The organism is Clostridium sp. CMCC3677 (assembly GCF_023845585.1).
In the GTDB taxonomy this organism is placed as follows: Bacteria; Bacillota; Clostridia; order Clostridiales; family Clostridiaceae; genus Clostridium; species Clostridium aquiflavi.
Genome location: NZ_JAMQHS010000001.1, coordinates 403,701 through 461,371, shown reverse-complemented (window position 1 = coordinate 461,371; position 57,671 = coordinate 403,701). Strand labels below are relative to the sequence as shown.

The following is a 57,671-nucleotide window of genomic DNA, read 5'->3' as shown; positions in this document are numbered from 1 at the left end:
TTGTCATTCCCATCACACTTTGAATTTCTTCAAGAGACATTCCTTTCTTAGTTTCATCGTATTTTGAAAAAACTTCATTCCAGCATATATAAAATGCTTCTGTAGCATCCCATAAAGTTCCGTCTAAATCAAATATAAGACTATCCATATAAATTCTCCTATCTATAAAATTCTTAATATTATTTATTTTCTCTAATTAAATATTTCTTTCCTTCTTAATTTTAAAATATAATTTTTATATTTCAAATACATGGATTTTTTAATATACATAATTAAAATTTAGTTTCTTTTATGGTATGAATTTATTTAAGATTTTATTCTAAAAATAAAGTTATATATTTATTTATATAATAGTACAAAACACACATTTTTTTCCTAAAATACACTAATTCAAAACCCTTGTATGGGAACATATGTTTGTGTATAATATTATTAAGGATATATGTTTAGATTAATATATAAGGATGTGTACACAAATGGAATTAATGGAAAAGCTAAAAATTCTTTCTGGAGCAGCAAAATATGATGTCTCTTGCTCATCATCAGGTTCTAAAAGAAAAAATAAAAACAATGGACTTGGAGATGCTTCTAGTAGTGGAATATGTCACAGTTTTACTTCAGATGGACGTTGTATCTCATTGCTTAAAATATTATTTTCAAATGATTGTGTTTTTGATTGTAAATATTGCATAAATGGTTCATCTAAAGATTTTTTAAGAGTTAGTTTTACTCCTGAAGAAGTATGTAACCTTACTATTAATTTTTATAAGCGTAATTATATAGAGGGGTTATTCTTAAGTTCTGCTATTATAAAAAATCCTAATTATACTATGGAACTTTTACTTAAAACTGTGAAAAAATTAAGACTAGAAGAGAAGTTTAATGGATATATTCATTTGAAAGCGATTCCTGGCGCTGATCAAAAATTAATAAATGAAGCTGGAAAATATGCTGATAGAATGAGTGTAAATATAGAATTACCTTCAAATGATAGTTTAAAATTATTAGCTCCTCAAAAAAATAAAGATAGTATATTAAAACCTATGAATACTATAAAAAATTCTATAATTAATTATAAAGAAATGAAAAAAAACATAAAAAGTACACCTTTATTTGTTCCTGGTGGGCAAAGCACTCAATTAATTGTTGGTGCTACCCCTGAAAGCGATGCTAAAATATTAAATTTATCGCAAGCATTATATGATAACTATAATTTGAAAAGAGTTTATTATTCTGCATATGTTCCTGTTGTAAAAGATAATCCCCTTCTACCTGTGATAAGTCATCCTCCTGTTCTTAGAGAGCATAGACTTTATCAAGCTGATTGGTTAATTAGGTTTTATGGATTTAGGGCAAATGAATTATTAAAAAATAGTACAGATAATTTTGATTTAAATTTTGATCCTAAAACTTCTTGGGCTTTATCTAATTTAAATGATTTTCCTGTAGAAATAAATACTGCATCATATGAAAAATTATTAAGAATTCCTGGTATTGGTGTTACTTCTGCTAAAAAAATATTAAAGATCAGAAGAGTTCATAGATTAACTTTTGAAGACTTGAAGAAATTAAGAGTTATTTTAAAAAGATCTAAATATTTTATAACTTGTGACGGTAAATATTATGGAAATATTTCTTTTGATGATTTAATAATAAAAAATAAATTATTAGAAGATTCCTATAAACCATCTTCCAAAATAAATATTAATCAAATATCATTTTTTGATTCTTTTGAAATGAACACTAAGACCTTAAGTGATAAAATAACTTCTATAAATGGAGATTTTTAATTATGAAAATACTAATATATGATGATACTTTCTTTGGGCTTTTAAATGCTTTATATAAAAGTTTTAATTATGATCAGACAAATTTATTTATATGTAGTAAAAAAAATAATATACCCTTGCTTGGAAGCGAAATTATTAATATAAATACTAATTCTCATATTGCTGAGAAAGTTCAAAATACTATAATTTATAAAATAGACAAATTAGCTCTAAAAAAAATCTATATTGTATATTTAAGCAATTACGAAAATAAAGAAATGCTCTTACTTAAATATTTAAAAATTGCTTTTAAATTAAACAAGGATGTTCATTCTTTTTTAAATATTGATGAAATTAGGCTTATAGATACCATTAATAAAAAAGTAACTTATGAAAGTCATAGATTTAAAGGATTTATTAGATTCAACCTTATAAATAATAAATTTTTCTATTCTTCTATTGAACCTGATAATGATATATTAGAACTTATAGCTGACCATTTTAAGAAAAGATTTAAAAATGAATACTTTATAATTCATGATTTGAATAGGGAAAAAGCAATAATTTATAATAAAATAAATTATGAAATAATTCCTCTTGATTTAAGAGATTATGAAAAATTGAAAACACATTCTGATAACTACGGTACACTTTGGAGCACATATTTCAAATCTACAGCTATAGTTGAAAGAAAAAATCTAAAATTACAAAGTAGAATGATGCCAAAAAGATATTGGAAGCACATAATAGAGGTTAATGACTAAAATTTATATTCTAATCATTAACCTCTCTAGACATTAGATAATTTTGTATTTACACAGAATTATCTATACTCTCACTTCTCTAGTATATCTATAAGTAAAACTTATCATAGTAATTAAACTTAACCTACTAAAATTCTATTCTACCAAATAGATAATCTATCTTTTACTTTTATATACATATCATCATTTTCAGTTACATTATAAATTTCATAGAATTTTTCAAATTGTTGTAATACTGTATTTACTCTAATATCACTAGGTGAATGGCTGTCTATTTTTAATAATAATACTTTATATTCTTCAGTAGTTACATCTCTCCATACTCTAGCAAAATTTCTAAAAAACTCATCATAATTTACATTAGGTATTTTATCTAAAATATCTAACATACAAGTCATAGATCCAATATCCGCAATATTTTCACCTAAAGTAATTTCCCCATTCACTTTTATCCCAGGTAATGCTTCTATATTTCCATAAACCTCTTCTATTCTTTTAATTTTATCTTCATATTTTTTATAATCTTCATCATTCCACCAATTTTTTATTTTTCCATTTTCATCAAACTTAGATCCATTATTATCAAAAGCATGAGTAATTTCATGTCCAATAATAACTCCTAATCCACCTAAATTTTTTTCTTTACTTTCATTTATATCATAGAACGGTTTTTGCAATATAGCTGCTGGAATTGTAATTTCATTAGACTCAGCATCATAATATGCATTAACATCTTCTGGTGATATTTTGTTAAATGATTCTCTAGAACTTATAGGTTGTTTATATGAAAATTTCTCTAAATTTATTATATTTTCAAGAAGTGATCCATCTTCTTTATATGACTTTATTTCTAAATTTGAATAATCTGTCCATTCTTCTGGATAGCCTATATTTACTTTTATATTCTTTAACTTTTTAATAGCGTTATCTTTAGTGGAAGCACTCATCCAATCAAGATTTTTAATTCTATTTGAATAAGTATTTATAATTTCTTCAGTAATATTTTTCACATCATTTTTTATCTCTTCACTAAAGACCTCTTCTACATATAATTTACTTAAAGCTGAATTGAAATTCTTTTTTACAAGTTCTTTAGTTTCATCTTCTAATGATATACTATCTATATCATATAATGATTTTTGTAAAGCTAAATATTCATTTCTAAAATTTTCACTTAGATATTTACTTGCAGCAGAAATCATACAAACTTCAGTATAATCTTTTATTACTTGCAAATTTTCTTCACTATATAACTCATTTAATTTATTTAACCATTTAGGTTCAAATAAAATTACTTTGTCTACATTTTCATATCCAAGGTTTTTTATTATATATGATAAATCTAAATTACTTGAAAGTTCATTAACATCACTGATTTTATAAGTTTTATAGTTATTTTTTTGGTTATTATAATACTCTGCAAATTCATTAACACCTATAATAGATGGTGCTAATTGATTTTCAAAATAAAATAAATTATTAACTTTTATTATCGATTCTTCTCTAGAATATCCACTTAACATTAATATATTGACTAAGTATTTTTCCATATTTTCTCTATTATCTTTAGTTTTATCTGTTTCATTTCTATATTGATCTGAATCTCCTAAAACTAATCTTGTTGATGAAATATATAGTGCATTGTTTTTCTCATCATAAATATCGCTTCCAACACTAAAATTAATTAAATTACTAAATATATTTATCGTTGGATCGCCTAATAATTTTGTAAGCTCATTTATATTTTTAGCTTCCTTTATTTTATTTGTATATTTCTTTATAGGTTCTGCACCTTGATTATTTCTTTCTGAAATATTAATAGAATTATTATATAAATTTATTATCTTCTTTTCGTCTGTATTACTTAAATATTTATCTTCATGAATTAATAAATCATTAAATATTCTTTTTGCGTCATTATTAACCTTATCCTTTGTTTCAGTAAAAGTACTTTTAGCTTCTTCATCTTGTTTAAGTATTGATTTTTTTAGCCATTCCTTATTAACAGCTTCATAGAAGTTGTCTTGTAGCCTTATTTCATTATTGCTCTGCTTAATTACTTCACTTGCAAATACATTATAATTTATAAATGAATTTATAATAAACACAGATAATATTAAAGCTAATGTACGTGCTGTTTTTTTATACTTTATCATATTAGTCCCCTTCACATTTTATATTATATGTTAATTATATAAAAAACATCTACTTAATAATAGCATTATTAAACAGATGTTCTTTATTTAAGTATAATTTAAGATAAAATTAATATTTATTTGCATACATTTTAGACTTAAAAATATATGTTTTTCACAAGAATCACTTTATCTCTCTATATGCATATTATATTTATTAAGCAATCAAAATGAAGGGATGAAAAAATTTTATGTACAAAAATGATAATTGTACCTATAAATTAAAAGAATATGCACGTGCATATATAATGCCTCAACCTTATGAAAATCTATTCACATGTAAAGAAGGCTTTGTTAAAGGAACTATTTTTAAAGACCTTTACGAACCTTATAATGAAAAGAAAAAAAGTAAATGTTAATGTGGGGTGATATATTATGTATGAAAAAGATTTATTAGATAGTATAAGAATTTATCAATTTTCAGCTGTTGATCTAAATTTATTCCTTGATAATTTTCCTGATAATGAAAATGCAAAAAAAGACTATGATATAGTATCAGCTAAATTAACTTGTTTAACTAATGAATACGAAAAAAATTTCGGTCCTTTAACTAATTTTGGTACTTCTTTTAAAGAAGATCCACGTTATTGGATAGAAAAATCTTGGCCTTGGGAAAAAGAAAATTAGGAGGAATAAAAGATTATGTGGTATTATGTTAAAACATTAGAATATCCAATAAACTTAAAGTGTAAAGATCTTGCAATGGCAAAATATCTTATGTCTCAATATGGAGGACCTGATGGAGAATTAGGTGCCGCACTTAGATATTTAAATCAACGTTATACAATGCCTACTGGAAAATCCAAAGGATTACTTACTGATATAGGTACAGAGGAAATGGCGCATGTAGAAATGCTTGCTACTATGATTTATCAACTTATGGAGAATGCAACATTAGATGAACTTAAAGAAGCAGGTCTTGGTGGACATTATGTTGATCATGGAAAAGCATTATTCTATACTGATGCTACTGGAAACCCTTGGACAGCAACTTATATCCAAGCAAAAGGAGATGTAATTGCAGATTTACATGAAGATATGGCAGCAGAACAAAAGGCTAGAGCAACTTATGAACATTTAATTCAATTAACTGATGAACAAGATATTAAAGACGTCTTAAAATTCTTAAGAGAAAGAGAAGTTGTACACTATCAAAGATTTGGTGAAGCTTTAATGAACGTCCAAGATCATTTATGTAATAAATAATATTTCTTCAAATTTTGTGCTCTATTTTAAATTAATGTTTGCATTACAATATCAACACACATTTAAAATAATGCAAAATTTTTAAAACTTTCATAATTAAAATGAAGTTTAAAAAATCTCTACAGTTTTATTTCTGTAGAGATTTTTAAGTTGTTTAATTAAAAATGTACTCCATTCCAATAAACACATTGCTTTACTATTGTTTTTTCTGGGAATTCTATTCCGTCTAGTGCCCACTTTTTATATTCTTCAAATCCTACTCTATCGATGATATATCCTATATGTTCTTTGCCACCTGGAGCACTTTTATCTATATACTTAGCCACAAATTTATAAGTGTTCAATATTATCTTAATTATACTTTGTTCATCTGACCAAATTAAGAAATCTTCAGCAAGACGTGGGTTTCTTTTACCGCTTCTACCCATTATAACTAATTTATAATATTTTTCTTTACTTCTTGTCCACGCACCAGTAGGACAATTTATAACACATTCTCCACATCCAATACATTTTTCTTCATTTCTTACTACTTTATAATTTACTGCTTTAAGTGCATCTACTGACTTCTTCTTACAAGCTCTTACACATGCCCCACAGCTTACACATCTCTCTTTATCATACTGTGGTTCAGTCATTCCTATTATCCCAAAATCATGCATTCTAGCTTTTACACAATCGTTTGGGCACCCGGTAAGTGCTATCTTAAAGTGTAGATCATTGGGAAATATAGCTTTTTCTATTCTTTTAGCAAAATTAGTTGTATTATAATTTGCAAATGGGCAAACATTATTACCAATACATGCTGATACATTTCTAGTTCCAGCAGATGTATATCCCTTTCCTGGTATTTCTTGATTTATACCTAAACTTTCTATAATTGGCTGTAATAATTCATTTACCTTATTAATATCTTCATATTTTATTCCTGGTATTTCAAATCCTTGACGTGTTGTTATATGCACACTTCCATTACCATACATTTGCGATATTTCTTGTATCTTGCCTAATAAATCTGCTTGTAAATGTCCTCCTGGAACTCTAACTCTAGAAGCAGTTAATCCCCTTACTTTAGTAACTCTAAAAGCATTTTTCTTGATTTTTTTTGTATTTAAATCCATAATTAACTCCTCCTAGTCTAGTAAAGACTTACCTTTTGAATAATTAAAAACAGGTCCATCTAAACAAATATAAGTATCATCTATTTTACAGTGTCCACATTTTCCTATTCCACAGCACATTTTTCTTTCTTGAGAAATCCATATATTTTTTTCTTCTATTCCAAGTTTTAAAAATTCTGCAACTGTGAACTTCATCATCATAGGAGGTCCAACTACAATAACAGCAACATTATTTAAATCTTTTATATCAAGTTCTGGTATATATTTAGTAACCAATCCTACTTTTCCATCATAGCTTTCATCAGCATTATCTACTGTAATAATAGCATTTATTTTATCGTTCCAATCTTTTATATCTGATTTAAATAAAATGTCATTAGGAGATTTAAAACCTGCTATTAATGTAAAACTGTTAATTTTATCTATATTATTTGCAAAATAATCAACTACACCTTTAACTGGAGATAAACCTGTCCCACCTGCTACAATAATTAAATCTTTTCCCTTATATTCATTTACATCAAATCCATTTCCATAAGGACCTCTTAGATATAATTTATCACCTACATAATTATTGAATATTTCATTAGTAACTTTTCCAACTCTTCTTATTGTTAAGTCAACAGTATTTTCTTCAATACCACTTACTGAAATAGGTGCTTCTCCAAACTTAGGCAATGATACTTCAAAAAATTGTCCTGGTTTTACATCGCCTGAAAATTCCATTCTGAAAGTATATTCAATATCTGTATGTTTAATAACTTCCTTAATTTCTGATAAAAAAGGAATATATTCATTTCTACTCATTAGAAGACACCTCTTTCATTCCATTTTCTAATTTATTTACGCAATTAGAGAAAGATATATATTCTGGACAAATATCATCACATCTACCGCATCCAACACACATGTGATATCCCCATTTCTTTTTATAATCATATACTTTGTGCATAACTTTAAATCTCATACGTTGTCCTTTGTCAGCTCTAAAAGTATGTCCACCAGCCATCTCAGTAAATCCATCTACTTGACATGAAGCCCATACCCTACGTCTTTCACCTGCTTTTCCATTATCAGTGTAGAATATATCTTGCATTGTAAAGCAAGTACAAGTTGGACAAACAAAATTACATCTACCACATGCAATACAACGTGCACTATAATCTTCCCACATTTTTGAATTTATAATATCTAATGAAAGATTATCTGGCACTGAAACCTTTTTATTGTTTTCACTTACAAAGTCAGGCTTCACTTCTATATTTTCACCAATTGAAAATAGTTTTATGAATTCTTCTTCTTTAGCATCTATATATACTTCGTCACCTATAACTTTTAAATATGCCGCATATTCATCAGTTTTATTAGTTTCCATGCTTACACAAAAACATTTTTCAAATGATTTTTCACATCCAATTAAAATGAACTTAGTTTTTTCTCTTAATCTCTTATAATAAAAATCTTCATGTCCATTTTTTAAATAAATATCATCCATACGTTTTATAGCATGTAAATCACAACTTCTTAAAAATACTAGTGCACCTTTTTTAGAAGTCTTAGCTTCTTTTATCTCATCCTCTGTAAAGAAGAACAATGTTTCAGATATTGGTAATAAAATTTCTTTAGATGAATATTCAGCTTTTTTATCAAAAACTATTTCATCTATATTTTCTACCTTTCCATACCTAATTCTATCTGTATCAGAATAAGTTCCTTCTCCTAGAAATAGCTTAGGCGCATATATATCATATTCTCTTGATAAATTATCAAAAATATTATTTACATCAGTTTTATTTAATTTATATCCCATAATGATATCCCCTTACTTCTTTTTTGATATTAAATAGTATGGAACTGCTAAAAATATAGCTCCTCCAATGATATTTCCAAGTGTTACAACTATGATGTTATATAAATATCCCATTACACTTACATATGCTGCACCTGGTGAAAGTAATCCTACTGTTAAAAGTGTCATATTAGCTACACTATGTTCAAATCCAGCTGTTATAAACACAAATAAACACCAAAATATCATAATTAACTTAGCGACTTCATTCTTACAACGAAAACTACACCATACAGCTAAGCAAACTAGTATATTACAAAGTACACCTCTCATTAATAATGGTAAAAAAGGCACACTCATTTTCACCGCTGAAGTACTAGCAATAAACTCTCCTACTGGACCTGTTGCAAGACCTGTTAAATAAAACATAGCTCCTGTAATTATAGATCCAACTAAATTTCCTAAAAAACAAAGCCCCCAAACTTTAAGTGTATCACTCCAAGTTACTTCACCACTTAAGGATCCTGCTGTCATAACAAAATTATTTCCTGTAAAAAGTTCTGATCCTGCCATTACTACTAAACTAAGTGCTACTCCAAAAGATGCTCCCATAATTACTTTAGTAAATGGTGATCCTGCACTACTTAAAAGTCCACCTATTGTAAATATAAGTATTATTCCCATTCCTACATAAGCACCTGCAAGCATTGAGCTAATAAAATAACCTAATTTATTATTTTTTAGTAAATTAACCTTTGCTTTTGCAGCTACTACTACACTGTTAAATTCTTCACAAAACACCGTATTAAATCTCCCTTCATAATTGCGATTTTAAATTATGCTTTCCATTAATCTAAGTATATATTCTAAAGAATTAAAGCACCGTGATATTAATCACGGTGCTTTAAAAAACTGCGATAATTTTTCCTGATTCCTTACTATTATCTGCTTATTTTTATATTCAATTAAATTTTCATTACATAATATTTTTAATGCCCTAGATATTGTTTCCCTTTTCGAACCTAATAAATCTGCTAAATAGGTAATAGTTATCTTTTTATCAACTACTACTTCACCGTTTTTTTCAATTCCATAATCCTTGCTTAATTTCCACAGTTTTGCACATAATCGTTTTTCCATTTTTATAACGCCTGTTGAATTTTTAATCTGCCTATATAACCTTCTTACTTTCATTGATAATGAGCACATTACATTTTTGGTTAATGTAAAATCCACTTCCATAAGTTTCAAGAATTCCTCTTTATTGAAACTTAAAATTTCTGCTTCTTCGAAAACTTCACAATTAATGGATGATGGTAATTCCTGTATTATAACATCATTAATCATCTTACCTTTTCCTAAAATAAAGATGGCTCTCTTATGTCCACATTCATTTGATTTATACAATGATACTGTACCACTTAATACTACATATAAATTTTTCACATCTTCTTTATCTCTAAAAATATGCCTCCCTGAAGGGTATTTAATTAAAATTCCCATTTCAATAATTTTATTCAAAGAATCATCACATATATTTTTAAAAATTTCTAAATTTCTAAGTTCCTGTATGGTAACATTATTCATAATTCCTCCAAAATATATATTCTAATAATATTTAATATATTTTTTAACTTAATGCTAGCTTTTAAGTTTCGGCAAGAATCTTACCTATATCTCTTAAATCATATTCACCCAATCCTTTGATTTCTTTTTTGAATTTTTTAGATTGAATTATCTCAATTATTAACTTATAAAGTGGATATTTTAAAGAGGATTTTTTTATAATCAAATCATATCGTTCTTCTTGTATAGGTACAAAATCAATCTCACTCACTTGATGGGCAACCTTTTCTATTCCTATCCCTAAGTCTCCATCCCCCACAGCTATACTGCTTGCTACTGCTAAATGAGAAGATTGTTCAAAGTTATAACCTTTAATAGACTCGCCTTCAACATTGTATAATCTTAACTTCTCATCTAACAATACTCTAGTACCTGATCCTTTTTCTCTATTCACTATACTTATATCATTTTTTATTAAATCATTCCATGTTGTTATGTTATGTGGATTTCCCTTAGCTACATAAAAACCTTGTCTTCTATAAGCTAAATTAATTATTATGCAGGGAATTCCTGGGATTAATCGTCTTACATAAGCTGTATTATATTCATTTGTATCACCATCCCAAAGATGTGATGACGATATTGATATCTTATCATTATATAAATCACACAAGCTCGTGTAACTACCAACATTTGAACGTAAAACTCTAATATTATCAGTTTTTTCTTCAATATGACGAGCTAAAACATCTAAAATAATATCTTGTCCTGAAATTATGATATCATTTTCTACTTTAAATTCAGAATTTATATTCACATTATTATTTAAATAGTTGTTTGTGATATTCTTACTATTTCTTGAAGAAGATTTTTGATCATTTATATATTCAAAAACATCTTTTTCATCTATCCTTAATTTTTTTCCTATCTTATATCCAGGTAATTCGCCTCTCTTTACAAGTTCATAAACTGTATTTTTATTTATTTTTAATAATTCTGATACTTCAAGTGCAGTCAATGATCTTTCTGAGTCCACAATTAATCTCCCCCTTGTATAATCTAGTTGTAACATTTCATAGAAAGCTATTTATCTTTCTAACGAATATTTCACTTCTTATTAATTTTATCATTAAGAAATAATAGTTGCTATAAAATATTATGTTTACCAAGGAAAATTTTGTTATTTTAGCAATTATGTTGTTGAATCAATTCTTAAATAATGGTAAAATTATTAAAAATATACAAAACAGTGTAAAACTCAATAAAACTATACAAAACAATGTTAAAAGGGGAGATATTTATGAAAAACAAAATTTTAATCGCATTATTAGCAGTTACATCTTGTATCGTATTACTTTCAGGATGTGCAAAAAAGGAAACAAAAAATAGTTCTGCTCAATCTAACAACTCTGAAAAAATAGAACTTAACATTTCAGCAGCCGCTAGCTTAAAAGAAGCTATGGCTGATATTCAAGAAAAGTTCAAATCTATTGCACCGAATGCTGATCTTGTTATAAATTATGGTTCATCAGGTTCTTTACAACAACAAATCGAACAAGGTGCTCCTTGTGATATCTTTATTTCAGCTGGTCAAAGTCAAATGAAAAAATTAGATGAAGAAAATTTATTACTTGAATCTACAAAAAAAGATTTAGTAAAAAATGAATTAGTTCTTATTGGTCCTAAGTCTACAACTATTACTAGTATAAATGATTTAAAAACCGATAAAGTAAAAAAAATTGCAGCTGGTGAACCATCAAGTGTACCTGCTGGAAAATATGCTGATGAGACTTTCAATAATTTAAACATAAAATCTGATATAGAATCAAAATTAGTATTTGCAAAGGATGTAAAAGAGGTACTAGCATGGTCAATATCCGGTAATGCTGATGTTGGATTTGTTTATTTAAGCGATGCTTTAAATAATAAAGATGCTAAAATAATTGAAACTATTCCTGAAACATGCCATTCTCCTATTACTTATCCTATTTCTATAGTAAAAAATACATCAAAATCAGATGTTACAAAACAAGTTGATACTGCAAAACAATTTGAGGATTTTTTGTTTACAGATGATGCTAAAAATATTTTTGAAAAATATGGCTATAAATCTATAGACTAATTAATTATGAGGAGGAATTAATATGGGTATGGACCTTTCACCATTATGGATATCTTTAAAAACATCTTTAGTTGCGACATCTCTTACCTTTGTATTAGGTATTATTGTTTCATACTGGATAGCAAATTTTAATGGAAAACTCAAAGGATTACTTGATGGTTTATTAAATTTACCATTAATTCTTCCTCCAACTGTTGTTGGGTTCTTTTTACTTCTTATATGTGGTAAAAATGGATTTATAGGAAAGTTATTTTTAATATTTGATAAATCTTTAATATTTTCTTGGACAGCCACAGTAATAGCTGCAGTAGTTGTCTCTTTTCCAATGATGTATAGAACAACTAGATCTGCCTTTGAACAAATAGACACTAACATCATTTCAGCTGCTAGAACACTGGGATTAAGTGAATTACAAATATTCTATAAAATTGCTATTCCATTATCTTGGCCTGGAATAATAGCAGGGTTAGTATTATCTTTTGCTAGAGCTATGGGGGAATTTGGTGCTACTTTAATGATTGCAGGTAATATCCCTGGAAAAACTCAAACTATGCCACTAGCAATATTTTTTGCAGTGGAAGGTGATGACATGCAGAAAGCCCTTTTATGGGTTATCATAATCGTATCACTATCATTATTTATGATTATTTTATTAAATTATTGGTCAGACTTACAACTTAAACTCATTGGAAGGAGAATTAAGTAATATGTCTTTATATGTAAACATAAAAAAAGAATTATCTTCAATTTCTTTAAATGTAGAATTTAATCATAAAAAAGGAATATTAGGATTTCTAGGGGCATCTGGTTCAGGTAAAAGTATGAGTTTAAAATGTATTGCTGGTTTAGACAAGCCTGAACAAGGAAAAATAATATTAAATGATACTATTCTATTTGATTCAAAAAAAAACATATCTATTTCATGTAAAAACAGAAAAATAGGTTTTTTATTTCAAAACTATGCTTTATTTCCTAATATGACTGTTGAAGAAAATATTAAAGTTGGACTATTAAATTCAAAAAAAGCTAATGTTAATAATTTGGTTAATAAATATATAAATAGATTTGGATTAAGTGGATTAGAAAAAAATTATCCTTGGCAGTTATCTGGTGGGCAACAACAAAGAGTTGCTTTAGCTAGAGCTTTAATTACTTCTCCGGATATACTACTTTTAGATGAACCTTTTTCAGCTTTAGATCATCACCTTAGACATAACATGGAAAAAGAATTATTGTCTATTCTAAAAAATTATGATGGTACTGTTATTTTTGTTACTCATGACATAGAAGAGGCCTATAGAGTATGTGATAATATAATTGTCTATGATAATGGTACTGCTCTTAATATGAGAGAGAAAAAATCATTATTTAATGCTCCAAAATCGCTTGCCGAAGCAAGATTAACTGGCTGCAAAAATATATCTCATATAAAAATAATTGATAATAATAAAATCTATGCTGAAGACTGGGGACATGAATATATTATAAAATCTAATTGTGATATAAATAATATTAGTTACATTGGTATAAGAGAACATAATATAACATTATGTAATGATAAAAATATTGCTAATACATTTCCTTTTATGGTTGAAAATATAATAGAAAATCCATTTGATTACACAATATATCTTAAAAATCCTAATAAAACAACTTCTAACTTAATAAACTTTAGGCTTACTAAAGATCTCATTAATTTTCACAAAGGAGATTTAATATATCTTACATTTTCTACTGATGATTTATTCTTATTTTAAGATTATCTAAAATTAAGATATATCACTTATTTAATGATGCTTAACTAAATTTCAAGCTTTTTAGTTAATAGTACTGAATTTGAAAATTTTGATTAAAAACCCTAAAAATTTTCTAAAAATACATATTTTAAAATCCCTGTACATTGAAAAAGAGGATTCACATTTTAATGAATCCCCTTTTATAGATTAGGCTCTATTTTAAATATGTGTATATATCAATACGCTACTAAAGCACAGCCATAAGTTAAAATAAATGTAATTTGATACAACCATTTTTATTTTACTAAATATTTATTTACTTTGTAAATATTCATCTATAGCTTCTGCTGCCTTCTTACCAGCACCCATTGCAAGTATTACTGTTGCAGCACCTGTAACAGCATCTCCACCTGCATAAACACCTTCTTTAGTAGTTAAGCCATTTTCATCTGCAACTAAACACTTCCACTTATTAACTTCTAATCCCTCAGTTGTTGAAGAAATTAATGGATTTGGTGAAGTTCCAAGTGACATTATTACAGTATCTACATCCATAATAAATTCTGATCCTTCAATTTCAACTGGTCTTCTTCTTCCAGATGCATCAGGTTCCCCAAGTTCCATCTTAACGCACCTCATACCATTAACCCATCCATTTTCATCTGTTAAGATTTCTTTTGGATTAGTTAATAAATCAAAAATTATTCCTTCTTGCTTAGCATGATGAACTTCTTCAATTCTTGCTGGAAGCTCTGATTCACTTCTTCTATATACTATATGACTTTCAGCTCCAAGTCTTAATGCAGTTCTTGCAGCATCCATAGCAACATTTCCGCCACCAACTACTGCAACTTTTTTACCATTCTTAACAGGAGTATCATATTCATCTAAATATGCTTTCATTAAGTTAACTCTTGTTAAAAATTCATTTGCAGAGAATACTCCATTTGCATTTTCTCCATTTATACCCATGAATTTAGGAAGACCTGCTCCTGATCCTATAAATACGGCTTCAAACTTTTCATCTTCAAAAAGTTCATCTACAGTTATAGTTTTTCCTATTATAACATTAGTTTCAATTTTAACACCTAATTTTTTAATGTTTTCAACTTCATTTTTAACTACTTTTTCCTTTGGAAGTCTAAATTCAGGTATACCATATTCTAAAACTCCACCAGCTTTATGTAAAGCTTCAAATATAGTAACATCATATCCCTTTTTAGCTAAGTCTCCAGCACAAGTTAATCCAGAAGGACCACTTCCTATTACTGCAATTTTTTTACCATTTGAAGGAGCTGTTTCACTTAAGTCGATATTGTGTTCTGCAGACCAATCAGCTGTAAATCTTTCTAGTTTACCAATTGATACTGGTTCACCTTTTATTCCTAATACACACTTACCTTCACATTGGCTTTCTTGTGGACATACTCTACCACATACAGCAGGAAGTGCACTATATTTTGCAATTTCCTTTGCTGCATCTTCAAATTTATTATCTTTTATATGTGATATAAATCCTGGAATATTGATAGCTACTGGACATCCTTCTATACATTTAGGATTCTTACAATTTAAACATCTTGAAGCTTCTTTTTTAGCTTCTTCTTCATTATATCCTAAACATACTTCTTCAAAGTTTGTTGCCCTAACTTTTGCATCTTGTTCTCTTACAGGAACCTTAACCATTCTATCTTTCATATCCATTATTTATCACCTCCGCAACCACAGCCACCATGACTATGAGTATTTCCTTCTTCAACCTTTAATTGTGCTCTACCTTCTTCACTCTTATACATAGCTTGTCTTCTCATTGATTCATCAAAATCAATTAAATGTCCATCAAATTCTGGACCATCAACACAAGCAAATTTAACTTCATTTCCAACTGTAACTCTACAAGCACCACACATACCTGTACCATCTACCATAATAGGATTTAAGCTAACAGTTGTTTTAATTCCAAGTTCTTTAGTTAATGCTGCCATAAATTTCATCATTATCATAGGTCCAATAACCACTGCATGATCATACTTCTTTCCGTCATTAACTAGGCTTTGTAAACAATCAGTAACTCTACCATTAAATCCATAACTTCCATCGTCTGTTGATATATATAAATTTCCTGCAACCTTTTTCATTTCTTCTTCTAATATTAAAAGTTCTTTATTTCTAGAACCAACTATAACGTCTACATTAATACCATTTTCGTGCATCCATTTAACTTGAGGATAAACTGGTGCAGCACCAACTCCACCTGCTACAAAAATAATATTTTTCTTTTTTAATTCTTCTAACTCTTCATGAATGAATTCAGTTGGTTGTCCTAAAGGTCCAACAAAGTCACTTACATAATCATTAACTTCATATTGTGCTAATTCCTTTGTACTTTTTCCAACAGTTTGAAAAACTATTGTTACTGTTCCTTTTTTACTATCATAGTCTGCAATAGTTAAAGGAATTCTTTCACCTTTGTCATCATTTTTTATTATTATGAATTGACCAGGTTTTGCTGATTTTGCTACTCTTGGAGCTTCTATATCCATTAAAAAAATATTATTTGTAAGCTCTCTTTTACTAACTATCTTATACATTTTTGTTCCCCCTGTTCAGATTTTATATGCATACTATAAATATACACTAATTGGATAATTTTTTAAAATGTTTTTTGAAATTTTACTTAATTAATATTTTATTTTACTAAAATGTATATTTTTTAAATATTTTCTATTTATTTATAATTTTTTGTTTTAAATATGTGTTGATATATGTAATAGGTAAAGTGGAACTATAATCATTTTAGTGTTCCTAAGTTCAATTACTCCGTCCATTTTGCATATACATATATCAACACTCTGCTAAAACATAATCTAAAAATAAAAAACTAACTTAATAAAATTCAAATAAAATTCCATTAAATTAGTTTTTTATTATATTTTAAATAAACATCTCTCTAATATCTACTTCTTTCTTTTAAAGCTCTTTGCATTTCTCTATTATGAGCTTTTTCTAACATAGAATCTCTTTTATCATAATCTTTCTTACCTTTACAAATACCCAAAGCTACTTTAACTTTCCCAGCTTTTAAGTATAATGTTAATGGAATTAAAGTATATCCATCTCGAGATACTAGACCTGCTAGTCTATGAATTTCTGATTTGTGTAATAATAATTTTTTTTCTCTTAAAGGCTCAACATTAAATATATTGCCTTGTTCATACGGACTTATATGCATACTTAATATAAAAATTTCACCATTTCTAATATCTGCATAGGATTCTTTTAAATTAGCTCTACCATTTCTAATAGATTTTACTTCCGTCCCAACCAATGCAATACCAGCTTCAATAGTTTCTTCTATAAAATACTCATGTCTTGCTTTTCTATTTTCTGCTAAAGTATTTGAACTTTTTTTTCTTACCATTTAATCACCCACAAATAATCATAAATTTTAATGTATAACTCTATTTTAACAGAGTGTTGATATGTAAATAAGTAAAGCTACTCTGATTACATATACCAACACACATTTAAAACATAGCCTAATGTATAATTTAGGTTTCATACTAACTCTTATATAAAATTATAATATAAGTAGTATTTTTAATCAATTAATAGATATTTAACTAAGAATGGGCTCTTCCTCTGAAGATAAAAGTTCCTTTATAATTTCTTTACTATTTTTCTCTTCTTTATCTTCTTTATCTTCATCTATTTTTGTTGACACTAGTTTAAAATAAATTTCTCTATTATCTATATCAACCTTAACACATTTTACTGTTACTTCGTCTCCAAGTTTATGCATATTTTTTGTCTTTTCACCAATTAACGCTAAGTGTGCTTCATCAAATATATAGTAATCATCATCTAGCTCAGTAACATGAACTAATCCTTCAATAGTGTTTGGTAATTCAACAAACATTCCAAATGATGTAACAGAGGATATCATTCCAGTAAATTCTTCTCCTATTTTATCAAGCATATACTCAGCTTTCTTTAAATCATCAACTTCCCTTTCTGCTTCTTGAGCTACTCTTTCCTTTTCAGATGATTGTTTTGATGCTACATCAACTATTGGTACTAATTTTTTAAATCTTGCATCATCAATTTCTCCATTAAGATGTTCTTTTATTATTCTATGAATTTGTAAGTCTGGATATCTTCTTATTGGAGATGTAAAGTGACAATAATACTGTGCAGCTAATCCAAAGTGACCTACACATTCTGGTGCATAACGTGCTTGCATCATTGATCTTAATAATAATGTACTTACTATTGTTTCTTCTTTTTTTCCTTTAACTTGTTCTAATATACTTTGTAAAGTTTTTGGATTTACATCTTCACTCCAATTAATTTTATATCCTAAATTATATATAAATTCTTTAAATTTAACTAACTTTTCTTCATCTGGATTTTCATGAACTCTATATACAAAAGGAAGTTTACTCCAGAACATATGCTCAGCAACTGTTTCATTACAAACTAGCATAAATTCTTCTATAATTTTATTAGCTATTTCACGTTCATATGGCTTTATATCTATTGGTTTTCCCATTTCATCTAAGATTATCTTTGATTCTTCAAAATCGAAGTCAATTGCTCCTCTTTTCATTCTCTTATTTCTTAATATTAAACAAAGTTCTTCCATTAACTTAAAATCTTCACAAAGATAATCATATTTTTTTATTAATTCTTCATCATTATCTCTTAATATCTTAGTAACATCAGTATATGTCATTCTTTCACTTGTTTTAATAACACTTTCCATTATCTCATGGTCTACGACTGTTCCTTTATTATTTATTACCATAAAGCAACTTAATGCTAACCTATCAACCTTTGGATTTAATGAACATATCCCATTAGATAATTGTTTAGGTAACATAGGAATAACTCTATCTATTAAGTAAACAGATGTAGCTCTTTTCAAAGCTTCCTTATCTAATATATTATTTTCTCTAACATAATGAGTAACATCTGCAATGTGAACTCCTAATTTAAAGTTTCCATCTTCCAATTTTTCTATAGATACAGCATCATCTAAATCTTTAGCATCTTCTCCATCTATAGTTACCATTCTAAGATCTCTTAAATCTACTCTTCTTTTATATTCTTCAGGCTTTATAGTTTCTGGAATTTGTTCTGCAAATTTTAAAACTTTTTTACTAAATTCTTCTGGTAAACCAAACTTTCTTATAATTGTTAAAATATCAATACCTTTATCGCCTTTTTTACCTAATACTTCTTTTATTAATCCTTCTGGACTTCTTTTTCTATCAGGCCATTTAGTTATTTCTACTATAACTACATCACCATTTTCTGCTCCATTTCTATCCTTTTTAGAAATAAAAATATCTTGAGTAATTCTTGTATCTTCTGAAACAACAAACCCAAAGTTTTTATTATCTTCATATATTCCTACTATTTTAGTTGTATTTCTTTCAAGGATTTTATAAACTTCGCCTTCTCTTTTTTTAGTATTTGAGTTTTCCCTTGTTATTTGAACTTGTATTTTATCTCCATTTATTGCTCCATTCATACATGAACTTGGGATAAATACATCATTTTCTCCTTCTACATCTGGTATTAAAAATCCAAATCCCTTTGGATGTGCTTGAAGCCTTCCAGTAATTAAGCCTACACTCTCTGCTATTACTCCTACACTCTCTGCTATAATATATTTATTTTTTTGAGTACTTGAAATCAAGCCTTCATTTTCCATAATTTTTAATATCTTTTTGAAATCACCATATTCATGTGATTTTATATCAAAAACAAGAGCCAACTCTTCAATAGTCATTGGATTATATGCAGGTTCTTTCATAAAACTTAATAATGTTTCTTTTATTGTCATGACACGTCCTCCTGTTATCTTAACTGATAGCAAATATTTCTATTATATTAAGTATATACTACCACAATAACATTTTATAATATATATTTTTTATAATTATCTTTAGTATTTGCTTATAAATTAAAATTTATTTGATTTTAAGAAAAAAAGACTGCAAATTATTAATTTGTAATTAAATTTAACTCTGTTTTAAATGTGTGTTGATATATGCAATAGGTAAAGTGGCATTGTAATTTAACTTTGAGAATTCTCAATGAGTATTGTCACATTTACTGCTTGTCTCAATTTTATATTGGGAGCAAGCTAAAATGGGACTATACTCATTTTAGCATTCCTAAGTTCAATTACTCCGCTCACTTTGCTTATGCATATATCAACACTCTGCTAAAACAGAGCCTTAAATTTAATTTGCAATCTTTTTAATTTATTTTAAACTAATTATTTATTTGATAAATAGGTTTATCAAAACTCCACCATATTTTAATATTACTGGTGCAAATACTACTGAAACTATTGTCATAAGTTTTATTAAAATATTCATAGATGGGCCAGAAGTATCTTTAAATGGATCTCCAACTGTATCTCCAACAACACCTGCTTTATGAGCATCACTGCCTTTTCCACCATGTACTCCACTTTCAATGTATTTCTTAGCATTATCCCATGCTCCACCAGCATTTGCCATCATAATTGCTAGCATAACGCCTGTAACTACGCCACCACCAATTAGACCTGCAAGAGCTTCTGTTCCTAATAATATCCCAACTAATAATGGTACTAATATAGCTAGTAATCCTGGAACAATCATTTCTTTTAATGCTGCATTGGTTGATATTTCAACACATTTTGAATAGTCAGGTTTTTGTGTTCCTTTTAATATTCTATCATCTTCTCTAAATTGTCTTCTTACTTCTTCAACCATTTGAGTTGCAGCTTTTCCTACAGATTCCATAGTTAATGCACCAAAAAGAAATGGCAACATACCACCAATTAAAACACCTACCAATGTCAATGGATTAAGTAAATTTATAGTTTCTAGATTTACTATTTGTGAATATGATGCGAAAAGTGCTAATGCTGTAAGTGCAGCTGAACCTATAGCAAAGCCTTTACCTATAGCTGCTGTTGTATTACCAACAGAATCTAATTTATCAGTTATTTCTCTAATACTTTCGTCTAATTCACACATTTCTGCTATTCCACCAGCATTATCTGCTATTGGGCCATATGCATCAACTGCAACAGTTATAGCTGTTGTTGAAAGCATTCCTACAGCTGATAAAGCTATACCATATAATCCTAACGCAGTATCTTTTGCTCCACCTATTGCAAAAAATGATATTATTATGCCTATAACAATTAGTAATATAGGTATAACTGTTGATCTCATTCCAACTGATAATCCTGCTATAATATTTGTTGCAGCACCTGTTTCTGACTCATTTGCAATGAATTTAACTGACTTGTAATCAGCAGAAGTATAATATTCAGTAATTTTACCAATTAGTAGCCCTACAAGTAATCCAGCTATTACAGGTAAGAAAATTTTGTAGTTTCCAAGTAAAGATTTACAAGCTATAAATCCTACTATTAATACTATTACACCTGAAATTGTACTACCTAAATTTAAAGCTTTTTGTGGATTGTCTCCTTTATATGATTTTACAAATATAATTCCTATCAATGATGCCAAGATGCCTATTGACGATAAAACTAAAGGAAAAATTACTATTTCTTTTCCCCATGCACTAACCAATACAGCACCTAGTGTTATTGCAGATATAATTGAACCAACATAAGATTCAAACAAATCTGCGCCCATACCTGCAACGTCGCCAACATTATCACCAACATTATCAGCTATAACCGCTGGGTTTCTTGGATCATCTTCTGGAATGCCAGCTTCAACTTTACCAACTAAATCTGCTCCGACATCAGCTGCTTTGGTATAAATCCCACCACCAACTCTTGCAAATAAAGCAATAGAGGATGCACCTAATCCAAATCCAGTTATATACTCTACATTTAAATCAAATACAATTGAAAAAATACTTAATCCAATTATACCTAGTCCTACTACACATAATCCCATTACTGTTCCACCTGAAAAAGCAACTGATAGTGCTTCTTTTATTCCTGATTTCGCAGCTTCAGCTGTTCTAACATTAGATTTTACAGCTATTCTCATGCCAATATAACCTGCTATAATTGAAAATAGTGCACCAACAACAAATGCTATTGCTGTTTTATAATTTAAAAATACTAGTATAGCAATAGCAACTACTACTATAAACACACATAAGTAAGAATATTCTTTTCTTAAAAAAGCCATTGCGCCTTCTTCAATGTAACCAGAAATTTCAATCATTTTTTCATTTCCAGGGCTTTTTTTCAAGATATCCTTTGCTAAAAAAATGACAACAATAAGAGCAATAAAACCAGCAATTAATGAAACGTATAATAGATTCATACATTTCCTCCTTATATTTTATTGGTTTTCGTATATCATTTATTCTTATGTATAATTTTTGTATTTCATGACAACAAAATAATTTTATTTGTCTATTTAGTATACATTATTATATTATATGTCTATTAGTACAAAATCTTAGTTTCATATTTTATTTAAGTAAAGAACTCTTAATTTTAAGTTAAGCCTTTAGCATATAGACTTTTAGATTTTAAATATCTTATATTTTACTATACATAAAAAATCATTAAGGCTACTTTATCACAATTCCTTTTACATATTTTATATTGGTATTCTTTAATGTAATTATTTTTATTTTAATCTATGTTTATATATATGCAATAGGTTAAATATCATTGCAATTTAACTTTTGCAATTCTTAATCATATATTGTTATATTTACTGATTTTATAATTTTCTAAAAAAATAAAAGTAAGGACTACTTCTCATTAAGTAGTCCTTACTTTTATTTCATAAAGTTTAATATTAATGTATTAAGTGCAAATAATGCTGTAAAAATCCAAGTTAATCTTACAAGCATTACTTCCTTAGTTCTTGCTTTATTTTTTGAAAAGAATGTATCTTTTGATCCACCTTGTATTAATCCACTTAAAGCATCAGCTTTACTAGGTTGCATAAATATAGTTACTACTATTAATAAACCTAATAGTACTTCTACACCCATTAACATACTTCGCATAGGTAATCCCTCCTATATAGTTAACTCGTTACAAATAATATATCTATTAAAATTGTAACATAACATTTATTTTATTACAACTTTTTATTAATGTAAAGCTTCTAAATTTATACAGAATAAATCTTTTCAAATCCAAATTTCTAATATATAAATAATACTTAATTCCTGTTGGTATTGCCATTATTTGAATTAACATCTTCTAGAAATTATAAAACTAAAAAACAGCTACAAATTGCAGCTGTTTTTTAGTTTTGTTAGATGCTATATATCTTATTTCGTTTTATAAATTTATTTTTTTATATTAAAAAATGCTTTTCTTCCTCTATATTCGGCTACATCTTCTAACTCTTCTTCTATTCTTAACAATTGATTGTATTTTGCAACTCTTTCAGATCTAGCTGGTGCACCTGTTTTTATTTGACCTGCATTAACTGCAACAACTAAATCAGCAATTGTTGTATCTTCTGTTTCTCCTGATCTATGAGAGATAACAGCAGTATATCCTGCTCTATTAGCCATTTCTATTGCATTTAAAGTTTCAGTTAAAGTACCAATTTGATTTAACTTTATAAGAATTGAATTACCTGCACCAAGCTCTATTCCCTTTTCTAATCTTTCAGTGTTAGTAACAAATAAATCATCACCTACTAATTGAACTTTCTTTCCTAGTCTTTCAGTTAATAATTTCCATCCATCCCAATCTTCTTCTGCCATACCATCTTCAATTGAGATTATTGGATATTTATTTACCCAATCTTCAAAGAAGTCAACCATTTCAGCTGATGTTAATGTTTTTCCTTCATTTTCTAATACATATTTTCCATCTTTATAATATTCAGATGATGCTGCATCTATTGCAATAAATATATCTTCGCCTGCTTTATATCCTGCTTTTGTTATTGCTTCTATGATTACATCAATAGCTTCTGCATTTGATTTTAAGTTAGGTGCAAATCCACCTTCATCACCAAGACCAGTAGCATATCCTTTATCTTTAAGAGTGTTCTTTAATGTATGATATACTTCAGCACACATTCTTAATGCCTCACTAAAACTTGTCGCTCCTACTGGCATAATCATAAATTCTTGCAAATCTACTGAATTATCAGCATGAGATCCTCCATTTATTATGTTCATCATAGGTACTGGTAGTACTTTTGCATTTACACCACCAACATATTTATATAAAGATAATCCTAATGCATTAGCAGCAGCATTTGCAACAGCTAATGACACTCCTAAAATTGCATTAGCACCTAATTTTCCTTTATTATTAGTTCCATCTAATTCTATAAGCATTTTATCTATATATGGTTGATCAAATACATTACAACCTACTAAAGCTTCAGCAATTGTTTCGTTAACATTTTGTACTGCGGTTAATACACCCTTACCTAAGTAGTTAGCTTTATCTCCATCTCTTAGTTCTACAGCTTCATACATACCAGTTGAAGCACCTGATGGTACAGCAGCTCTTCCCATTGTTCCATCTTCAAGATATACCTCTACTTCTACAGTTGGAAAACATCTTGAGTCTAATATTTGTCTTGCAACAACGTCTATTATTTCTAAGTAATCGTTCATTTAATTACCCTCCTTTGAATTATATAAAGTTATTTGATAATGTTTATCAATATCATTTTAATATATAAAACATAAAATGAAAAGATTTTTTTTAATTACCTTAATATTATTGCTAATATTCAACCCTAATATTCAAAAAACATTTTTAAATATTTTTTGCACTAATCTATGTTTTAAGATGTGTTAATATATTAAATTACTCTATTCACTTTGCTTATGCATATATCAACATCCTTCTAAAATACAACCTTATATTTTAAAGTTTATTTTGGTACATATAGGAGTTATAAGTCATAATTTGTTAGTAAATAATATTATAGGAGCTTGTATCTATATGATTACATTATCAGCTATTCACTGGGTCTACTTAGTATTTATAGGATTAATCTTACTGTCTGTTATACTAAAAAAAGATATTTCAATTATATGTATAATAGGAATATTAGTAATAGCATTTATGATTAAATTTTCCATTTCAGAATCTATTATGTCTGTTTTCAATGGTTTTCTTTATGCAATCAAAGAATTACTTCCTATAATACTCATAATTTCCGTAATTACTGCTCTTAGTAATCTTCTTTCTGTAACTGGAATAAATGAAGTTATGATTTCTCCTTTAGCTAAATTAATAAAAAATAAAGTATTAGCGTATTGGATTATTGGTATTTCAATGATGATAATTTCATGGTTTTTCTGGCCTTCTCCAGCCGTAGCACTAATTGGAGCTATTTTAGTTCCAGTAGCAGCAAAAGCAAGCTTACCTAAATTAGGTGCTGCAATTGCTATGAATATATTTGGACATGGTATTGCTTTATCAAGTGATATCATAATACAAGGTGCTCCAAAAATAACTTGTGACGCTGCTGGCATAGCTATTAATGAGTTTATGCCATCAATAATAATTCTAGAGTTAGTTATGGGATTTACTACAAGTATTTTAGCTTTTTATTTTATAATGAAAGATATTAAAAATAATAACCTTAATTCAATAAGTGATAGTACAGATTTAGAAACGGATTTTAAAGAGGATTTTAAAGATAATATATCTAATTGGAAGAAAAGATTTTTAGCTTTTCTAGTGTTATTTTCTTATGCACTGGATGTTACTTTTATGTTTTTACTATCTATTAAAGGTGAGAATGCAACTTCATTAATTGGTGGAACCACTTTATTTTTATTACTTATAATCTTTTTAAGTATATTTAAAGATATAAAAAAAACTCAACTAACATCTTACTTAATAGATGGTTTTCAGTTTGCATTTAAAGTTTTTGGTGCTGTAATTCCTATTGCTACATTTTTTTATTTGGGTGGTAGTGGTTTTGAACAAATTATAGGACATTCCTTATCTAATAACTCTCAAGGAATAATTAATGATTTAGGTGTTGCTCTTTCCAATGCTGTTCCTTTAAATAAAATCATTGCAACATTTACCGTTTCTGGTGTTGGAATATTAACTGGATTAGATGGTTCCGGTTTCTCTGGTCTCTCCCTTGTTGGTTCATCAACTAGGTTATTCTCTTCATCTCTAGCGCTAAACTCATCTCCATTAGCAGCTTTAGGTCAAATCTGTACAATTTGGATTGGTGGTGGAACTTTAATACCCTGGGCATTAATTCCTGTTGCTGCCGTCTGTAAAGTATCCCCATTTGAGCTAGCAAGAAAAAACTTTCTTCCTGTTACAATAGGATTAATTACAACTGTGCTGTTTGCTTTAATTTTTCTAATCTAAAAATAAGACTATGTTTTAAAATAAAAATTACCGTTAATCTAAATGATTATATTATCAGTTAGATTAACGGCTTTAATTTTTTTATTTTTCATTGTCAAAATACCTGTCGAATTTAATGCTCCATTGATTTGCTTTGTTTTTATCTATTTCCTTAATGCCCTCAAGAAATTCATCTAAAACACCAATTCTTTTTAGTCCTTTCATTAAGTGTCTTGGATAATCTACTTTTCTAGAATATGCTTTTTTAGGATCAATTATCATTAGCTTTTCATCTTCAGATACAAATATATCCTTACATCTAGTATCAAGTTTAGTAAATTTAAGTTTTTTAAACTCTGTTAACAAATTATATATCTTTTTTATTAATTTTTTACTTAAACCATTTTTCTTAATATAGTAATCTAATCTTTCTCCATCAACTATTTCTCTTACTACATATAGTTTACCTCTTTTATAAAGTCTAGGAAAATATTTTGAACCATTTGTTCTATACAATATACCTCCCTCATCCTTACATACTTTTTGTGTCAAGAAAATTTTTACCACTTTATTTCCTGGTAATTCATAAACTATTCCGTTATTTCCTTGACCAAGATATTTCCCTTCTTTAAATAATTTTTCTGTCTTTTCATCAAAATCAGCAGAATAAGCAAAATTTCTTTTCATTTCATCAACCCTAAGCCTTTTTTATAAATATATTATATAAATTCTAACTTTATGCAAATAAAAAAATCTCTCTCAACTAAAAAAGCTTTCTATAATCAGGTTTTATCATATTTAATAGTAAAAATTTTCTATAATTTTATGTACAAAAAAGAGCTTAATAAGTTATACTTACTAAACTCTTTTAAAAATCATTTATTATTTAGTTGTCACTAAATTTTTCCCTGTCATTTCAGCAGGAACTTCTAGTCCTAATTGATTTAGCATTGTTGGAGCTATATCTGCTAGCTTACCATCTTTTATAGTTTTTCCTTCTGTGTTATTTGCAACCCAAACAAAAGGTACTGGATCTATTGTATGAGCTGTAAATGGATTTCCTGTTGAGAAGTCTATCATAGTTTCAGCATTACCGTGGTCAGCTGTTATGAATAAACATCCATCTTTTTCTAACATTTTGTTAGCAATTTTTCCTAAGCATTCATCAACAGATTCTATAGCTTTAACAGCTGCTGGAATAACCCCTGTATGTCCAACCATATCTGGATTTGCAAAGTTTAAAATTACCATATCATATTTATCTGAATCTAATCTATTTAATAACTCATCAGTTACTTCGTATGCACTCATTTCTGGTTTTAAATCATATGTAGCAACTTTAGGTGATGGAATAACAACTCTTTCTTCACCTGGATTTTCTTTTTCAACTCCACCGTTAAAGAAGAATGTAACATGAGCGTATTTTTCAGTCTCAGCAATTCTCAATTGATTTAATCCTTTTGAACTTACATATTCTCCAAGAGTATTAGCTAAAGTTTGAGGCTTATAAGCTACTTCAACACCTTCTAAAGTCTTGTCATATTGAGTCATTGTTACAAAAGTAAGATTTAAAGTTTCTCTCTTAAATCCATCAAATACTTTATCATTAATAGCTCTAGTTATTTCTCTTGCTCTATCTGGTCTAAAGTTAAAGAATATAACTGAATCTCCATTTTTTATTGTTGCTGTTGGAACTCCATTTTCTAAAACTACTGTTGGTAAAACAAATTCATCAGTTTTATTATCATGGTAAGATTTTTCCATTGCTTCTACTGCACTATTAGCAGTTTCACCTTTACCTAATACTAATGCATTATAAGCAAGTTCTACTCTTTCCCATCTGTTGTCTCTATCCATAGCATAATATCTACCACTTATAGTAGCTATTTTACCTACGCCAACTTCAGCCATCATAGCTTCAGTTTTTTCTACAAATTCTTTACCTGATGATGGTGCAACGTCTCTACCATCCATAAATGCATGAACATATACATTTTGAATCCCTTCTTTTTTAGCGAATTCTAAAAGGCCTCTTAAATGTTCTATGTGTGAATGTACTCCACCATCTGATAACAATCCCATTAAATGTAATGTAGAATTATTATTTTTAGCATTAGCCATAGCTTTCATTAAAGATTCATTTTCAAAGAAATCTCCATCTTTAATAGCTTTAGTAATTCTAGTTAATTCTTGATATACTATTCTACCAGAACCAATATTTAAATGACCTACTTCTGAATTTCCCATTTGTCCTTCTGGTAATCCAACTTCTAATCCACTTGCTTGTAATTGTGATGCTGGATAATTTTTTACTAATCTATCAAAATTAGGTTTTTTAGCTAAGCTTACAGCATTTCCTTCAGATTTTGGTGCTATTCCAAAACCATCTAATATCATTAACATAACCGGTCTTTTTGACATATTCCTATCCCTCCAGATTTATTATTAAAATATCATAATATACTAATATTATCTTTTATTCTCTATATTTTTAACCATTTTAATTATATTATTTTTTTAGATGTATTGCAACTTATAAAACTGTGAAGATTATATCTCCTTTAATGTATATCCTCAATAATATATATACTAAATTCTTTATGTAAAAGTTGAATTCATTATGTTTTATTTAAAATCTAATTTTTTGTACAAGGCAAAAAGAGTCAAGTCTAAAAACAAATCTTAAAACCCATTTTAGATTTAACTCTATTCTATTAATCTATTAATACTATAAACTGCCATAATACTTAGTTACGATATCATTCCAATTTTCTAATATACAATCTGTAATTTCAGGATCATACATTACTCCTCTATTTGTTAAAATTTCTTTAAAACATTCTTTATCACTTATTAAATCTCTATATGGTCTATTGCTCTTCATCGCATCTATAGAATCACAAATTGCTATTATTCTAGATCCTAATGGTATTTCATTTTTCTTTAAACCCTTAGGATACCCCTTTCCATCCCATCGTTCATGATGATGTAATACTATATAAGATATATTTTTCAAGCTCTTTGCTTTACTCAAAATTTTATACCCTATTTCAGGGTGTTTTTTCATCATTTGCCACTCTTCAAAATCTAATCTACCTTTTTTATTTAAAACATTATCTGAAACTCCTATCTTTCCTATATCATGCAAATGAGCAGCTATATGATACATTTCTAAAGTTTCCTCTGACAAATTCAAATGCTGACATAATTTATATGTCATATCACTTACTCTTGTAGAATGCCCGGATGTATATAAGTCTCGAGCTTCTAATGCTGCAACCATGCTCTCTATTATGTCATGATATATTATACCTTCATTTATTATTGACATTTTTATTACCTCTTTATTTAAATTTAACATGTTAATATTTACTAATATATTATCATATTATTCTTGTGTATTAAATAATTATTTTGATAATCATTATCATTTTTATTTAACATTTATATAACATTGTTTTATTATTTCAATAAATATTTTTTAAAAATTTATCTTACTTAATAAAATTTTTGCTATTTTTTGATTATTAATTATGTCTACTGTATAATATAGATCGATAAGGAATAATTGTTTTTTCTTGTTGAATTTTACAAAAATTAAATAAAAGGGAGCTTTTTTTATATGAAAAATACTAACTTATCTAATGTAAAGTTAACGGATGTAATAAATGTAGATACACTTCAAAAAATTTTAGATGCATTTTCAGATACTACTGGAATTTCAACAGTAGCTGTTGATCTTGACGGTCCTGTTACGAAAATGACTAAACCATCAAGGTTTTGTATGAATCTAACCCGCGGTACTTCTGAAGGGTTAAAAAGATGTAATGAATGTGATATTAAAGGTGGACTTAAATCTGGAAAATCAAAAAAAACTACTGTTTATTATTGTCATGCTGGATTAATGGATTTTGCTGCTCCAATTTTAATAGGAAATATTCAAATTGGTTCTTTAGTTGGTGGTCAAGTTTTGCCTCAAGCCCCTAAAGAAGATAAAATTAGAATAGTAGCAAAAGAAATAGGAATTAACGAAGATGAGTATATTGATGCAGTTAGAGAAATAAGAGTTCTTTCAAAAGAATCAATTGAAGCTGCTGCGAATTTACTTTTTATAATAGCTAATACTCTTTCAGATGTTGGATATCAAAAATATATAGGTAAGGATTTAACTAAAAAATTATTTGAAGTTTCTCATAATATATACGAAAGAATCACTGAAGTTGAAAGTTATGTGAATAAAGTCAATGAAATAAATAGTAATCTAGTAAATAGGTTTAACACATTAATTACTTCAGCTAATATTTCTGCTGATCAAGTAGAAGAAATTGATCAAGTTGCAAAATACATAAATAATGTTTCTTCACAGACTAATTTATTAGGACTTAATGCTTCAATAGAAGCTTCTAGAGCTAAAGAATTTGGTGCTGGATTTGGTGTTATTGCACAAGAAATAAGAAAATTATCTAATATGAATAGTGAACAATCTAAAAAAATAGGCACTGTTCTTCATAGTGTAAAAGACTCTATTTTTAATATGAGTGAGCAAATTCAGGATACTAACGAAAATGTTAATGAAAATGTTGAAGCTTTAAATCAAATTATTAATTCCATTTTCGAGCTTCATAAAGATGCAGAACTTCTTGAAACTTTTGGAAATAAACTATCCGATTTAAATAATAAGTAATAATCTATTTGAACACAAAATTTCATAAATTATTATAGAATTTCTAAATGTACATAATTTCTTAAAAATAGGCTATGTTTTAAGTGAATGTTGATATTTTAGTATAAGGGCGAACTGGCGTTGGAATTTGCTTTTTAGAACTCTTAATGAAGATTTGTACAATTAATTGCTTGTCAGCAATCTTTGATTGGGAGCATGCATTAATTGGACTAAGCTTTATTTTAGTGTTCTTAAAGTAAATTCCTCTGTCCATGAGCTTTATACTACAATATCAACACTGTTTTAAAACATAGCCTAAAAACAAAAAAGGCTATGATTAAATCATAGCCTTTATTGTTTTTAGTAGTTAACTATTCCAGAAAAATCTTCTGCTTTTAAGCTAGCTCCACCAACTAATGCTCCATCTATATCAGACATAGCCATTTGTTCAGTGATTGTGTTTGGTTTAACTGATCCACCGTATTGAATTCTTACTTTATCAGCAACTTCTTTACCGTACATTTCTACTACAACGTTTCTGATTGCTAATATTGTTTCATTAGCTTGTTCCTTAGTAGCAGTTTTACCAGTTCCAATAGCCCAGATTGGTTCATAAGCTATAACAACTTTTTCAGCTTGTTCTTTAGTTAATCCAGCAATATCAACTTTAATTTGGCAAGCGATAAAGTTATTAGTAACTCCGCTTTCTCTTTGTTCTAAAGTTTCTCCACAACAAACTATTGGAGTAATATTGTGAGCAAATGCTGCTTTAACCTTTTTGTTTATTGCTTCATCAGTTTCATTGAAGTATTCTCTTCTTTCACTGTGTCCTAAAACAACATATTCAATTCCCATAGCTTCTAACATTCCTGGAGCAACTTCTCCTGTGAATGCGCCACTTTCTTCAAAGTGCATGTTTTGAGCTGCAACTTTTATGTTTGATCCAGCTGTTGCTTTTTTAACAGCATCTAAACATACAAATGTAGGACATACAACTACATCACAAGTAGCATCCTTAACTAATGGTTTTAATTCTTCTACAACTTTAACTGCTTCATCAACAGTTTTATTCATTTTCCAATTTCCTGCAATAATTGCTTTTCTCATCGTTTTCACCTCATAATAAATTATAATAAAACATAAAGTTTTAAATTTCTATAATAACTAATTCTACATAGTAAGGTAAAACTCCTTTAAGAAGTTTTACCATTTATCAACTTATTTAATATTAGTCGTTTAATGCAGATATACCAGGTAACACTTTACCTTCTAAGAATTCAAGTGATGCTCCACCACCAGTTGAGATATGAGTCATCTTATCTCCGAATCCTAATATGTTAACAGCAGCTGCTGAATCTCCACCACCAATTATAGTAGTTGCATTTGAATCCGCCATTGCTTTAGCTACTGCAATAGTTCCTTTATTGAAGTTTTCAAATTCGAATACTCCCATTGGTCCATTCCAAATTACAGTCTTAGCATCTTTAATAGCATCAGCATATAATGTTTCTGTCTTTGGTCCAATATCTAATCCCATGTTTCCAGCTGGAATGTTTTGATCTTCTGTTACTGTAGCTTCAACATCTTTGAATTCTGCAGCAACTCTATGATCTACTGGTAATAAGAATTTAACACCTTTTTCTTCTGCTTTAGCTATCATTTCTTTAGCATAGTCAAGTCTATCTTCTTCAACTAATGAAGTTCCGATTTCATATCCTTGAGCTTTTAAGAATGTATAAGCCATTCCTCCACCGATTATAATAGTATCAACCTTATCTAAAAGATTGTTGATAACAGCTATTTTATCAGAAACCTTAGCTCCACCTAATATAGCAACGAAAGGTTTTTCTGGAGTTTCAACTGCATTTCCTAAGAACTTTAATTCTTTTTGAATTAAGTATCCACATACAGCAGTATCAATATAATCAGTTACACCAACTGTTGAACAGTGAGCTCTGTGAGCAGTACCAAATGCATCATTAACAAAAATTTCAGCAAGTGATGCTAATTCTTTAGAGAATTCTTCACCATTCTTAGTTTCTTCTTTTCTATATCTAGTATTTTCAAGTAATACTACATCTCCATCTTTCATTTCAGCAACTGCTGCTTTAGCATTTTCGCCTACAACATTGTTATCTGGAGCGAATTTAACTTCTTTTCCAAGCATTTCACTTAATCTTTTAGCAACTGGTGCTAAAGTTAATTCTGGTTTTGGTTCTCCCTTTGGTTTACCCATATGTGAGCAAAGTATAACTTTTGCTCCATTATCAACTAAGTACTTTATTGTAGGAAGAGCTCCGTTTAATCTGTTTTCATCAGTTATAACACCATCTTTTAATGGTACATTAAAATCACATCTAACTAAGACTTTTTTTCCTTTTACTTGAATATCTTCAATTGTCTTTTTGTTAAAATTCATCTTGTTCACCTCTAATTATTAAATTTTTCAATATTTTAAAATAGTCTGGCCTTATAGCCTTATACTACAAAACCAGACTTATTTATAATTTTAATTACTTTAACTAAAAGCTCAAATTACTTTAAGAATTTAGCGAAGTATTTGATTGTTCTAACCATTTGGCTAGTGTATGAATTTTCGTTGTCATACCATGAAACAACTTGAACTTGGTATGTGTCTTCATCAACTTTAGCTACCATAGTTTGAGTTGCATCAAATAATGATCCAAATCTGATTCCTACGATATCAGAAGATACTAATTCTTCTTCAGTGTATCCAAATGATTCGTTAGAAGCAGCTTTCATAGCAGCATTTACGCTTTCAACTGTAATGTCTTTTCCTTTAACTACAGCAACTAAGATTGTAGTTGAACCAGTTGGAACTGGAACTCTTTGTGCAGATCCAATTAACTTACCGTTTAATTCTGGGATAACTAATCCGATAGCTTTAGCAGCACCAGTTGAGTTAGGAACGATATTTACAGCAGCAGCTCTTGCTCTTCTGAAATCTCCCTTTCTGTGTGGTCCGTCTAATACCATTTGGTCTCCAGTGTAAGCATGGATAGTTGACATAATACCAGTTTGAATTGGTGCTAAGTTATTAAGTGCTTGAGCCATTGGAGCTAAACAGTTAGTTGTACAAGAAGCTGCAGATATTATGTTATCTTCAGCAGTTAAGATATCTTGGTTAACGTTGAATACAACTGTTGGAAGGTCGTTTCCAGCTGGAGCTGATATAACAACTTTCTTAGCACCTGCATCAATATGAGCTTGAGATTTAGCTTTTGATACATAGAATCCAGTACATTCAAGTACTACATCTACACCAAGATCTCCCCAAGGAAGTTTTGAAGCATCAGCTTCAGCATAGATTTTGATTTCTTTTCCGTTAACAACGATTCCGTCTTCTTTAACTTCTACAGATTCTTCGTATCTACCTTGTGATGAATCATATTTTAATAAGTGAGCTAACATTTTAGGATCTGTTAAGTCGTTGATTGCAACCACTTCATATCCTTCTGCTCCAAACATTTGTCTAAATGCAAGACGTCCAATACGTCCAAAACCATTAATTGCTACTTTTACATTTGCCATTAAAATTACCTCCTAAAATAATGCTTTTTATAAAAAATAAATTTTACAAACTAAATTAATTTTATACATAAATTAACGATTTAATGTTTCTAGTATTTTTTTACCAGTTTCTTCGTCTGTGACTAAGATACCATTAATATCATTAAATTCTGTCGATATTATTGAATCTATTTTATTCTTTCCACCTGCTACTGCAATATGTGTTTTTATTTTTCTTGCTTCATTAATTTTTATTCCAATTGAGGTAGCTTCTGATATAATTTGGGATTTTTTGGTAAAGTAACATCCAAATGCTTCCCCAACCGCACCACTGTCTATAAGATTTTGGATTTTCGTTTCCGAAACCCCTCTTTTTTTAGCCATTTGTACAGCATTACCTATTCCATACATCAGTATATCAGCTTTATGTAAAGTATCTACTACTGTTTTTATTTCTTCTTCTTTAAGTAATGTATCTAATACATCTAAACTTAAATTTTCTGAAACATGTAACATTTTATAACTACCATTTAGCTTTTTTGCTAATAAAGCGGCTAAGGTATTGGCTTGAGTTTCTACATTCTTTCCTACTCCACCTCTTGCAGGTACTACTTGAATATTAGATAAATTATTTATTTTAGGAAATTCTTCTACCACTGCTTTTAATGTGCTTCCACCAGTTAATGCAATTATATCATTGCTAACTAATACATTTTTCACATAATGAGCACAAGCTTTTCCTAAATCTTTTAAAATTGAAGGATTATTATCTAAATCTCCCGGAACTATAATTACTTTCTTTAAATTAAGACTTTTTCTTAATTCTTCTTCTAGTTCTGAAAGTCCTTTTATTTCATGAATAAAATCCTTTAATTTATTTAGTATATTTTCACCTTCTTCAGTGACAGTCATTCCTGGAGTATTTATTTCTATTAAACCCTGCGAGCTCAAAAAACTTACTTCATTTCTTACCACTCTCTCACCAATCTTCAATTCATTGGCAAGAACTCTTCTACCTATTGGTTGATTATAGTATATAGTTCTCAGTACATTGTATCTCTTTTCTAATGTTTCAACAAGTTCAGGAACTATTTTTTTCTGTAACTCTAATATTTCATGCAACATAAACACTCCCTTGGTCTTTATGCGTCCCATGCACTTAAATCATGTCCCACAAATATTATTATAAAACACCTTATGAAATTTTTAAAGGCTTTAATTGAATTTTTTTTATATATTTTAAAAGTTGATTATATTAATAGTGAATTTTTAACACTTTTAAATATATTAAACATATAAATACTTAATTAATACTTAGAGATTAAATTTATCTTTCATAATCTCTAAATATTAATTCTTTAATACTTAGATTCTCTTTCTTTTTGATGAAGATTTAATGCCTAATTCTTCTCTATATTTTGCCACAGTTCTTCTAGAAATATTTATATTTTCTTTATTTAATATTTCAGAAATAATTTGATCTGAAAAAGGTTTGGATTTATTCTCTTTTTCTATTATCTTTTTTATTTCATTTTTTATCGTATTTGTAGCTATATCTCCTTCATTACTTAAAGAAAATCCACTCTCAAACAATGCTTTTATCTTTATTGTTCCATAACTAGTAAGCACATATTTATCTTTTATAGCTCTGCTTACTGTAGATTCATGCATTCCTATGTCTTCCGCAACTTCTTTTAAAGTTAAAGGTTTTATATAATCATAACCTTTATCAAAAAACTCTTTTTGTTTATTTAATAAACATTTTAAAACATTATATAAAGTGCTTTTTCTTTGTTCAATAGACTTTATTAGAAACATTGCTTTATTAATTTTTTCTTTAACATAACACACAGTTTCCTCATCTATATTTTTTTCTAAAACATTTTTATAAGTTTTATTTATAGTAAGTTTAGGTAATACGTTGTCATTCATTATAATGAAATATTCTTTTTCTATTTTTTTAATTTCAGCATCTGGTATTATATAACTTACTTGTTCTCCTGTATAAAATCCCCTAGATGGTTTTGGCTCTAATTTTTTAATTAAATCTCCATATCTTTGAGCTTCTTTAGGATTTATTCTTAAATCTTCACCTACAAGCTTATATTTATTATCTGCTATATTTCCTAAATGATTCTTTATTATTTTTTCCATAATATCATCTAATATACTTAATTTTTTGCTTTGAATCATTAGACACTCTTCTATATTCCTAGCACCTATACCATATGGCTCCAAATCTTGTACAATTTTTAATGCTTGTTCTACTTTAGTTTGACTTATATTAAGTTCATTGCTTATTTGAGTTGTTGATATTTCCAAATAACCTCTATTATCTAAGGATTCTATGATATATTTTGATACTACTACTAAATATGGATCAATATTTAGTTCAATTAATTGTTCTTGTAAAAACTCATTTAAAGATTTGCTCTTTTCAATATAATTCCAAGGTGTAGAATCTATTTCTTTATTATTTACATAATTATTATCAACTTCATTCTTATAATTATTAGATTCTAATTCCTTTATTAAATTTTTGTAATCATATTTATCTTTTGAAGTATTATTTTCTATGCCTTTATCTAGTTCATTAATTTCTAATATTGGATTTTCAGCATATTCATTATCGATAAACTCCCTTAAGTCATGCATAGACATTTGCAAAAGTTTTATCGACTGTTGCATACTTTGAGTTAATACAAGTTTTTGATCCTGGGTAATTTTCATACCATAATCTAATTTCATAAGCATCCTCTTTTCTTATACCATTATAATAAAATTATTGAAACCCTTTTCTGAATATTGCTATTTTTATGCATATTGCTCTATAAATAGTATACTCTGATTTTGTTAATTAAAGCAAGTCATCTAAATATCCACTATAAAGTATATTATAAAATAAAAATTTAATGATAAAGCTCTGTTTTAAATATGTGTTGATATATGCAATAGGTAAAGTGGCATTGTTATTGGACTTTGAGAATTGTTAAGTGAGAATCTAAAAGTAAGTGTCCAAATTTTACATTTGGCTACACGAACTTTCACACAGTGCATTTTATATTTAGCTTTTCGAACTTACTCAGCGAAGTCGAGTTTCCTTTTAATATTCACATTTACTGCTTGTCTCAATTTTATATTGGGAGCAAGCTAAAATGGGACTATACTCATTTTAGCATTCCTAAGTTCAATTACTCAGCCCACTTTGCTTATACATATATCAACACCCTGCTAAAACAGAGCCAATGATAAAAATAATAAAAACCATGATTCAAACAAATTTAATAACTTTTTGTTTAAATCATAGCCTTTTATTATTTTGCCTATATTTTAATATGTGTTGATCTATCTAATACGCAAAGTGGCATTGTAATTGGACTTTTAAAATAGTTATGCAAGTATTATTATATTTACTGCTTGTCTCGTTTTTTATATTGGGAGCAAGCTAAAATGGTACTATAAGTTATTATTTTATTTAGTTAAATATACTAGTCCACAACAATTAGGTCCTGAATGAATACATACACTAGATCCTAATGGACATTCAGTATAGTTCATATTATTTTCTTGTAAGTATTCTAAAAGAGCTGCTTTAATTTCTACATTTTTGGCATCAACTAGTAATATTGGAACATCCTCATCTAATTGTGCTTCTTCTAATTCTGAAATTATTTTTTTAATAACCTTTTTATTTCCTCTTATTTTATCTTTAACAGACATTAATCCATCTTTTATATCTAAGATTAATTTTATTCCAAATACGCTACCAACCATTCCAGCGGTTTTAGATATTCTTCCACCTCTTATAAGATATTCCAATGATTCAAAGCACATTAATGTTTTTATATTGTACTTAGCTGAATCAATCTCTTTAAATACATTTTCCAAACTATTTCCCTTATCTAAAAGTATAGATGCTTTTAGCACTAAAATCCCTAATGCTGGTGCTATATTTTGAGAATCCACCACCATTATATTATCACTTTCTAATGTATTTTTAGCTATACATGCAGATTGGTATGTTCCACTCATAGCAGAAGACATATGAATTGAAAGTATTTTATATCCATCATCTAAATACTTTTTATATGTTTCTACAAATCTACTAGGAATAACTTGACCTGTAGTAGGTAAAATATTATCTCTTTCTATTTTTTCAAAAACTTTAGATGGAGTTATTTCAACTCCATCTAAATAACTTTCTTCTTTAAAATTTATTAAAACTGGTAAAACTTCTATATCATACTTTTCATATATTTCTTTTGGTAAATCAGCAGTACTATCTGTGATAATTTTTATCTTCTCCATTTGCCTCATTCCCTTCTCCTATTTCATGTTTGGAAATCCAAATTGTCTTAAAGCTTCATACGCAACTATTGACACAGTATTAGATAAGTTTAAACTTCTAGTACTTGATTGAATCATTGGTATTCTCATACCAGTAATTACTTCATGGATTTCTTCTGGTACACCACTTGATTCCCTTCCAAACATTATAAAATCACCCTTTTGAAATGAAATTTCATTGTAATAATCTCCAGCATGAGTGCTTGATAAAAATATTCTTTCATTCTTGTATTTTTCCATAAATGCTTCATAGCTTTCATGAATTTCTAGGTTTAAATATTTCCAATAATCTAATCCTGCTCTTCTTACATGCTTTTCATCTATATCAAATCCTAACGGTTTTATTAAATGTAGCTTACTATCTGTAAGTACACAGGTTCTTGCTATATTCCCAGTATTTTGCGGAATTTCTGGTTGATATAATACTATATTTAAATTCAAAAGATCACCTTCTCTAATTACTTACTGTTGTTACCATCAGTATAATTAAAAAGTATACTATATGGTTTATTAACTGTCTAGTCGTAGCTTACTTAAGTTAAATTAAAATGAAAGTTACTAAAAATAGTTTACATAACAAAAATAAAAGGTACTAAAAGTACCTTTTATTTTTTCACTATTGAGCTACTGGTGGAGCTACTGAATCTTGTGATACAGGCGGTGTTACTGGTGGATTTGCAGGTGGAACAACACCTGGAGTTTGTTCTGTAGCTGCTGGTGGGACTAACGGTTGTGTTCCTTTTTTAACAACTATATCAACAGCTGTATAATAATCATTTGATATTAACTCTTTATTTGTTTGAACACCATTTTCATATGTTAATTGATAAGAATTAGTTTTATAACCTGTCATTCCACCACTTTCTGTAACCTCTTGTCCTTCTGGCAAAGTTGCATCTTCTACTACTTTTACAGTCGGTTCTATGGTCTGAATTATTTCATTTTCCATATCATAAGTTTTGCCTCCCAATGCAGAAACATCACCATATATATTATAAGTCATAACTTTATTGTATGTACTTCCTTGTATATAAATTGGAGAATCATAAGTATTTTTAAACTTGTAATCTATATCCCCATAAGAAACAGTTGCATCTAGTCCAGGTTTTGCATAACCTACAGACATGGAATGATTTCTTCTTTCTACCGCTCTTATATTAGCATGCATTACCGCTCTATAAAGCGCTGTTGATACTTGGCATATGCCTCCACCTATTCCTGGCTCTACCTTATTACCAACATAAGTTGCTGCTTCTTTATACCCTCTTTCCACTGTTCTAGGACCAACAACTTCATTGAAACTAAATACATCTCCTGGCATTAAAATCACTCCATTTATGGCTTTAGTTGCAAGATCTATATTAGCACTTCTTCCTTCAGATGACGTACCATAATTTGAAGAATATGAACCAATAATTCCATTTATTTTTGATAAATCCTTACTTGTAATTTTAGGTTGTACCGTTTCTAAATCCATTGAAACTACAATTTCTTCATTTATATGTCCTGTTATAATTTCTTTTAATTTTTTATCAAATTCATCCATATTTATACTTTTACCAACAACTTCGTCTACAATACTGAACCCGTTCCCATTAATTGAAAGAGTCGCATCTTTAGGCTCATCTTCAACTTTACTTTTCACCATTTCTTCATAAGCTTTTAATTTCTCTTCATCATATGATAAATTTAAATCAATTTCATGCTTATCTTTCCCCTTATTCTTTATGTAAGAATATTTTTTTAATACCGAATCATTTTTTCCAAAATTCATAGCATCATTTATCACATTATCAATATCATAAACTGGAGATATGTCCGAATATAAAAGCTCAAATTCTGACTCACCTATTTTTATAGATACTTTTTTATCTCCTATTTTTCCTTGAAGCTCTTGAATTAATTTTTCTCTTGCTTCTTCTTTTGTCATTCCTCCAATGTTCACATCTTGCACTGCAACACCTAAATATATCTTATTATTCCATTCTTCCACTATTTTATTAATAGATAAAAAATATCCAGTAAATAATGCCGAAATAATTACTATAAATGCACATATTCCTATTATTATTCTCTTTTTCTTTTTATTACTTGATATTTTTCTAAGGACTTTCCCCCTTTTTCCATTCTCTCCGTTCACATTTATTCCCCTTTCAATAAATATACTGAATTAACAGTTTAACACTATTAACATTTTTATAAAAAATTACATGTTCTAAACATAATTGCAAGTTTTATTATATCACATTATTTCTTATATTTAATAAGAATATTATCGTATAATTTACATAAAAATAAAGGTATCTTTTCATAAAATTAAGATACCTTTATCTTATATTTTATTTATAATTTAACTTTAGCTCTAGTTTTAGATGTTTCGCCATCATAATCAAATGCTTCAATTGTGATATTTATAGGATTCCCTTTAGGAATTTCTAGTTTATTTTTATCTATAACATATTTGGTTGCATTCTCATCTACAGTTGCTATCCAATAATTATTTACAAATATATTATATCCTAGCAAATCTATATCGGGTACCCTATTCCATGAAAGATATATATTATTTCCATTCATGCTGGCTTTAAATCCAGTCACATCATAAGGTTGAGTTAATAACCTTATATTATCAGGTCCCCAATTAGCATCTACTGGATTTCCTACTCCCATTACCTTTTGATCTTCGCTAAATTGCCAAATTCTCCATCTAGTCCATCCTCCAATATCAGGTGGATAAGGCGGATTAATTGGAACTTTTGTATACATAGCGATCCATAATGGCATGTTTTTCAAAGGATATCCCTTTCCTTTTACATAAAAATTATCATATAATTCTATGAAAAACAATCCCGTATAAAGCATAAGTCTTCTTCTAGTTTTTCTTTCAAATCTCACCCTAAATCTATCTATCCATTCCACTAGAGTCTTAGTTGGTATAGATTTATCTATAGGTACTTCAATATCTAATACTGGAAATAAATCTCCATAATCTTTATTTCCAAAACCTTGTTGTAATAAATTTATAAAATCATCACATTGTCTATCAGCATCTGTTAAGTCATATGACGGAACTCCAAAATGATATGCCCCTACAGGAATTCCATAATTTCTGCTTTCTTTTGCAAATTGAATAAATTTCTTATCTACTCTAAACCTACCTGTACCTGAGCCAGATGATCTTAAGTATAAAAAATCTATTTTGGTTGCTAAAACATTAAATTGAGTATTTTGAGTAAATTCATTAATATCTATTCCAAAAAGACTCTTATCATTTTTATTTTGCATACTTCCTCCTAAAAAAAGTAGTCTTATTATAAAATATTAAAGTTACTCAAAAAAAGTACCAATAAAATATAATTATATTTTTACTATAATTTTTCCATTTTTAAATTAACATAAAAACTTATATTATCATCAATACATTCAGCCCATATTTTACCTTCATGTAAATTAATTATATTCTTGGAAATAGCAAGTCCCAATCCTGATCCTCCTGTGGTAGTATTTCTTGATTCATCAACTCTATAAAACCTATCAAATACCTTGTCTAATTTCTCTTTAGATATATATTCTCCTTTATTTCTACATACAAAAGTTATATAATCATCTTTTTGATAAAGACCTATTATTATTTCACCAGGTTTAATTGAATACTTTACAGCATTCATTATTAAGTTTTCAAATACTCTAAGCATTTTTACTATATCTATAAAAACATATGCTTTATCAATATCAAATTTTTTATTTATATTTATTGAATTTTCATATACTATAGGTATCATTTCTTCTATCAATTGTGATAAAAGTTCACATAAATTAACTTTTTCTTTATTTAGTTTCATTCCATTATTGTTAAGTTTTGTGTATTCAAATAAATCTTCGATTAATATATTTAATTTTTGTGCCTTATTATAGGCTATATTTAAATATTCGTTCATTTCTTCTTTATTTTTATATCTATCTTCTTTTACAAGTCCTATATAACCCATAATAGAAGTTAGAGGCGTTCTTAAATCATGAGATACATTTGTAATCAAATCAGTTTTTGTTTTTTCTGCATCCCTTTCAGCTTGTATTTTTTCCCCAATCTCTTTAGCCATATTATTTATGTTGTTAGCTATCTTCCGAATTTCATCTCTTCCTTTTTCTTCAATCCTATAATTTAAATTCCCATTTGCTATTATTTTTAAACCAGATGCAATTTCATCTAAATACTTCATCTTATTATTTGTAATTATTACAAATGAAATTATAAAAATTATAAATGTAAGCGACAAAGCTAATGATGAATTAGACATTTCCACCGTATTATATACTATTTCTGCCTTTGGTATTTTAGAGTATATTAAATACAATCTAGTACTATCCATTTTTAATGGCATAATATGAACTCTTTCCCTTGCTGCATTACTAGTATCATTCTCATTAGAAATAATATCTCTAAATACACTATATATGTCTATGGTTTCTTCATAAACATTTGAGGTTTTGAAAATAACTTTTCCTTCAGTATTTGTAATATATATCTTACTATTATTATACATAGGAGAATTTAATATTTTTTCTATATCTTTAGAATCATCTATCTTTAAATGTTCCGTTCTCTCTAATTCCTTTAATAACATATTAGCTTCTTTTTCTGTAGATTCATAATCATAAAATACTTCTGGATTTCTATATTCTTTTTTTAACAATACATCTGTAAAATTATAAAATGTAAAAGATAACAAAAAGCATACTCCAATTACTAACATTAATTCAAATCTAATGCTTCTCTCAATATTTATTTTTAATCTTAAACATGTACTTCGAAAAAACTTGTAAAAATTTAAAGTAATTAATTTTTCATTATATTTTTTATAAAGATTTTTTAACTTTTCTTTATTTTTCAATTTTATACCCAACTCCCCATACGGTCTTTATAAATTTAGGGTTTCTTGGATCACTTTCTATTTTTTCTCTTATTTTTCTTATATGTACCATTACAGTATTATCTGAAGACATAAATTCTTGGTTCCAAACACTTTCATATATATTTTCTATTGAAAAAACTTTTCCTCTATTCTTAGCAAGTAACAATAATATATCAAATTCAGTAGGTGTTAATTTTACTAAATTGTTATTTAATATTACTTCATGTGTTTCTAAGTTTATTATTAATTCATCAATTTCTATTACACTTTCTTCTAACTCTCCATCATCAGAATGCTTTGTATTAAATTTGCAAAATCTTCTTAATTGTGATTTTACTCTAGCAACAAGTTCTAATGGATTAAATGGCTTTGTTAAATAATCATCAGCCCCCATATTAAGTCCTAATATTTTATCTATATCTTCACTTTTAGCTGATAACATTATTATTGGCATTTCTCTTTCTTCTCTTATCTTTAAGCATGTATCTATACCATTCAGTTTAGGCATCATAACATCTAATATTACTAAATCTATATCTTTATCCCTAATTACATCTAATGCCTCTTCACCATTACATGCTTTTATAGTAATATAACCTTCACTTTTTAAATATATTTCAACTAAATCTCTAATTTCTTTTTCATCATCAACGATTAAAATAGTTTTATTTTCTAGCATGTCCATTCCCCTTTTCTCACTTTAAATAAACATAATATTCCTTAACTATATTTTAACTTAAACTTCTAAAAAAAACCTCCGTAAACTTCTTAAGATTTTCTAAACTTAACTCATTCTTTTAATTATCGGTTATATATTAAATTAACTACACTAAAAACAGCTAAGCAACTTTGGATCTGTTTTAATAATATATTTTATCAAAGACAAAATAAATAGAGACAAGCATTTATACAGACGCTTATCTCTATGTTATATGATTATTATTTTATAATGGTTAAAATTTAGTTAAAGTTTTTATATCCAACTAAGTGTAGTTTATCTAATAACCTTCATTGACTCATCAATTATCATGTCTATAAGTTCTGGGAATGATATATTAAGTCCTGCTGCACTCTTAGGAATTAAACTATTAGGAGTCATTCCTGGCAAAGTATTAACTTCTAAAATATATGGAACTTTATCTTCAGTTACTATCATATCAACTCTTGAATAAACCTCACATTTTAATGCCTTATATGTTGCTAAAGCCATTTCTTCTACTTCTTCATGTAATTCTTTTGGAAGTTCTGTTACAAATTCATCTGATCCCCCATCTGCATATTTTGCAGTGAAATCAAAAAATTCAGCTTTTGGCTTTATTGCTACAACTGGTAACATCTTATCACCAAATACAGGGCAAGTTATTTCATCACCTTTTATAAATTTTTCTATAATAACTTCGCTGTCCCATTTAAAAGCTTCTGTCACGGCACTTTCTATATCTTTTTCTTCTTTTATTATAAATGTAGCAACACTTGATCCTCCATGGGTTGGTTTTACTACTACTGGATATCCCATTTTTTCTATTTCTTCATAATTTATTTGGTCATTTCTTCTTAAATTTATCCAAGGTGCTGTTCTTATGTTATCAGCTTTTAATATACATTTACTTATATCCTTATCCATGCACATAGAGCTACTTAATGGACCGCATCCTGAATATGGTATTCCAAGTGTTTGAAGAACTGATTGAACTGTTCCATCTTCTCCAAATTGACCATGTAATGCTAAAAGTGCAAAATCAATACCTTTAACTTTATTTATTATATCTTCTTTTTCATCAATAACTATAGAAATCACTTCATATTTATCTTTGTTTATACTATCAACTATTGATTTACCACTTTTTAAAGATATTTCTCTTTCTGATGAAATACCACCCATTATTACTCCAACTTTCATAAGTTACCTCCAATATCTTAGTTCAATAATTATTTTATATTAATCATATTCTATTAATTTTAATATATCTTATAATTATATATTAATAAATTTTTTGCCAAAATTAAAGAACCACTAATAATAACCTTTAAATTACTAGTGGTTCTAAATATGTTTTATTTAATTACTCAGTCCACCTTACTTATGCATACATAAAAACTTTGCTAAAACAGAGATTATTTAATATTATCATATTTACATATATTATTTAATGGACATTCCTTGCATTTAGGATTCCTAGATGTGCAACATCTTCTTCCATGAAATATTAGCAAATGATGAGTTAAAGACCACTCACTTTTAGGTAACTCTTTTTGTAACTGCATTTCAACTTCTAATACATTTTCAGAACTTGCAAGCCCTAATCTATTTGACACTCTAAAAACATGCGTATCTACAGCTATTGACGGCACTTTAAAAGCATTTGATAAAACTACATTTGCAGTCTTTCTACCTGCTCCTGCAAGCGAAGTTATCCCTTCCATGGTTCTTGGAACTTCCCCATTAAAATTTTCTTTTAATTGTCTAAACATAAGTATTAAATTTTTAGACTTGTTACGATATAACCCTATTTGTCTTATTCTTTGCTCCAACTCTTCATTTGTTATATTTAAAAAAGAGTCTAAGTCAGGATAATCTTTAAATAAAGTTTGTGTAACTTCATTAACCTTTTTATCAGTAGTTTGTGCTGATAAAATTGTAGCTACTAACAACTGAAAAGGTGTTTCATAATTTAATTCACATTTAGCATCTGGGTAAGTTTCTTTTAGAATATCTAAAATCTTTTGTGTCCTTACTTTCATATTATTTATAATCTCCTCTTATTTATAAACTCCCCTGTATTCTTCAGGTAATAAGTTTGCTATACTCTTCATTAATATATGGAGACATCTATCATCATATTCATGTTTATCTTCATTTTCATTTTTCTTTGGAAGTTCTATTTTTTGTCCTATATTTATATTAACATCTGCATTTCGCCAGTTTTCTCCACCCATGTCACCACTTTCACTTATTGGAAGAAGCTTTTCTGTTCCACACATCCCAATAGGAATTATTTCTGCTTTTGACATTCTTGCCATTAATAATATTCCTTTTTTACCTTCAATCATAGCACCAGTTCTACTTCTAGTTCCTTCTGGAAAAATTAAAATATCATTCCCAGCTCTAAGAGTCTTAACAATTCTTGTTATAGCATCTTTGTCTGGTGAATTAGGCTTTATAGGAATATTTTTTATAACCTTTGTTCCTATTCTAGTTATAAGATCATCACTTAACTTAGCACCTGCAATAAAATATGGATCACTTTTTTGTCTTAATATTCGATCTAACACTAATCCATCTGCATTACTTAAATGATTACATATAAAAATTCTAGGTTTTTTAACTTTATCTATATTTTCAATTCCTTTTAAGGTTATGTTTGCATATTTTTTTATATAATTCGCAATTTTCATTTTACCAAAATTCACAAGAAAACTTTCTGGTAACATTTCTAATATTTTTACTATAGTTGGTGATAGCATATTTCTCACTCCCGCTCTAATCTCTATATCTCTTTATATAATAATTATATTCTAGTTTTTTGGAAAAGTCTATTTATATACTCATTTAAATATGGTGATTCAAACTTTTGATTTTGGTTTAAATTATTATTTTTTAAATACATTTTACTTCTGATCAAGGCATTTCTTTTTAAGATATTTTTTCCTCTCCATCCACAAGATGTATTCTTAAAACTCTCTTTAAACTGTCCATTTTCCATATTAATAATAAACTCCTCATTATCCTTAACCATAAAATCAAATGGTAAAAATTCAGGTATTCTAGACAATTCTTTTTCTATATTATAAGGACATACCAATTGACATGTATCACAACCAAACATTCTTCCTTGTAATTTTTCTATTTCCCAATCAGCTAAATCTTTTTTTTGAGTAATATAAGATAAACATATGTTACAATTTTTTTTGTTAGAATTAATGGCTTTCGTTGGACATGCTGCGTAGCACTCTTCACATTTACCACATTCTTTAAATAAATTCATCTCTTCAAATGTACCTTTATCCTCATCATAAATCTCTAAATCAGTTATTATCTCACCTAAAAAAATATATGACCCATATTTCTTATTTATAAGTAAATTATTTTTCCCAACAAATCCAACTCCACCCAAATAAGCTATATATCTTTCAGGTAACGAATTGCTATCAACAAAACTTTTAGCAATGCCCCCATTAGATTCTATTATTTCACAAATAATTTTTAAGTATTTATTTACTACATAGTGATAATCCTTCCCCTTTGTGTATACAGAAAAACCATTATTATTATTTGACTCAGAAGTCAAATAAGGGAAAGCTATAGAAATTATAGTTTTCCCCTCTTCTAAATATTGAATTGGATTTATTCTTTTATCTATATCATCCTCTTCAAATTCATTTTGTAAATTTAAGTCTTTTCTATTTTTATAAAAGTTCTTTAGTTCATCAAATTTCCTACACTTTATAAAACCTATTGAATCTATACCTAAAGAAGAACAGGTTTTAATTATTTGATCTTTTACTCCCATCGTATATTCCTCTAAATTATCATTTCGTTATAAATTTTTTTCTTTCTTCCTTTTAAATCTTCTATTTCAATTATAGAAGCCTTAGTTCTAATAATATTTCTAGCAGAAACTCCTACTGTTGTTGCCCCCTGTGGAACATCATGCAATACAACGGCATTAGAACCTATTTTAGCATTGTCTCCAATATTAATTGGCCCCAAAACTTTTGCTCCTGCCCCTATAAGAACATTATTTCCTACTGTTGGATGTCTCTTACCTTTATCTTTACCAGTTCCACCAAGAGTTACTCCATGATATAAAATAACATCATTACCAATTTCAGCAGTTTCTCCAATTACAACTCCCATTCCATGATCTATAAATAGCCCTTTTCCTATAGTTGCGCCTGGGTGAATTTCTATTCCAGTAAGAAATCGTGCTAATTGAGAAATAAATCTAGCTAAAAAGAAAAACTTGTGCTTATATAAAAAATGTGAAACTCTATAAGATATAAGAGCATGAATACATGGATATAAAAGTAATACTTCTACCTTACTTTTAGCAGCCGGATCATTTATTAAAACCCTTTCCAAATCATAATTTAAATTTTTAAACACAATTCCATTCTCCTTCTTCAATAAAATTCAATAGAATTTAAATTTAGTTTATATTCTAATATAGTTTTGATATATGCAATAGGTAAAACTCAATTACTCAGTCCAGCTTTTCTTATGCATATATCAAAAGATAATCTAAATTAATCGTATATACCCATTGATATATATTTTTCTCCTCCATCTGGTGCAATGGCTAATACTTTCTTTCCTTTTCCTAGTTTTTGAGCTATTTCAATAGCTCCGTATATAGCAGCTCCAGCTGATATTCCTACTAAAACACCTTCTGTTTGTGCAACATTCTTAGCAACTTTTAACGCATCCTCATCTTTTACTTTTAAGATTTCATCTATATATTTTTCATCATATATTCCAGGTATAAATCCTGCTCCTATACCCTGTATTTTGTGAGCTCCTGGTTTTCCTCCACTTAATACTGGTGATGAAAATGGCTCTACTGCCACTGCTTTGATTTGCGGATTTTTAATTTTTAAGCTTTTTGATATTCCAACTAATGTTCCCCCAGTTCCAACACCAGCAACAATTGCATCTAAATCCGGTATATCTTTATAAATTTCTTCTGCTGTTGTTTCATAGTGTTTTTCTGGATTAGCTATATTCTCAAATTGTTGAGGAATAAAATACTCATCTCCAACACCAATTTCTAGTGCTTTTTCAATAGCACCTTTCATACCTTTACTTCCATCTGTTAATATTAATTCTGCCCCATATGCCTTAATTAAATCTCTTCTTTCCTTACTCATTGTTTCAGGCATAACTATTATAACTTTATATCCCTTTAATTTTCCTATTAAAGCAAGCGCTATACCTGTATTTCCGCTTGTAGGTTCAACTATTGTTGAGCCTTTTTTTAATAGTCCTTCCTTTTCAGCTTTTTCTATCATACCAAGTGCTGCTCTATCTTTAACACTTCCACCTGGATTAAATTTTTCTAGTTTAACATAAACCTCTGCCATGTTATCATCATTAACTAAATTGTTTAATTTTAAAATTGGTGTTTTTCCTATTAATTCTAGTATTCCATTATAAATCATCTTTTTTCCTCCTTAATACTTATCTTTTAAAATTTATATACTTCTTAAAAAACGTGCTATGTCACACTTTGTTAGTTAAATTAGTGAAAAATTAAGAGTTATGAGTTATTGGTTGAAAGTACTTAGCTCTCCATTTTATCCTCTCAATTCTTAACTAATATTTTATTATAACCTTTAAGTTTGATTTTTAACATTTACAAATATTTTATATAAAATAAAAAAACTTCGTCTTCTATAAAAATATAGAGACGAAGTTGTATCCGCGGTTCCACTCTAATTGAATTAAATTAAAAATTTAATTCCTCTTCAAATTTAGCACAAATTTATGCATCATCACTATAACGGGTGATCCCGAAAAATCTTACTATAAACATTTAAATGCTTAATTCAGATTTCAACTCCAAAGTGCACTTCACATAAATTCTTGATAAAAAAATTTCAGCTAATTCTTTTTCTCTCTGTAAACTTTCCTTTATGCTACTTTACTTTTTCACAGTTTTTAATTCTGAGTAAATTGATATGCTTTTATAATTTCATTATATGTTATTTCAAAAAAAAGTCAATATAATTTTTGAAATTTATTTAATTTTTCTTTTTCCAGAAAGGAAATAAAAATTCATCTATCAAATCATGGATTATTACTATTCCCGCCAGTCTATCTTCATCATCAACTACTGGTACAGTAACTAAATCATATTTAGCTGCTACTTCTATTACTTCATTTATTTCATCATCATGTTTTACACGAGAAACAGTTTCATCCATTATATCTTTTATTTTTTTACTGCTATCATTTATTATTAAATCTCTTAAAGAAATCATTCCTTCAATCTTGTCTTCTTCATTTGTTATATATATATAATACATAACTTCTTCATCAGGCTGCATTTCTTTAAGTATATCTAATGCATCAGAAATTGTTATATCTAAGTTTAATGATATAAATTCTTTACTCATAATACTACCAACAGTTTCATCTTCATATTCTAGTAATTCTTTAACTTCTTTTGCATCTTCTTTTTCTAAATTTATTAATATTTTTTCTCTTTCTTCTTCATCTAAATCATCTAATAAATCAGCAATTTCATCATTAGCCATATTTTCTAACAACTCAGCAGCTTTAGTTTCTGATAAATCCTTAATTATACTCCCCTTATATTCAGGGTCTATTTCTTCTAATGTATCTGCTGCTAAATCCTCATCTAATGATTCAAATATTTGTTTTCTAGATCTTGCATCTAAATCTTCTAATATATCTGCAAGGTCAGCTGGATGAAGTGTAGATAATTTTTGATATGGTAATACTAATTTTAAATTATTATCAACCATTTCCAATGATTCAACATCTTCCCACATTAAAACTTTATCTTCATAATCTTTACCTAAGACTTTATATACACATTTAGCAAGTCCTGCAATATTCAATCTTCTATATCTTGCTAGAGGTCCTGTTTCAACTGCCACAACTCTATATTCTCCTGCTATTTCAGCAATTCTCAAATCATTAACTCGTACTACTTGTTTGCCATTTATATCTACTATTTTTTTATCCAACAAATTTTTTGAAAGAAGATAAGTATAAGTCATTGGAAGTATTTCTTTGCTTCCTCTTGTTTTTATTTTTACATTTCCATTATCATCTAAAAATTCTATATATCTAAATTCATAATGAAATGTGATGCCATCTTTCCTAAGTTTATAGCCTATAACTCTTGGATATCCCTCTTCAGTTGTTACATAAACATCTCTTAGCTCTCCAAGAACGTCCCCAAATTCATCGTAAATATTTTTAGATAAAATATTTGTATATAAAAATACTGATAATTTCTTCATGAAAGATTCCTCCTCTATGTTTTCAGGAAGAACTTTCATTACATTTAAATAGATGAATAGCTCTTCCTAAATATATTAAGTTGTAATTTAAAATCATTAATAATCTGAGGTCCAGCCTCCATCTTTTACACCACCTTATAATCTATAATCTAATTTTTAAACTAAATTTACAAATAGTCCTATTATTATAATTAATGTACACCTAATAAATAAGCATGCTCATTTATCTCATACTACTGCAATTAAGAAATTTTTAAACTACTAATTTATGAGATAAATATAAAAATTTAAATTACGTCATTATCTTTGTTTATTTCTACTAATTATTATATTACATAGACGCAAAAAGGCAACAAATTTTTTCTGCCAAAGCCCCTTGTATTATAATGTTACTGTTATTTTGAAATGTATAGTTATTATTTATTTAAAACTTGCGACTATTTTACTAAAATAATAATTATTGTTATTTGTAAAGTAATCTTGCGTATGTTAATATAAACTGAGTTATTATTCATAGGTTAAATGTGTCTTAACCCTTGATAAATGCTTGTTAAATGCTATATACCTTAGTAATATAAATTTAAATTAATATATGAATTGGAGTTAATTAATATATGAAACTTTGTAAAGAATTTTTACCTATATGTAAAGAAGATTTAATAAAAAGAAATATTGATCAATTAGATTTTATAATTGTAACTGGAGATGCCTATGTTGATCATCCATCTTTTGGTACTGCTATAATTGGAAGAACCCTTGAATCAGAAGGATTTACCGTTGGAATTATTGCACAACCTAACTGGAATGATTGTGAAGATTTCAAAAAATTAGGGCGTCCTAAATATGGATTTTTAGTTAATTCAGGTAATATAGATTCTATGGTTAACCATTATACTGCTGCCAAAAGACATAGAAGCGAAGATTTATATTCTCCAGGTGGTAAATCAGGACATAGACCTGATAGAGCTGTAATTGTTTATTGCAATAGAATAAGAGAAGCTTTTAAAGATGTAGCAATTGCAATTGGTGGAATAGAAGCAAGTCTTAGAAGATTTGCTCATTATGATTATTGGGATAATAAAATAAGAAGAAGTGTCCTTCTAGATTCTAAAGCAGATTTATTGATGTATGGTATGGGTGAAAAAACAGTAGTTCAAATTGCGGACTTATTAAGATATGGTGCAAATATAAAGAATATCACTAACGTTAGAGGTACATGTTACTTAACTAATGATATATCACATATTGAAAATCCAGTTATCGTTCCATCATATGAAGAAGTGGTAAATGATAAAAATGCTTATTCAGAAGCTTATAAATTAGAATATTATGAACAAGATTCAATTATTGGTAAAACAGTAATACAAAAATATGGTGATAGATATCTAGTTCAAAATCCACCTCAAGAAAACTTAACCCAAGAGGAAATGGATATTACATATAATTTACCTTATACAAGGACTTATCATCCAATATATGAAGCTGAAGGTGGAATACCTGCAATTCAAGAAGTTAAATTCTCAATTACAAGTCATAGAGGATGTTTTGGTTCATGCTCATTTTGCGCATTAACATTCCATCAAGGAAGAGTAATTCAAAATAGAAGCCAAAATTCTATAATTGATGAAGCAACATTATTAACTACTCTCCCTGATTTTAAAGGATACATTCATGATATTGGTGGTCCAACTGCTGATTTCAGACATAGAGCTTGTAAAAAACAAGAAGTACATGGAACATGTAAGACTAAGCAGTGTATGTTTCCAGCACCTTGTAAAAATTTAAAGATTGATCATACTGAATATCTTTCTTTATTAAAAAAAGTTAGAAAATTACCTGGTATAAAAAAAGTGTTTATTCGTTCAGGTATAAGATATGATTATTTAATTCATGATAAAAATGACTCTTTCTTCAAAGAATTATGTGAACATCATATAAGCGGTCAATTAAAAGTAGCCCCAGAACATGTTGTTCCAAAAGTATTAAATCAAATGGGAAAACCAACAAGAGAAGTATATGATAGATTTGTAGATAAATACTTTAATATAAATAAAAAATTAAATAAGAAACAATTCCTTGTACCTTATTTAATGTCTTCTCATCCTGGTTCTGATTTAAATGCAGCAATAGAACTAGCACAATATGTTAAAGAAATGGGATATACTCCAGAACAAGTACAAGATTTTTACCCTACTCCTGGAAGCTTGTCAACTACTATGTACTACACTGGATTTAACCCTCTTACTGGAGAAGAAGTTTATGTTCCTAGAACTCCTGAAGAAAAAGAAATGCAAAGAGCTTTAATTCAATTTGCTGTACCTAAAAATCATAAAAAGGTAAAAAAGGCCTTAATTGCAGCACACAGAGAAGATTTAATTGGTAATGATAAAGATTGTTTGATTGGTTTTACACCAGCTAAACTTGGATATCAAGGTAAAAATAATAGAAATAAATCATCTAATAATGATGGCGAAAAGAGTTCACATACAAATGGCACTAGAACTTCTAATAAGAATAATGCAAAATCTAATTCAAGTGCTAAAAGTATAACTCAAAGTTCTAAATCTAATTCAAAAGATAAAAATTTAGAAAATAGAAAAAAATCTAAAGGTAATTTTAAACCTAAAACTTCTACTAGAAGAAAATAATTTTAACTATATAAAAAGACTAATGTTTCTGTTTGTTTTGGAATCATTAGTCTTTTCTTATTTTTTATTGTATTTCTCTAATTTTTTTAAAACCATTCAGTACTAAACTCATAATTATAAGAAATATAAAATCTCCTATAACTGGATATGGGAAAACTCTTATTCCCCCTAAAATAATAATATCTTCAATCATTACAATTGAAATTGATAAAATTATAAGCCATATGCCCTTTTTATTTACAAAAGGTTTATCTAGTATAATTACATTAAAAATAAGTAGTATTCCTAATAATATTAATGAAAATAAGAATATTAATGTTTCTTTATCTATTTTTAAAATAAAACCATACAAAGTGTTTACTTGCACTGTTGATTTAGAAAAATAGATTATTAAGCCATAAACAACTGATATTATTACAGCAATAATATAGTTAGTGCTAAATTTTAAATTTTCAGATCTAAGATACACATATGTTATAGCTAAAATCATTAGAGGCACTGATATATGGTTTAAGAAAATTACAGATTTAAAATAGTATACAATTGTACTATTTTTAAGTATGCATAAAATAAATAATGTTATATGTCTTAATAAAAATAATGTAATTACAATAGTCACATATATTTTTATTTTCTTAGGTGAAACCTGTATATTCTTTTTTAAAAGTATCAGACATAAAAAAATTATAAGTAACAAAAATAAATAATATGCAAAATTCACAAATTACACTCCTATCTACATTCCTGTTACTTATATTTATTATATAATTACATATTTTATACCTATAACTACTTAATAATTACTTTACTAATCAATTCCTAAAACTTTAATTCCACTTTTAATACATTTAATATTTAATGGAAAATCTGGTCCTCGTTCTCCATCAATATCTGTAACTATATTTTCTTTAGATTCAATATATAAATCATCTGTTTTAAAGTATACTACTTTTTTAGAATCTAAATGCTCTCCTTTTAATACTTTAATAAATAATGGTATTAATTCAATAATTGGAATGGCTTTAAATATAATTACATCAAGCTTACCATCTGTCATGTCTGCTTCTGTAGCTAATCTAAAGTTACCAGCACTTTCTCCATTGAATACTAATAAAAGATACATTTCACCATCATAAGTACACTCTTTAGACGTTATATTGACTTTTAGTCTTCTAAAGTTAGGTAACTCTTCTATACCTTTTAAGTAGTACGCTAATTTACCTATAGTGTTCTTTAAGTTTACATCGGTCTTTTGAGAAACATCAGTAAAAAGTCCTGTACTTGCTACATTTATAAAATACTTATCATTTATTTTGCCAAGGTCAACTCCAACAGGTTTTGAATTTAATATTTTATTACAAGCATCTGTAATGTTATTTGGTATATTAATAAATTTACCAAAATCATTTGCAGTTCCTACTGGTAATATTCCTATTGGCAAATCTAGTTTCTTTTGTTTCATGGCATTTACAACTGAATCAACAGTACCATCGCCACCAGCTATTAATATATATTCGTAAGTATCATCTATGTCATCTAAGGCTTCATATAATGATTTTCCTTTTTGAATCCTATATGGAATTATTTGAAATTCCGCTTCTTCATGTAGTTTTATAACATTATCTAGTTCATTAACTATAATATTTTCTCCTGAGTACGGGTTATATATGAATTTAACCTTTTTCATAAATATAAATTCCCTCCAACCAAATTCGTTATACAGCTGATTATATCATTTTGTACTTTTAATGTCGATAATATATTATCTTTTATGTATTTTTATGGTATAAATTTCTTATTTTATAAATTAAGAAAATATTAATTAAATTACACCTTATATTTTAAGAACATGTATGCTATAATAATATTTCGTAAATGATTTTTAATAAATTCAGGAGTGATTTTTATGAGAAAAAGTTGTATTCCTAATATATTCACATTTATAAATCTATCTTGTGGTGTTCTTTCAATACTATCGGTTATGTATGATAGAATAGATCTTGCAAGTATTTTTATATTAATTGCCGGCTTAGTTGATAGATATGATGGTAGAGTCGCACGTTTTTTAAACGTATCTAGTGATTTAGGCAAAGAATTAGATTCTTTAGCTGATTTAGTTTCTTTTGGTGTAGCGCCATCTATACTAATATATATATTATTTGAATTTACAAATTTAGGACCAAAAGGATCTATTGGATTAATATTATTATTATTATTTCCAATATGTGGTGCATTTAGACTTGCCAGATATAATACATCTGACTTCGACGGAGTTTTTACCGGAATACCTATTACAATTGCAGGATGTCTTTTAGCGCTTTTTGCATTATTTAATTTAAAAGCTCAATCACCTATTTATATTGCAATTATACTTATGCTTACATTTTCATATTTAATGATAAGCAATTTTAGATTAAAAAAACTTTAAAATTTAAGGGTGTATTAAGAACTATTTCTTAATACACCCTTTTCTTTTATGTTGCTATATTTTAAATAAAGGCTATATTTTAAATGTCTGTTGATATATGCAATAGGCAAAGTGGCATTGTAATTGGACTTTGAGAATTCTAAATGAGTATTGTCACATTTACTGCTTGTCCTAATTTTATATTTCTTCGTACTCATCTTCATCTCTATTCTTATTATCTTTAAAATCCAACTCATTATCTATTTCTGTAAGTATAATATCCTTCTCTGATTTTACTGAAATATAATCACTTTTAATTTTACAATATTTTATATATCCACTTTCACACTTATCTAATGATACTATTAACTTATCAATCAACTCCCCTAATTCACTAATCCTGTCTAGTGCTTTTTTAACTTCACTTTTTTTGGCGATATTTACATTATATAATTCAGATGCTCCCCCTATAAGTAATCTATAAGAATCAACATAAGTTTTAAGCAATTGACTTAAAACAGTTATGTCTTGACTCTGTTCATTTATCAAATTTCTATATTTCATAAAATATTGACCTCACACAATA

At 27.8% G+C, this 57,671-nt stretch carries 51 protein-coding genes and 1 other annotated feature (1 of these 52 only partly in view); of the genes, 12 read left to right on the top strand and 39 right to left on the bottom strand.

From position 1 onward, the window contains the following. Positions 1 to 148 carry the 5' end (the start) of an HAD family hydrolase gene (locus NG901_RS01860; protein WP_252211982.1) on the bottom strand. The gene continues 482 nt to the left of window position 1, outside the view, so only the first 148 of its 630 coding nucleotides appear in the window; it begins with the start codon at positions 146 to 148; its stop codon lies beyond the left edge, outside the window. A gap of 328 nt (positions 149 to 476) precedes the next feature. Here NG901_RS01860 and NG901_RS01855 point away from each other — a divergent pair, with 328 nt between their 5' ends. Then, positions 477 to 1,790, top strand: coding sequence for a putative DNA modification/repair radical SAM protein (locus tag NG901_RS01855; RefSeq protein ID WP_252211980.1), 1,314 nt, complete (start codon positions 477 to 479; stop codon positions 1,788 to 1,790). A gap of 2 nt (positions 1,791 to 1,792) precedes the next feature. Next, positions 1,793 to 2,533, top strand: coding sequence for a TIGR03915 family putative DNA repair protein (locus tag NG901_RS01850; protein ID WP_252211978.1), 741 nt, complete (start codon positions 1,793 to 1,795; stop codon positions 2,531 to 2,533). Positions 2,534 to 2,673: 140 nt separating this feature from the next. Here NG901_RS01850 and NG901_RS01845 read toward each other — a convergent pair whose 3' ends face one another. Further along, the gene (locus NG901_RS01845; protein WP_252211977.1) at positions 2,674 to 4,689 is read right to left on the bottom strand and encodes a M13-type metalloendopeptidase; all 2,016 of its coding nucleotides are present in this window, start codon (positions 4,687 to 4,689) and stop codon (positions 2,674 to 2,676) included. Positions 4,690 to 4,919: 230 nt separating this feature from the next. On the opposite strand from NG901_RS01845, the gene NG901_RS01840 reads away from it, so the two are divergent. Genes NG901_RS01840 through NG901_RS01830 form a run of 3 tightly spaced genes read left to right on the top strand, consistent with a single transcriptional unit; the run spans position 4,920 to position 5,934 of the window. Further along, the gene (locus NG901_RS01840) at positions 4,920 to 5,087 is read left to right on the top strand and encodes a spore coat associated protein CotJA (protein WP_252211975.1); all 168 of its coding nucleotides are present in this window, start codon (positions 4,920 to 4,922) and stop codon (positions 5,085 to 5,087) included. A gap of 16 nt (positions 5,088 to 5,103) precedes the next feature. Next, the gene (locus NG901_RS01835) at positions 5,104 to 5,355 is read left to right on the top strand and encodes a spore coat protein CotJB (protein ID WP_205455214.1); all 252 of its coding nucleotides are present in this window, start codon (positions 5,104 to 5,106) and stop codon (positions 5,353 to 5,355) included. A 15-nt stretch (positions 5,356 to 5,370) separates the two neighbouring features. Beyond that, positions 5,371 to 5,934, top strand: coding sequence for a manganese catalase family protein (locus NG901_RS01830; RefSeq protein ID WP_012450300.1), 564 nt, complete (start codon positions 5,371 to 5,373; stop codon positions 5,932 to 5,934). Positions 5,935 to 6,092: 158 nt separating this feature from the next. Here the strand turns inward: NG901_RS01830 and asrC are convergent, their stop codons facing one another. The 6 genes from asrC to NG901_RS01800 form a co-directional block, all read right to left on the bottom strand. After that, positions 6,093 to 7,055, bottom strand: a complete 963-nt coding sequence (asrC, locus tag NG901_RS01825) for a sulfite reductase subunit C (protein WP_252211973.1) — start codon at positions 7,053 to 7,055, stop codon at positions 6,093 to 6,095. Positions 7,056 to 7,067: 12 nt separating this feature from the next. Continuing rightward, positions 7,068 to 7,862, bottom strand: coding sequence for an anaerobic sulfite reductase subunit AsrB (gene asrB / locus NG901_RS01820; protein ID WP_205455217.1), 795 nt, complete (start codon positions 7,860 to 7,862; stop codon positions 7,068 to 7,070). Beyond that, positions 7,855 to 8,865 (bottom strand): anaerobic sulfite reductase subunit AsrA, encoded by a 1,011-nt coding sequence (gene asrA / locus NG901_RS01815; protein WP_205455218.1) that lies wholly within the window; start codon positions 8,863 to 8,865, stop codon positions 7,855 to 7,857. The genes asrB and asrA overlap by 8 nt, the downstream gene beginning before the upstream one ends. A 12-nt stretch (positions 8,866 to 8,877) precedes the next feature. Continuing rightward, the gene (locus NG901_RS01810; protein ID WP_252211971.1) at positions 8,878 to 9,645 is read right to left on the bottom strand and encodes a formate/nitrite transporter family protein; all 768 of its coding nucleotides are present in this window, start codon (positions 9,643 to 9,645) and stop codon (positions 8,878 to 8,880) included. A 93-nt stretch (positions 9,646 to 9,738) separates the two neighbouring features. Further along, positions 9,739 to 10,431 carry a Crp/Fnr family transcriptional regulator gene (locus NG901_RS01805; RefSeq protein ID WP_205455220.1) on the bottom strand — a complete coding sequence of 231 codons (693 nt, stop codon included), beginning with the start codon at positions 10,429 to 10,431 and terminating at the stop codon, positions 9,739 to 9,741. Between the two features lie 61 nt (positions 10,432 to 10,492). Continuing rightward, positions 10,493 to 11,446: a substrate-binding domain-containing protein gene (locus tag NG901_RS01800; RefSeq protein ID WP_205455221.1), complete on the bottom strand. Its 954-nt coding sequence runs from the start codon at positions 11,444 to 11,446 to the stop codon at positions 10,493 to 10,495. A gap of 264 nt (positions 11,447 to 11,710) precedes the next feature. On the opposite strand from NG901_RS01800, the gene modA reads away from it, so the two are divergent. From modA to NG901_RS01785, 3 genes are read left to right on the top strand one after another with little or no spacing between them, the layout of a single operon-like run. Next, entirely contained in the window at positions 11,711 to 12,532 is an 822-nt protein-coding gene (modA, locus tag NG901_RS01795) for a molybdate ABC transporter substrate-binding protein (RefSeq protein WP_205455222.1), read from the top strand. A 22-nt stretch (positions 12,533 to 12,554) separates the two neighbouring features. After that, the gene (modB, locus tag NG901_RS01790; protein ID WP_252211970.1) at positions 12,555 to 13,238 is read left to right on the top strand and encodes a molybdate ABC transporter permease subunit; all 684 of its coding nucleotides are present in this window, start codon (positions 12,555 to 12,557) and stop codon (positions 13,236 to 13,238) included. A 1-nt stretch (position 13,239) separates the two neighbouring features. Then, complete coding sequence (locus NG901_RS01785) at positions 13,240 to 14,289, top strand: sulfate/molybdate ABC transporter ATP-binding protein (protein ID WP_252211968.1); 1,050 nt, start codon at positions 13,240 to 13,242, stop codon at positions 14,287 to 14,289. A 291-nt stretch (positions 14,290 to 14,580) separates the two neighbouring features. On the opposite strand, the gene gltA is transcribed toward NG901_RS01785, so the two are convergent. From gltA to eno, 7 genes are all read right to left on the bottom strand, one after another. Further along, on the bottom strand, positions 14,581 to 15,972 hold the full coding sequence (gene gltA, locus NG901_RS01780) for an NADPH-dependent glutamate synthase (protein WP_252211967.1): 1,392 nt from the start codon (positions 15,970 to 15,972) through the stop codon (positions 14,581 to 14,583). Next, the gene (locus NG901_RS01775) at positions 15,972 to 16,859 is read right to left on the bottom strand and encodes a sulfide/dihydroorotate dehydrogenase-like FAD/NAD-binding protein (RefSeq protein ID WP_252211965.1); all 888 of its coding nucleotides are present in this window, start codon (positions 16,857 to 16,859) and stop codon (positions 15,972 to 15,974) included. Before NG901_RS01775 ends, gltA begins: the two co-directional genes overlap by 1 nt. 359 nt (positions 16,860 to 17,218) lie before the next feature. Beyond that, positions 17,219 to 17,689, bottom strand: a complete 471-nt coding sequence (gene smpB, locus NG901_RS01770) for an SsrA-binding protein SmpB (protein WP_003373284.1) — start codon at positions 17,687 to 17,689, stop codon at positions 17,219 to 17,221. Between the two features lie 198 nt (positions 17,690 to 17,887). Beyond that, positions 17,888 to 20,119, bottom strand: coding sequence for a ribonuclease R (gene rnr, locus NG901_RS01765; protein ID WP_252211963.1), 2,232 nt, complete (start codon positions 20,117 to 20,119; stop codon positions 17,888 to 17,890). Positions 20,120 to 20,561: 442 nt separating this feature from the next. Next, positions 20,562 to 22,589, bottom strand: a complete 2,028-nt coding sequence (locus NG901_RS01760) for a sodium-translocating pyrophosphatase (RefSeq protein WP_252211961.1) — start codon at positions 22,587 to 22,589, stop codon at positions 20,562 to 20,564. A gap of 466 nt (positions 22,590 to 23,055) precedes the next feature. After that, positions 23,056 to 23,289 carry a preprotein translocase subunit SecG gene (gene secG / locus NG901_RS01755; RefSeq protein ID WP_252211960.1) on the bottom strand — a complete coding sequence of 78 codons (234 nt, stop codon included), beginning with the start codon at positions 23,287 to 23,289 and terminating at the stop codon, positions 23,056 to 23,058. A 288-nt stretch (positions 23,290 to 23,577) separates the two neighbouring features. Beyond that, on the bottom strand, positions 23,578 to 24,873 hold the full coding sequence (gene eno / locus NG901_RS01750; RefSeq protein ID WP_252211958.1) for a phosphopyruvate hydratase: 1,296 nt from the start codon (positions 24,871 to 24,873) through the stop codon (positions 23,578 to 23,580). A 334-nt stretch (positions 24,874 to 25,207) separates the two neighbouring features. On the opposite strand from eno, the gene NG901_RS01745 reads away from it, so the two are divergent. Beyond that, positions 25,208 to 26,605: a hypothetical protein gene (locus tag NG901_RS01745; RefSeq protein WP_252211956.1), complete on the top strand. Its 1,398-nt coding sequence runs from the start codon at positions 25,208 to 25,210 to the stop codon at positions 26,603 to 26,605. Positions 26,606 to 26,686: 81 nt separating this feature from the next. Here NG901_RS01745 and NG901_RS01740 read toward each other — a convergent pair whose 3' ends face one another. The 3 genes from NG901_RS01740 to NG901_RS01730 all read right to left on the bottom strand — a co-directional run bounded on the left by NG901_RS01740 (position 26,687) and on the right by NG901_RS01730 (position 29,915). After that, entirely contained in the window at positions 26,687 to 27,271 is a 585-nt protein-coding gene (locus NG901_RS01740) for a protein kinase (protein WP_252211955.1), read from the bottom strand. Positions 27,272 to 27,466: 195 nt separating this feature from the next. After that, positions 27,467 to 29,005, bottom strand: a complete 1,539-nt coding sequence (gene gpmI / locus NG901_RS01735) for a 2,3-bisphosphoglycerate-independent phosphoglycerate mutase (protein ID WP_252211953.1) — start codon at positions 29,003 to 29,005, stop codon at positions 27,467 to 27,469. A 307-nt stretch (positions 29,006 to 29,312) separates the two neighbouring features. Beyond that, the gene (locus NG901_RS01730; protein ID WP_252211951.1) at positions 29,313 to 29,915 is read right to left on the bottom strand and encodes an HD-GYP domain-containing protein; all 603 of its coding nucleotides are present in this window, start codon (positions 29,913 to 29,915) and stop codon (positions 29,313 to 29,315) included. Positions 29,916 to 30,206: 291 nt separating this feature from the next. Between NG901_RS01730 and NG901_RS01725 the strand changes: the two genes are divergently transcribed. After that, positions 30,207 to 31,268, top strand: coding sequence for a PocR ligand-binding domain-containing protein (locus NG901_RS01725; RefSeq protein WP_252211949.1), 1,062 nt, complete (start codon positions 30,207 to 30,209; stop codon positions 31,266 to 31,268). 339 nt (positions 31,269 to 31,607) lie between these two features. Here NG901_RS01725 and tpiA read toward each other — a convergent pair whose 3' ends face one another. From tpiA to NG901_RS01635, 18 genes are all read right to left on the bottom strand, one after another. Next, positions 31,608 to 32,354, bottom strand: coding sequence for a triose-phosphate isomerase (gene tpiA, locus NG901_RS01720; RefSeq protein WP_003371300.1), 747 nt, complete (start codon positions 32,352 to 32,354; stop codon positions 31,608 to 31,610). 121 nt (positions 32,355 to 32,475) lie between these two features. Then, positions 32,476 to 33,666 (bottom strand): phosphoglycerate kinase, encoded by a 1,191-nt coding sequence (locus NG901_RS01715; RefSeq protein ID WP_252211947.1) that lies wholly within the window; start codon positions 33,664 to 33,666, stop codon positions 32,476 to 32,478. A 116-nt stretch (positions 33,667 to 33,782) separates the two neighbouring features. Further along, entirely contained in the window at positions 33,783 to 34,799 is a 1,017-nt protein-coding gene (gap, locus tag NG901_RS01710) for a type I glyceraldehyde-3-phosphate dehydrogenase (protein WP_252211945.1), read from the bottom strand. A 72-nt stretch (positions 34,800 to 34,871) separates the two neighbouring features. Further along, complete coding sequence (locus NG901_RS01705; RefSeq protein WP_252211943.1) at positions 34,872 to 35,903, bottom strand: sugar-binding transcriptional regulator; 1,032 nt, start codon at positions 35,901 to 35,903, stop codon at positions 34,872 to 34,874. Positions 35,904 to 36,143: 240 nt separating this feature from the next. Further along, complete coding sequence (rpoN, locus tag NG901_RS01700) at positions 36,144 to 37,526, bottom strand: RNA polymerase factor sigma-54 (protein WP_252211941.1); 1,383 nt, start codon at positions 37,524 to 37,526, stop codon at positions 36,144 to 36,146. Between the two features lie 723 nt (positions 37,527 to 38,249). Continuing rightward, positions 38,250 to 39,086, bottom strand: coding sequence for a DegV family protein (locus tag NG901_RS01695; RefSeq protein WP_252212095.1), 837 nt, complete (start codon positions 39,084 to 39,086; stop codon positions 38,250 to 38,252). A gap of 18 nt (positions 39,087 to 39,104) precedes the next feature. Then, on the bottom strand, positions 39,105 to 39,566 hold the full coding sequence (locus tag NG901_RS01690; protein ID WP_252211940.1) for a tRNA (cytidine(34)-2'-O)-methyltransferase: 462 nt from the start codon (positions 39,564 to 39,566) through the stop codon (positions 39,105 to 39,107). Positions 39,567 to 39,741: 175 nt separating this feature from the next. Continuing rightward, on the bottom strand, positions 39,742 to 41,265 hold the full coding sequence (locus tag NG901_RS01685; RefSeq protein ID WP_252211939.1) for a VanW family protein: 1,524 nt from the start codon (positions 41,263 to 41,265) through the stop codon (positions 39,742 to 39,744). A 203-nt stretch (positions 41,266 to 41,468) separates the two neighbouring features. Next, complete coding sequence (locus NG901_RS01680) at positions 41,469 to 42,410, bottom strand: glycoside hydrolase family 25 protein (RefSeq protein WP_252211938.1); 942 nt, start codon at positions 42,408 to 42,410, stop codon at positions 41,469 to 41,471. Between the two features lie 83 nt (positions 42,411 to 42,493). Further along, positions 42,494 to 44,017 (bottom strand): sensor histidine kinase, encoded by a 1,524-nt coding sequence (locus NG901_RS01675; protein WP_252211936.1) that lies wholly within the window; start codon positions 44,015 to 44,017, stop codon positions 42,494 to 42,496. Next, entirely contained in the window at positions 44,007 to 44,717 is a 711-nt protein-coding gene (locus NG901_RS01670; RefSeq protein ID WP_252211935.1) for a response regulator, read from the bottom strand. Before NG901_RS01670 ends, NG901_RS01675 begins: the two co-directional genes overlap by 11 nt. A gap of 315 nt (positions 44,718 to 45,032) precedes the next feature. Further along, positions 45,033 to 45,938 carry a D-alanine--D-alanine ligase gene (locus NG901_RS01665; protein ID WP_252211933.1) on the bottom strand — a complete coding sequence of 302 codons (906 nt, stop codon included), beginning with the start codon at positions 45,936 to 45,938 and terminating at the stop codon, positions 45,033 to 45,035. Positions 45,939 to 46,153: 215 nt separating this feature from the next. Then, complete coding sequence (gene nth, locus NG901_RS01660; RefSeq protein WP_252211932.1) at positions 46,154 to 46,780, bottom strand: endonuclease III; 627 nt, start codon at positions 46,778 to 46,780, stop codon at positions 46,154 to 46,156. Between the two features lie 18 nt (positions 46,781 to 46,798). Continuing rightward, entirely contained in the window at positions 46,799 to 47,503 is a 705-nt protein-coding gene (locus NG901_RS01655; protein ID WP_252211931.1) for a lysophospholipid acyltransferase family protein, read from the bottom strand. Between the two features lie 44 nt (positions 47,504 to 47,547). Beyond that, positions 47,548 to 48,549: a tRNA epoxyqueuosine(34) reductase QueG gene (gene queG, locus NG901_RS01650; protein WP_252211929.1), complete on the bottom strand. Its 1,002-nt coding sequence runs from the start codon at positions 48,547 to 48,549 to the stop codon at positions 47,548 to 47,550. A gap of 11 nt (positions 48,550 to 48,560) precedes the next feature. Further along, entirely contained in the window at positions 48,561 to 49,145 is a 585-nt protein-coding gene (gene epsC, locus NG901_RS01645) for a serine O-acetyltransferase EpsC (protein WP_252211928.1), read from the bottom strand. A gap of 140 nt (positions 49,146 to 49,285) precedes the next feature. Next, the gene (cysK, locus tag NG901_RS01640) at positions 49,286 to 50,197 is read right to left on the bottom strand and encodes a cysteine synthase A (protein WP_252211926.1); all 912 of its coding nucleotides are present in this window, start codon (positions 50,195 to 50,197) and stop codon (positions 49,286 to 49,288) included. 241 nt (positions 50,198 to 50,438) lie between these two features. Continuing rightward, positions 50,439 to 50,700 (bottom strand) — a binding site (T-box leader). 79 nt (positions 50,701 to 50,779) lie between these two features. Further along, positions 50,780 to 52,030 (bottom strand): magnesium transporter MgtE N-terminal domain-containing protein, encoded by a 1,251-nt coding sequence (locus NG901_RS01635; protein ID WP_252211925.1) that lies wholly within the window; start codon positions 52,028 to 52,030, stop codon positions 50,780 to 50,782. Positions 52,031 to 52,644: 614 nt separating this feature from the next. On the opposite strand from NG901_RS01635, the gene NG901_RS01630 reads away from it, so the two are divergent. After that, a complete protein-coding gene (locus tag NG901_RS01630; protein ID WP_252211924.1) occupies positions 52,645 to 54,678 on the top strand; it encodes a YgiQ family radical SAM protein in 2,034 nt (677 codons plus the stop codon). 64 nt (positions 54,679 to 54,742) lie between these two features. On the opposite strand, the gene NG901_RS01625 is transcribed toward NG901_RS01630, so the two are convergent. Together NG901_RS01625 and NG901_RS01620 are read right to left on the bottom strand one after the other, a co-directional pair. Further along, the gene (locus NG901_RS01625; RefSeq protein WP_252211922.1) at positions 54,743 to 55,399 is read right to left on the bottom strand and encodes a hypothetical protein; all 657 of its coding nucleotides are present in this window, start codon (positions 55,397 to 55,399) and stop codon (positions 54,743 to 54,745) included. A gap of 87 nt (positions 55,400 to 55,486) precedes the next feature. After that, positions 55,487 to 56,365, bottom strand: a complete 879-nt coding sequence (locus NG901_RS01620) for a YegS/Rv2252/BmrU family lipid kinase (RefSeq protein ID WP_252211921.1) — start codon at positions 56,363 to 56,365, stop codon at positions 55,487 to 55,489. A gap of 219 nt (positions 56,366 to 56,584) precedes the next feature. Between NG901_RS01620 and pssA the strand changes: the two genes are divergently transcribed. Then, entirely contained in the window at positions 56,585 to 57,106 is a 522-nt protein-coding gene (gene pssA / locus NG901_RS01615) for a CDP-diacylglycerol--serine O-phosphatidyltransferase (protein WP_252211919.1), read from the top strand. Between the two features lie 177 nt (positions 57,107 to 57,283). Here the strand turns inward: pssA and NG901_RS01610 are convergent, their stop codons facing one another. Next, positions 57,284 to 57,649: a hypothetical protein gene (locus tag NG901_RS01610; RefSeq protein ID WP_252211917.1), complete on the bottom strand. Its 366-nt coding sequence runs from the start codon at positions 57,647 to 57,649 to the stop codon at positions 57,284 to 57,286. Positions 57,650 to 57,671: the final 22 nt, after the last annotated feature.

What these genes read in the sequence shown, in the direction of transcription:
- NG901_RS01855 (WP_252211980.1), top strand. Translation starts at nt 477, where the DNA reads ATGGAATTAATGGAAAAGCTAAAAATTCTTTCTGGAGCAGCAAAATAT.
- NG901_RS01850 (WP_252211978.1), top strand. Translation starts at nt 1,793, where the DNA reads ATGAAAATACTAATATATGATGATACTTTCTTTGGGCTTTTAAATGCT.
- NG901_RS01845 (WP_252211977.1), bottom strand. Translation starts at nt 4,689, where the DNA reads ATGATAAAGTATAAAAAAACAGCACGTACATTAGCTTTAATATTATCT.
- NG901_RS01840 (WP_252211975.1), top strand. Translation starts at nt 4,920, where the DNA reads ATGTACAAAAATGATAATTGTACCTATAAATTAAAAGAATATGCACGT.
- NG901_RS01835 (WP_205455214.1), top strand. Translation starts at nt 5,104, where the DNA reads ATGTATGAAAAAGATTTATTAGATAGTATAAGAATTTATCAATTTTCA.
- NG901_RS01830 (WP_012450300.1), top strand. Translation starts at nt 5,371, where the DNA reads ATGTGGTATTATGTTAAAACATTAGAATATCCAATAAACTTAAAGTGT.
- asrC (WP_252211973.1), bottom strand. Translation starts at nt 7,055, where the DNA reads ATGGATTTAAATACAAAAAAAATCAAGAAAAATGCTTTTAGAGTTACT.
- asrB (WP_205455217.1), bottom strand. Translation starts at nt 7,862, where the DNA reads ATGAGTAGAAATGAATATATTCCTTTTTTATCAGAAATTAAGGAAGTT.
- asrA (WP_205455218.1), bottom strand. Translation starts at nt 8,865, where the DNA reads ATGGGATATAAATTAAATAAAACTGATGTAAATAATATTTTTGATAAT.
- NG901_RS01805 (WP_205455220.1), bottom strand. Translation starts at nt 10,431, where the DNA reads ATGAATAATGTTACCATACAGGAACTTAGAAATTTAGAAATTTTTAAA.
- modA (WP_205455222.1), top strand. Translation starts at nt 11,711, where the DNA reads ATGAAAAACAAAATTTTAATCGCATTATTAGCAGTTACATCTTGTATC.
- modB (WP_252211970.1), top strand. Translation starts at nt 12,555, where the DNA reads ATGGGTATGGACCTTTCACCATTATGGATATCTTTAAAAACATCTTTA.
- NG901_RS01785 (WP_252211968.1), top strand. Translation starts at nt 13,240, where the DNA reads ATGTCTTTATATGTAAACATAAAAAAAGAATTATCTTCAATTTCTTTA.
- gltA (WP_252211967.1), bottom strand. Translation starts at nt 15,972, where the DNA reads ATGGATATGAAAGATAGAATGGTTAAGGTTCCTGTAAGAGAACAAGAT.
- NG901_RS01775 (WP_252211965.1), bottom strand. Translation starts at nt 16,859, where the DNA reads ATGTATAAGATAGTTAGTAAAAGAGAGCTTACAAATAATATTTTTTTA.
- smpB (WP_003373284.1), bottom strand. Translation starts at nt 17,689, where the DNA reads ATGGTAAGAAAAAAAAGTTCAAATACTTTAGCAGAAAATAGAAAAGCA.
- rnr (WP_252211963.1), bottom strand. Translation starts at nt 20,119, where the DNA reads ATGACAATAAAAGAAACATTATTAAGTTTTATGAAAGAACCTGCATAT.
- NG901_RS01760 (WP_252211961.1), bottom strand. Translation starts at nt 22,589, where the DNA reads ATGAATCTATTATACGTTTCATTAATTGCTGGTTTTATTGCTCTTATT.
- secG (WP_252211960.1), bottom strand. Translation starts at nt 23,289, where the DNA reads ATGCGAAGTATGTTAATGGGTGTAGAAGTACTATTAGGTTTATTAATA.
- eno (WP_252211958.1), bottom strand. Translation starts at nt 24,873, where the DNA reads ATGAACGATTACTTAGAAATAATAGACGTTGTTGCAAGACAAATATTA.
- NG901_RS01745 (WP_252211956.1), top strand. Translation starts at nt 25,208, where the DNA reads ATGATTACATTATCAGCTATTCACTGGGTCTACTTAGTATTTATAGGA.
- NG901_RS01740 (WP_252211955.1), bottom strand. Translation starts at nt 27,271, where the DNA reads ATGAAAAGAAATTTTGCTTATTCTGCTGATTTTGATGAAAAGACAGAA.
- gpmI (WP_252211953.1), bottom strand. Translation starts at nt 29,005, where the DNA reads ATGTCAAAAAGACCGGTTATGTTAATGATATTAGATGGTTTTGGAATA.
- NG901_RS01730 (WP_252211951.1), bottom strand. Translation starts at nt 29,915, where the DNA reads ATGTCAATAATAAATGAAGGTATAATATATCATGACATAATAGAGAGC.
- NG901_RS01725 (WP_252211949.1), top strand. Translation starts at nt 30,207, where the DNA reads ATGAAAAATACTAACTTATCTAATGTAAAGTTAACGGATGTAATAAAT.
- tpiA (WP_003371300.1), bottom strand. Translation starts at nt 32,354, where the DNA reads ATGAGAAAAGCAATTATTGCAGGAAATTGGAAAATGAATAAAACTGTT.
- NG901_RS01715 (WP_252211947.1), bottom strand. Translation starts at nt 33,666, where the DNA reads ATGAATTTTAACAAAAAGACAATTGAAGATATTCAAGTAAAAGGAAAA.
- gap (WP_252211945.1), bottom strand. Translation starts at nt 34,799, where the DNA reads ATGGCAAATGTAAAAGTAGCAATTAATGGTTTTGGACGTATTGGACGT.
- NG901_RS01705 (WP_252211943.1), bottom strand. Translation starts at nt 35,903, where the DNA reads ATGTTGCATGAAATATTAGAGTTACAGAAAAAAATAGTTCCTGAACTT.
- rpoN (WP_252211941.1), bottom strand. Translation starts at nt 37,526, where the DNA reads ATGAAATTAGATTATGGTATGAAAATTACCCAGGATCAAAAACTTGTA.
- NG901_RS01695 (WP_252212095.1), bottom strand. Translation starts at nt 39,086, where the DNA reads ATGGAGAAGATAAAAATTATCACAGATAGTACTGCTGATTTACCAAAA.
- NG901_RS01680 (WP_252211938.1), bottom strand. Translation starts at nt 42,410, where the DNA reads ATGCAAAATAAAAATGATAAGAGTCTTTTTGGAATAGATATTAATGAA.
- NG901_RS01670 (WP_252211935.1), bottom strand. Translation starts at nt 44,717, where the DNA reads ATGCTAGAAAATAAAACTATTTTAATCGTTGATGATGAAAAAGAAATT.
- NG901_RS01665 (WP_252211933.1), bottom strand. Translation starts at nt 45,938, where the DNA reads ATGAAAGTTGGAGTAATAATGGGTGGTATTTCATCAGAAAGAGAAATA.
- nth (WP_252211932.1), bottom strand. Translation starts at nt 46,780, where the DNA reads ATGAAAGTAAGGACACAAAAGATTTTAGATATTCTAAAAGAAACTTAC.
- NG901_RS01655 (WP_252211931.1), bottom strand. Translation starts at nt 47,503, where the DNA reads ATGCTATCACCAACTATAGTAAAAATATTAGAAATGTTACCAGAAAGT.
- queG (WP_252211929.1), bottom strand. Translation starts at nt 48,549, where the DNA reads ATGGGAGTAAAAGATCAAATAATTAAAACCTGTTCTTCTTTAGGTATA.
- cysK (WP_252211926.1), bottom strand. Translation starts at nt 50,197, where the DNA reads ATGATTTATAATGGAATACTAGAATTAATAGGAAAAACACCAATTTTA.
- NG901_RS01635 (WP_252211925.1), bottom strand. Translation starts at nt 52,030, where the DNA reads ATGAAGAAATTATCAGTATTTTTATATACAAATATTTTATCTAAAAAT.
- NG901_RS01630 (WP_252211924.1), top strand. Translation starts at nt 52,645, where the DNA reads ATGAAACTTTGTAAAGAATTTTTACCTATATGTAAAGAAGATTTAATA.
- NG901_RS01620 (WP_252211921.1), bottom strand. Translation starts at nt 56,365, where the DNA reads ATGAAAAAGGTTAAATTCATATATAACCCGTACTCAGGAGAAAATATT.
- pssA (WP_252211919.1), top strand. Translation starts at nt 56,585, where the DNA reads ATGAGAAAAAGTTGTATTCCTAATATATTCACATTTATAAATCTATCT.
- NG901_RS01610 (WP_252211917.1), bottom strand. Translation starts at nt 57,649, where the DNA reads ATGAAATATAGAAATTTGATAAATGAACAGAGTCAAGACATAACTGTT.